We start from the raw sequence: 57,671 nt of genomic DNA, 5'->3' as shown, positions 1-57,671 counted from the left end.
GAAGGTGACGCTGCCTGTGGCCGCCGCGTAATCGCTATCAGCAGTGTTAGCAGTACCATCTGACGTGGCGTAATTGACGGTGACGGGCAAGCTAGAAGCTGCTGAGAGAGTGGCGGTAAAGGTGGCGCTAGCAGTACCCGTATTGCCCTCGGTAACAACTACATCATCGATCGAGATACTAGGAATATCATCATTGGTGATGGTAGCAGTGGCGGTGCTGGTGGTGACAGTCGAACTTTCTGGCGCTGCGGTCAAATTTGGGTTGCTGAGGGTGACGGTAATTGTCTCGTCAGGTTCAACTGCGGTTTCGCCCAAGACATCCACAGCAATAGTTTTAGTTGTTTCGTTGGCGGCAAAGGCGATCGTCCCTGTGGCGGTAGTAGCCCCGGCAGCATTGATATTATTGTAGTCTGGGCCGTTGCTCGCGGTACCAGCGATCGCATAATTTACTGTACTCGCTACCCCCGTGCCGCCGCTGCGAGTGACGGTGAAAGTGACGGGTTGAGTGCCGGAGTTGCCTTCAATTAAAGAACCTGTCGCTGGATTTGTGAGTGCGATCGCATAAGCAATCGAGTCATTGGCTGCAATAGTCACCGTAGCATTGCTGCTGGCCGGTGCGATCGCATAATTCCCATTTCCCAAATTCAGTCGCAGCGTTTCTGCAACCTCCGGTATAGCGTCATCAAACGGAGTCAGAATCACATCCACAAAGCTTTGCCCGTTGGGAATAGTGACGGGAAAGGTACTGCCCAGATTGTAATCTGCAGCAACGGCGGTGCTACTGGCATCAATAGCGAGATTCACCGTCAAATTACCGACTGTGCTATCACTGCGGCTAACGCGGAAAGTGCCTGTGTCGATCGGGTTTTCCGAGGCTGAATTATCGAACGCGGTGATGCTCACAATCTGCTGTACTTCAACAGCGCCGATGTCAACAGCAATGCCAGAAGGCCGAGTTAAGCCACGCTGATCCGTAGCAGGTGCGATCGCGCTGTTACCCGCCTCGATCGCGGGGCTACCTGCATTCAGTGCGTGCGTCTGCGTCAGGCCGCCGTTATTTGCCAGTGCTGCTAGATTCGGATTGATGGGAGTGGCAGCAGTGCCTACTAGATCGCCATTAACACCGTTTGTGAAGCCACCACCAGTACCGTTGCCAATTAAGTTATTGCCCTCACTTGTAAATGTGCCGTCTACATCGGGGTTTAACAGAGCCGTATTCCCAGCAATGATGGTGTTGCGGACGTTTGCCGTCAAGGTATTGAAGATGCCCCCGCCTTGGTTTGTGGCACTATTGAGAGTAAGAGTGCTACTTCTCAGATCCAGCGTACCCCCATTTCTGATCGCGCCAAAGTTAGTTGCCGTGTTCGCAGAAAACGTACTGTTGGTAATGGTTGCCGCGCCGCTGTTGACAATGCCGCCGCCGTTTTGTGCGGCCTGGTTGCCATTGAACGTGCTGCTGGTGACACTTAATGGCTGGGCATCGTTTCTGATCGCACCGCCATCAGCCGCCGAAATGTTGTTAGTGAAAGTGCTGTCAGCAATGCTTAACAGTTCGCTCCCGCCTCGGTGGTAAATCGCGCCGCCACCGTCGGTATTTTGGGAACTATTGCCACTAAACGTGCTGCCAGTAATGTTTACTGTACCGCTATCGATCAGGATGGCACCTCCGCCTTGGCTAGCTGCCGTTGCTGTGTTTTCGGTAAAAATGCTGTTAACAATGTTTAAAATACCGCCACCCTGCCTGATCGCGCCGCCGCCGAAACCGTTGACTGTATTGGCAGTAAAGGTGGAACCGGTTATTGTGACTGTGCCGCTGTTGTTGAAAAGGGCAGCCCCTCCTCCAGCGGTGTTGCTGGAAAAGTTAACGCTGGTAAGGTTTAGGGTAACGCCGAAGCCGTTATTAATGCCGCCAGTGCCGTTAGCAAAGGTGAGGTTAGAGATGCTAACAGGGCCGGTAGTAGTGGTTAGTATCTGCACTGCGTTGTTACCGCTAACAGTTAAGTTAGCTGCAACAGGGCCGTTCAGACTGACGCTTTCATTAATAGCTGGCAGCGTTGTAGCTAGGGTAATTGTGCCAGTAATGCCAGTCAGGTCAATAGTATCTACGCCTGGAGTAGCATTGGCTTGGGTAATCGCATCTCGCAGCGAGCCTGAGCCGGAGTCGTTGGTGCTGGTGACTGCAAAAAAAACTAAAACGCGATCGTAATTTGCGATCGCCTCTTGGGTGAATGCCAAAGGTGTCTCAATCGAACCAATTGTTACCTCTAAATCCCAGTCACCGCCTAATGCAGCACTTCCTGTCAGGTTTTTGGAGGCGGCGATGTCTGCACCTGTGAGTTGATTGAGGCGTTGCAAAAACGATCGCCCCGCTATCGGTGGGGCGATTTCTGCCGCCACGTTGCAACCGTACAGGAGGATATCGGCGTTAGGGGCTAAGGCTTTTTTCCACTGCTGAAGTCGATCGCCGTATTCGTCTATGTTGTCAGAATTTAGCTGAATTGACCCCAGTTGCAAATTTCCAGGCCCGCCGTGAGAAACAATGTGAACAGCGTCCAGATCGCTGTAGCTAGCTAATAACTCTGTAATTTGCTCGACTCCATCCCCCGCCCGATCGAGTATAAATATCTCTTTCCTTGGTTCGGCGCTTGGTGCAAGGCTTTGATAATCTTCAACCGTTGGGTCAATGACAACTATTTGCGTAATTTTTTCCATGATAAATTTTCCTCGTAGATGCAAGGGAAATGGAGCTTAAAAGCGGCGATCCTCTTGCCAAAAGAATTCAAATTAGTATTGACTAATAATTATTTGAATCCACTAGCTAGGTTTGGGAAAGCTGGTAAAAGGCAAGATATAATGCTTAAGTCATAAGCAGCTTAGAGTCTTACTAAGACAACACCTAGAGCAAATTTGTTCCCAAGCGTAAAAATTAGTCAGTAAATATAGCTATCGAGTCGATCGCGCATTCGATCCCCGACTTCTTTAAGAAATCGGGGATCTGTTCTGTTTATTCAGGTGGGTTTACTTATTTGGAGATACTAGCGAGAATGCTTTCCATCTCAGAAAGCTCGACCGCCCCGGAGAAAGTTTGACCGTTCATAATAAAGAAGGGAGTCCCTTGAATGCCCAGTTGTTGAGCGAGTTGCACGTCTTTGGCAATGGCGGCTTCGGCAGCGGGGCTGTTGCGATCGGTGTTGAATTTATCTAATTTTAGATTGAGCTTTTGGGCGATCGATGCGTACAATGGCTCGCCTAACTCTTTCTGCCCTTCAAACAAAGCGCTGTAGTATTCCCAGAATTTGCCCTGCTGTTGGGCAGCCCAAGCTGCTTTAGCTGCTGGCAGCGCTTGAGGGTGAATTGAAGTCAAGGGAAAATGCTTGTAAGCTAAAGTAACTTTGTCCTGGTGTTTTGCCATAAACTGCTTGACAGTATCGTGAGCGCGCGCGCAAAACGGACATTGAAAGTCAGAGAATTCTAAAAGTACAATCTGCTGCGAAGCTGATCCCGTGCTAGGAGCATCCCCGATCGCAGATTTGGGATTAGTTTTCATCTCCTGCAAAAATGATTCCTGCGCTGCTTTGAGAGACTGCTGCTGCTGTTGCTGGTACGCTTGTACCGAATCTAAAATTACTTGCGGGTTTTCGCGGATAATCTGCAAGACTTGCTCTTTCAACTTGGGATCGGCTGAATTTCCAGCCGCTGACTGCGCGGGGGAACAACCGATAAATACCAGGCAACCTGCGAGGAGTGCAGCGAAGCAGAAGGCTTGCTGGCTGCGGAGTTTTCGCCAAATAGTGGATAGGTTCATCTTTTATTTCTCATTCACGGCAACACTTAATCCTACATTTAATTTTGCGGAGTGTCAGGTGTACCGCTGTTGACTGCTGTGCAGCTATTTTTAGCTGTGACCAATAATTAGTCATTGGCAATCGGTAATTCGTAGTCGGTAATTGGCAATGAATGTTAATCACCCGAACAGCTACGAACCCAATAATTAAGATTTAAATCTTCGGGATTTATTATAATATTATGTCCCCTCGAACCACCGCAATCAAACAGGTTTTTAATGAGGACTTGAGTCCTCCAACAGCCAGTCGATTTTAGATTTTAGATTTTAGATTTTAGATTTAAAAATTGACTCCACAGATGAAGCTGGGAGCTGGAAATTAGGTGTAAAATTTTTCGCTTGTCAACAGTCAACAGTCAACAGTCAACAGTCAACAGAAGCTTATGAGGACTCAAGTCCTCACTAGAAATGCGATCGCGGTTATTTTACAGGACTAGATATAAAAAATAAAAGGACGATCGCCCGGGCGGTCGTCCTTTTATTTGCTGCACGTAGTATCAGCTTTGAAACTTGTGTGAATCCGAGACTATTTGCGGTTGTTGAGCCATTTAGCAGCAACTATTCCCAAAATACCCGCCACAATTGGATTTCCCAAAAACTTCATCAAACTTGGCTGTTCTGCCAGCACTTCTCGGAAAATATCCGGGTGATTGTGATAGGTAAACGAGGCAAGCTTGGTAACATCGTCAGCATTCATGCGGCTGGCGTGGTGAGTAGAAAGTCCTAGCTGCTTTTCTAATTGGCGATCGTCCAATCCTCTCTTGCCCAAATGCTTGAAGAATTCCCGCGCCACATCGTCGAGTTCGTTTGGCTTAATTTGGGCGATCGCCTTTTGCAATTCCGGTTCCAACTGAGCCGGCGGGAGAGAGTCGTGATTCAGAGAACGCCCGAATAATTGTTTGCGCTGATCGGGCGAAGTTCTCTGAGCAAAATCGTCAAAATTTTCGTACTCTTCACCGGTTGTCTCCGGCATCGTTTCTCGATCTCCCTGGGCCAAATCGCTCATGATTTGACGCTTGTAATTATCGCTGCTACTCATGGTAAATCTCTTCCTATCTAAACAACAGTTCTGTCTCTAATTGAAATAACTTCGCATTGAAAAAACTGCCGAATATTAAACCGTCGCGCGGCTATCATTAAAGCTTGCTAACCAGGTCAAGACTTGTATTCAATTTGATTTGATTGCTGGTCGTACTTAGCCGTCAAAATCAGTTTTTTATCAGGAGCGTAAACCAAAACACTTACATCCTGATTTGGGAAATTGCGGTGAAAACCTTGTGCTAAAGATTTGGCCAAATCTTTCACTTCTGTAGGGCGGACTTGGGAGGTAATTACCACTCCCAATTTGTTATTGTCGCGCACGTAAGCATCCTGAACCAGACCCTTAGCCGTCTTTGTTACCCATTGACCAAAATCTTGACCGGCAGCGGTATTGCCGCGTTCTAGCTGCGCGTAATAACCCTGACTACCGCCAATTGCTACAGGTACATTAGTCGGTTTTTGGGCTGAAACGCTGGGCGCGCAGGCAGTAGTAACAGCCAGCATTAATACCAAGAGTAGGCCCGCAATTATTTTGCGACTCTGCTGCAATAAACTCACCTTTTTTCCTCCGTTCTGAAAACAATTTGAAGAATTGAAAGGGTCAGGTTGCTCGACCCTTTCAATTAGTATTAGGCTTAGTCTAGTTTCTTTTTGAGCTCATCTTTTACATCTTCGATGGCGTGACCAGCTTCAGCTTTGGCCTGCTTGGCTTTGCCTTCTGCTTTATCCTTCGGGTCGCCAGTAACATTGCCTAGGGCTTCTTGAGCTTTGCCTGCGATGTTGTCGCCAGTTGCCTTTGCTCTATCTTCATTGCTCATGGTTTTCTCCCTATCTGTATCTAATCAGACATTTTTTACTTAATAAACTCATCATAGGTAACTAGGAGCTGCGTTGCACTCTACCTCTAGGAAGAAAGAATGAAGAAAAAATGAATAGGGAAGATAAAAAAGTTATTTTTCGGTCTTGGACAGACTGCCACTTTCATATTTACCAGTTGTTTTTACCGTTTCTGCTGGCTGCAATGAAGTATTTCTGTGAAAAAACTCGTCGATCGTCACCCGTGCGTCCAAGACAATTTTTTTAAACAAAAAAATTAAAATTATAATGTTTTTATTCAATTCTGCTTTGTACCTTCAAAAAGCGAGTGTGGGCAAGACAGCATCTTACCCACACCCTACAAAAATCCCTATGAGTTTTAATCTACCTTGTGAGGACATTCTTCATCTATTTTGTGCTGAAGCTCTTCTTTCAACTGTTCCACAGCGTGCATAGTTTGAGCATCTTTTTGTTTGTGATCGGTGAGGGATTTTTCTGTTTCCTCTCCGAGCAATGTTTCCCTGGATTTTGGTAGCGTTACTTGAGTGGCGGTGTCAGTATGGGTCGCGTTTTCTTCAATATTCATTTGTCTTGACCCTATTGTTGGTAAAATTTATTTTTAACAAGGCTAGTTACATTAACCTTATGTTTATAGTAACGCTAATCGGGAAGCCTTCCCTCTGCCTGAAGATAGATAGGGAATAGATAGTATTTGGTAATTGTACAATAAGAAAAATTAGGGAGACTTCCACCTGCCGGAAGAATGATATGGGAAAGGGATGAGTACGTGAGTGCGTGAAATTATTGATGACTCACAAGGCTATCCCCTGAATGAGTTGGGGAGAGGGGAGGGCGGGAGATGGGGAGAATTTTTCTGCGGCGCGCGCCTTAAGTGGCAAATGTTGTTGGATGAGGCTGTTTCGACATCCGTAAAAGATGAAGAGAGAAATAGGGGACTGGTTAGTGCAGACTTAAGTCTATGCTGAGAGTTTGACCGTTAAAATCCACAAGGTACAGCAATTCGCAAGTTGTGTGGCGATCGGGTTAAATAATCTGCTAAACAAGAGTTAGCGTCAAGGCTAACTTCCTGCCGGATGGAACTAAAATTTCTGTTATTAGTAAAAATTATCTAAAACCCTATGGGAGCAAGGAGCAGTAACCCCCTCGAAGCAGTCGGCCCGACTCGTGAGCCGATCAAAATAGGCGTTTTGCATTCGCTGACGGGCACGATGTCCATCAGCGAAATTTCTGTTAAAGACGCAACGCTGTTGGCTGTTGAGGAAATTAATGCGGCGGGAGGGGTACTCGGACGCCCATTGGAAGTGGTGATAGAAGATGGAGCCAGCGATTTGCAGACTTTTGCTCAAAAAGCTAAGCAATTGCTCCTAGAAGCGCGGGTGGCGGTGGTATTTGGCTGTTGGACTTCGGCGAGCCGCAAAGCTGTACAGCCGGCTTTCGAGCAGGGCAAAGGATTGCTGTTCTATCCGGTGCAGTATGAAGGGCTAGAACAGTGTCCGAATATTTTCTACACTGGTGCTGCTCCTAATCAACAGATTGTGCCTGGGGTGAATTACTTGCTGGCACAGGGGAAGCGGAAAATTTTTCTGTTGGGTTCGGATTATATCTTTCCCTGGACGGCAAATCTGATTGTGAAAGCTCAACTGGCGGCACTCGGGGGAGAGTTGGCGGGGGAAGTGTATCTGCCCCTGGGTTCTAGGGAAGTGGGCGAGGCGATCGCACATATCTTAGCAGTGAAACCAGATGCTATTCTCAACACTCTCAACGGCGACAGCAATGTGGCTTTTTTCCAAAAGTTGCGGGAAGCTGGCGTGAAACCTGAGGATTTGCCGGTGATGTCGGTCAGCGTAGCAGAAGAGGAAGTGCGGGCGATCGGGCCGTCCAATATTGCCGGACATTTGGTGGTTTGGAACTATTTTCAAACGGTGGATACACCGGAAAATCGTAAATTTGTCAAGGCTTATAAAGCCCGATACGGGGAAAATCGAGTCACGGATGACCCGATCGAAGCAGCTTATTTCGGCGTTTATCTGTGGAAGCAAGCAGTAGAAAAAGCTGGTTCTACAAATGTGGTTAAAGTCAGGGCGGCTGCTAAAAGTATGGAGTTTGCAGCGCCTTCGGGCAAGATAAAAATAGATGCCCAAACGCAACATACCTGGAAAACAGTGCGGATTGGTCAGGTGAGGTTGGACGGTCAAATTGAAGAGATTTGGAATTCGGGCGTACCGGTGCAGCCAGATCCTTTTCTCAAGGGCTATCCTTGGGCGGCGGCACTGGCTCCGAAGCAGATTTCTTTGGGAACTCGGGCTTCTTTGATCGGGCTGTTTGTCATCTTGGTACTGATAACTTGGATGGCGGTGGGAGTCGGGTGGATGGGTTCTGTGGAGATGAAGAACTATTTGCTGACAATAGAGGCTGCCTCAGCTCCGGCGGCGGGGGTTCCTGAGGCAGCAATGGCGGTGCTGGTGCAGCAAACTCTGGCTTTGGTGAGCCACACTCAGCACTGGCTGCTGGGGGCTTTGGTTTTGAGTTCGATCGCGGGGATAGTGGGTTTTGTGTCGGTGTCGGCAATTATTCGGAATCTCGGCTTGCTGCGGCAAACTGCTGAACAGATGGCGAGCGGTGATTTGACGGCTCGATCGCCAGTTGTTTCTAATGACGCGATCGGGGTGCTATCTTCTACTCTCAATACAATGGCTCAGCAAATTAGCAATTTGCTCAACGGTTTGGAACTGCGGCAGCGGCAGCTAGAGGAACGCTCGGTCGAATTGGAAGTCGCTAAGAATGCTGCAGAAGCTGCCAACCGGGCGAAAAGCACATTTTTGGCAAATATGACTCACGAGTTGCGGACGCCCTTAAATGCGATTATCGGCTACAGCGAGCTGCTGCAAGAAGAGGCTCTGGAACTCGGCGAAGAAGAGTTTGTGATGGATTTGGCAAGCATTAATATGGCAGGCAAGCAGTTGCTCAGCATTATTAGTGACATTCTGGATATTTCTAAAATTGAAGCAGGAAAGATGACTCTTTTCTTGGAGACTTTTGAGGTGTTGAATTTGATCGAGCAGGTTGTGACTACTGTTCAACCCCTGCTAGGGAAAAATGGCAACACTTTGATCGTGAATTGCGATCCCAATATTGGCACGATCTACTCCGATTCGTCGAAGCTGCGGCAAGCGCTGTTGAATTTGGTCAGCAATGCTGCTAAGTTTACCGATCGAGGCAAAATTACTATTAATGTCTGGAAGGAAAAAGGGGAAGTTTTGCCGATCGACAATTCCGAAGAACTCTCGCCAGATCCTTCTCTGTGTCAAAAGCCTTCGATCGTGTTTCAAGTCAGCGATACCGGCATTGGCATGACTGAGGATCAGGTGTCGAGGCTGTTCGGAGCTTTCACCCAAGCGGACGATTCTACTACCCGCAGATACGGCGGCACCGGTTTGGGGCTGACAATTAGCCGGAAGTTTTGCCAGATGATGGGCGGGGATATTACGCTTGAAACCGAGTTTGGTTGCGGTTCTACTTTTACGATCGGGTTGCCGGTTGTGGTAAAAAGCCAGCAAGAAGCGTCGCCCGATCGAGAAATCGCAGAAATGCAGGCCGTGTCTTCCCAAGAGTTAGAGACGAGTGTGGCGGCGATAGAAGCCAAGCAAAAAGAAGTGCGATCGCCAGCGCTGGAGCTGCCCGATGCTGCTACTGTCCTAGTGATTGACGACGATCCGGACGCGCGGGATTTGATGACCCGCTGCTTGTCGAAAGAGGGATTTCGGGTGCGATCGTCGGCTAGCGGCCAAGGGGGGCTTCTGTTGGCTAAGGAGTTGTTGCCGGACGCGATTATTCTGGACGTGATGATGCCGAGTATGGACGGCTGGGCGGTGCTGTCGGCGTTGAAAGGCGATCCGGATTTGGCTGATATTCCGGTGATTATGATAACTTTTTTGGACGACAAAAATCAGGGTTTGGAATTGGGAGCGGCGGAATATTTGGAGAAGCCTTTAGATTACAAGCGCTTTGCTGCTTTATTGAGCAAATATCAGGGTGTGGGGAAGTAGTTAGTTGACTGTTGGCAGGGGTTATTAGTTATTAGTTATTGGTAGCAGATAATAACTAACAACTAACAACTAACAACTAACAACTGACTAATTAATCTAAGAAGCCCATTAATGCCGAGCTATCGTCAATTTCGTTTGAGGCAATAGGGCGGTTTCCTCCCATTGTGGAGTAAACTTCATCAATGTGCAGAGTGCTGATGCCAATAGGGCGGGCACCGGACATACTGAACATTTCGCTGACTTGCATGGCGCTAGAGCCGATCGGGCGATTGCCGAGTGTAGCAACCACTTCAAAGTCGCTGGATTCGACCGGGCGATTGCCTACAGTGCCGTAGGTTTCACTGAGGTGCAGGGTGCTAGTGCCGATCGGGCGGTTCCCCGAGATCGAGACGGTCTCGCTGATGGTAAAATCGTCTGGGCCGACGGGACGGTTGTCATGCATGAGTTGCGGCCGATAAAGTTGAATTCCTGTTGCTTTGGCATCAGTGGGCTCTGTCGCTTGGCTTTTGGAACTGCCTTTGCCGCGGCGGACGATCGCTTTGCCTTTGCCTGTACCTGTACTGCTCGTATCCATAATTCTTTTCCTCGCTTATTGCTGTTGATTGCTGGGTTCGGACAACTGCTTTTGTGGGCTTTCTGCTTTCTATTTCGGCCGATGATTAAAATAATATTACAAAGTCTAACTATTTTCTGAACGAATTGCAGTATCTCTGCATTTTTGTTAAAATTTATGGGTAATAGCTACATTTTCCTATGGTAACTGCGGCAGCATCTTTTCAATTGCAAGCGCCCTTCCAGCCCACAGGCGACCAACCGCTAGCGATCGAGCAACTTGTCAAAGGCATCGAAGCGGGCGATCGATTTCAAACCTTACTCGGTGCCACAGGTACGGGCAAAACCTTCTCCATTGCCTCGGTGATTGAAAAAGTTGGCAGACCCACCTTAGTCCTAGCACACAACAAAACCCTGGCAGCTCAACTGTGCAACGAACTGCGAAATTTTTTCCCGAACAATGCAGTCGAATACTTTGTCAGTTATTACGACTACTACCAACCTGAAGCATACATTGCTGTCACCGATACTTTCATTGAGAAAACGGCAGCAATTAACGACGAGATAGATATGCTGCGGCACTCCGCCACGCGATCGCTCTTTGAACGCCGCGACGTAATTGTAGTTGCTTCAATTAGCTGCATCTACGGTTTGGGAATGCCCGCAGAATACCTGAAAGCTGCTATTCCTTTGCAAGTAGGAATGGAAGTCAACCAGCGGCAAGTTTTGCGCGATTTAGTCAACGTCCAATACACCCGCAACGATATAGATTTAGGCAGAGGGAAATTTCGCGTCAAAGGCGATGTTTTGGAAATTGGCCCCGCTTACGAAGATAGAATTATTCGCGTCGAATTCTTCGGCGACGAAATCGATGCCATTCGCTACGTTGACCCCGTAACAGGTAAAATCCTGCAAAGTACAACCGCTTTAAATATTTATCCAGCCCGCCACTTTGTGACGGCAGAAGATAAATTAGAGGCAGCTTGCCAAGGAATAGAACTCGAATTAGAAGACCGGCTGGCAGAATTTGAAAAAGAGGGTAAACTATTAGAAGCTCAGCGGTTGGAACAGCGCACCCGCTACGATTTAGAAATGCTGCGCGAGGTAGGTTACTGCAACGGAGTAGAAAATTATTCGCGGCATTTAGCCGGAAGAAATGCCGGGGAACCGCCAGAATGTTTGATTGATTATTTCCCGAAAGATTGGATGTTGGTGATAGATGAATCCCACGTCACAGTGCCGCAAATTCGGGGGATGTACAACGGCGACCAAGCGCGGAAAAAAGTATTGATCGAACACGGTTTCCGCTTGCCCAGCGCGGCAGATAACCGCCCTTTAAAAGCAGAGGAATTCTGGGCAAAAGAGAATCAGTGCATCTTTGTTTCTGCTACGCCTGGGGATTGGGAAATGGAAATATCTGAAGGCAGAGTTGCAGAGCAAGTAATTAGGCCTACCGGAGTAGTAGATCCGACAATTTTTGTGCGCCCGACGGAAGGACAAATTGACGATTTGTTGGGCGAAATTAAGGAGAGAGTAAGTCGGGACGAGCGAGTTTTGGTGACGACTTTAACCAAGCGGATGGCGGAGGATTTAACCGAATATTTGCAGGAAAGGGCGATTAGAGTTCGGTATTTGCACTCGGAAATTCAGTCTATTCAACGCATCGAAATTATCCAAGATTTGCAAGATGGTAAGTTTGATGTATTGATTGGTGTTAACTTGCTGCGGGAAGGTTTGGATTTGCCGGAAGTTTCGCTGGTGGTAATTTTGGATGCGGATAAAGAGGGGTTTTTGCGTTCGGGACGTTCGTTGATTCAAACGATTGGAAGGGCGGCGCGGCACGTTCAGGGACAGGCTATTTTGTATGCGGATAATTTGACGGATAGTATGGTTAAGGCGATCGACGAAACCGATCGCCGCCGGGGGATTCAGCTAGCGTACAATAAGATGCACGGGATTACGCCGCAGCCGATCGCCAAAAAGCGATCGAGTAATGCGATTTTGGCATTTTTGGATGTGTCGCGCAAGCTGAATTCTCAGCAGTTGGAGGAGGTTTACGAACAGGTAAACGAGTTATCTTTGGATGAGATTCCTCAGTTAATCGGGCGGTTGGAAGCGCAGATGAAGGCGGCGGCGAAGAAGTTGGAGTTTGAGGAGGCGGGTAAATTGCGCGATCGGATTAAGCATTTGCGGGATAAGCTATTGGGACATTAAGCTTGTTGTCAGGGAATTGAGGGGAGTTTTTAACCGCAGATGCACGCAGATAAACGCTGATGAATTGCTTAAGTCTGCGACTTTGCAGAGTTTTTGCAGGAAAAACAGGAAAAAGTGCGATCGTATTAAGCATTTAGGTGAAGTGCGGTCGCCCTTTACCATTGTCCTATTTTTTGGATGGGAAGGGCGATCGGACTTTCTATTAGATTCCTAGTCTGTCGGCTGCATATTCGCGATCGTCACAATCTGCATTTGATGAACCATCGTTATCCCAGTCATTTGGCTGCCAATCACGTTCGCGCCTCAAGTCATCTATTTCTTGTTGCTGTTCAAGGACTTTTTGCTCAAAGGATTGGATAGTTTTATCCTTAGCTTTGATAGTTTCATCCTGTGCTTCGTTTTCCTCAAGCAGACTGCGGTTCCACTGCGCCAAAGCGCGGTTCGACTTCGCCAAAGCGCGGTGTGACTCCGCCAAAACAGAGAGGGTTTTCTTAGTCCGCTGAAGGTTGGTGTACAACGACTCGCATTGTGGAGTATAATTATGGGACATATATTTCAAAAGTTACGTTGACTTGTGGTGGTCTGAAGTTGAGATGTCAAACCACCGTGAGTTCGCTAGCTAAAGCAAGGCCTCTGTCTGAATCGTTACTTCAGGCGGGCCTTTTCCGTATCAGATATGATTTGCTATTGCAAAAACTACAAGACATTAAAGCTTTGTCTTTCTTACACTTGGGAATGTGAGGAAGTTTTGTTTGAGCTTGTATTTTAAGAATTTACCACTCGTTCGTTGAATTGTCAAGCGAGTAATAAGACCGTTTGTTTTCTTTATTACGGAGATTTAAACATCCGATTGCCCACATCCGATGCCGCTTTAATCTAATAGGCTTGAATAGTGCAGTCTACCGGGCTATGGGTAAAGTGGATGCCAACTCAACCTCAATTTGCCGACATCCGATGCCGCTTTAATCTAATAGGCTTGAATAGCGCGGTATACCGGGCTATGGGTAAAATGGATGCCACAATTAACCTAAATCTCTATTAAGAATTGAAACGTGAGTGAATTGATTGCGGGCAGATAGGGCAAGGGTTTCAGAAATATAAAAAAAAGGTCGATCGCCCTTAACACCACCCAAACCAACTACTTGCTCAATACCGCAGCATCGGTACTGCTAGCAAAAGCCGGACGAATAAATTCCTCCTTCTCTTCCAACGTGATGTAACCCTTATCTACAGCTAGCTGCATCACTTCCTGAAGAAAACCTCTCAGCACATCTAATACGTGAGTGCGATCGAATTCAAAATGCTTTTCCCAGCAGGAAGTCCCAAACTTTCTCAAAGTACAGCTAATGCGATCGTCCCTGGGAAGCAACCTAATCATGAACCAACTCTCAGGAAAATCTATTGATATTTTTTGACCTTGCGATAGCTTAGCAATTTCCTGTGGAAAGTTATCTTCTATCATCATGGAAATATCTAAATCTAAAAATACCTCTATTTTCTCCTCACCTATTTCTATTAAAACTTTATGGTCGCATTCAAAGCAGAAACGTCGCCATCCCATTTCAAAATGAGAAAGCTCTCCCAATGGATCTTCGGGAGGCTCTGCGTAGTTTTCTAAGAAAGGCTCGGCTAATTTAAAATTAAATTTTTGACTGCTATTCATCGCTGCTCCTCCTATTTAATTTTCGTAGAATTACCCCATTTAGTATAGGATAACCACAATTCAGAGTTCCATCAATATTCCTTTGAATAAAAGCGCGACTGACGTTCTCAGTTATAGTTCCATTGGGATGGTAAACTCTACCAATAAAACGCTGAAAATCAATGATGTATTGACCTCGATATTTAGGTATTAATTGCTCAGCTATTATCCAATCCTCTGAATCTAGCCATTGTCCTTGGTCATCTTTAGTGCTTGCAGCTCTTCCCATAAGTTCATTGGGTTTAAGTTTGGGGCCGTGATGACGAGCAATATGGTCGTAAGCTTTCGTTGATTTAGGATTGTTCCATTGGGGTTCTGTTCCTCTACCTGTCCATTCACAGCCGCTGCCAACTTCTACGCTTGAGTCTATTATATCCTGTTCTATAATTTCTGCCACTTCTCTATTTTCTGTATGAGTACAACATAAATGATATTAAAAAAGTGGTAAGTTGGGTTTTGTTACCTCAACCCAACCTACTAATAAACTTACGGTGTCGGATTCGGATACTTAGCGTGCACCGCATTGATTTCCGCTACGATCTCCTTATCCAAATTCACCTCCAAACTACCGATATTTTCCTCCAACTGTTCGAGGCTGGTTGCACCGATAATAGTGCTAGTTACAAACCAGCGCGATCGCACATACGCCAAAGCCATCTGCGCCGGACTTATCCCGTGTTTCCGCGCAATCTCAACATACGCTTTCACCGCATCGTTCAGATTAGTTTTATCGTAACGCTGACCAAATCCCGCGAATAAAGCCAACCTAGAATTTTCGGGAATTCCATTCAAGTATTTACCCGTTAACAGCCCAAATCCCAAAGGACTGTAAGCCATCAATCCCACATTCTTAAATCGGCAAGTTTCTGCTAAATTTAGGTGAAACGTCCGATTGCTCAAACTGAAAGCATTCTGAATCGAAACAACTTTCGGCAAGCCGTGTTTTTCAGCCAACGTGCAAAACTCGCAAACTCCCCAAGGCGTCTCGTTACTCAAACCTAAATAGCGGATTTTGCCAGCTTTAATCAAGTCAGAAAATACCTCTAACTGTTCCAAAATCGGGACTGTTTCGTGCTCTTGCGCGATGTCGTAATCCGGCGCGCCAAATAAGGGGACGTAGCGATCGGGCCAGTGGATCTGATACAGGTCGATGTAGTCAGTTTGCAAGCGCTTCAGGCTGTCATTCAGGGCTTTTTCGACATTTGGGCGATCGATCTGATTTTTCCCTTCCCGAATCCACTTTAATCGAGTGCTTCTGCCCGCCACTTTAGTAGCTATAATGACTTTATCCCGCTGCTGCTTCGCCAACCATTCGCCGATATATTCCTCTGTTTTGCCCTGAGTTTCCGGTTTTCCAGGGACGGGATACATTTCTGCCGTATCGATAAAGTTGATGCCTCTATCGATCGCAAAATCGAGCTGTTGGGCCGCTTCTGCAACGGTGTTCTGCTGACCGTAAGTCATCGTACCCAAACAAATTTCAGATACTGATAAGTCGCTGTCGCCGAGTTTTTTGTATTCCATGATTGCGATTGCTTGCTGCAAAAATATCTGTTTCTATCTTAGCGAAAAACTTTCACATGACTTACGCAAGAGAGCAAAAAACCCCGGTTTATCGTTGTCACATTCGATATCGGATGACCAAATAACGTGACAAAACCGGGTTTTTGCGTAAGTCCTGTTTCATTTATTTGATGACTCACAAAAAAGTACGTAAAGCGCAGCTATTCCGTAAAAACTCTCCCTTTTCCCTGTTTTACTCTCCGCCGTCTGCGGTTAAAATATTTTAAATGCTATCCGCACTAAAATGTTAATATAAAGAATTATGCCTCGATAGTTTATGAGTAACCGCCCGCCCAAAGTTCCGTTTGTAAACTTTTCCTTGCAACACCAACCAATCCAATCGCAAATAGCAGCAGAAATTGGAAAAATAATCCAGAAAGGAGAGTTTATTTTAGGTCAAGCACTCGCGGAATTTGAAACAGCATTTGCAGCAGCTTCTGGAGTAAAATACGGCGTAGGAGTGGCTTGCGGAACTGATGCGATCGCTCTGGGACTCCAAGCTTGGGGCATTAATCCGGGCGACGAAATTATCATGCCCGCTAACACTTTTATCGCCACCGCGATCGCCGTGCTCCAAGCCAAAGCTATACCTATTCTTGTAGATTGCGACCCGGAAACCGCCCTGATTGACCTCACAGCAGCCGAAACAGCAGTTACCTCGAAAACTAAAGCAATTATCCCCGTACACCTTTACGGTCAAATGGTATCGCCCCGGCAGCTTTTAGATTTTGCGAAGCGCCACGATTTGATCGTATTTGAAGATGCCGCCCAAGCGCACTTAGCCGAAAGAGAAGGATACCGCGCGGGTTCCATTGGCAAAGCAGCAGCATTCAGCTTTTATCCCAGCAAAAACCTCGGTGCTTTTGGCGACGGCGGGATGTTAATTACTAACGATGCAGAGCTCGCAGAAAAAATGCGAACTCTCCGCAATTACGGAGCACAAAGCAAATATTTACACACAGAAATTGGTACCAACAGCCGCCTCGACAATTTGCAAGCGGCCGTGCTAAATGTTAAATTGCCTTACTTAGAAAAATGGAATCGCGATCGCACCGACGCCGCCCAACACTACAATACTCTACTAGAACCCTTGAAAAACAAAGGTATTGTACCGATCGCCAACCACAGCAGCAGCGGTCACATTTATCACCTATATGTTATCCAAATTACTGAGGAAAGCTCGATCAACCGCAACACCCTTCAGGAAAAACTCGCCCAAAACGGCATTCAAACAGGTATACACTATCCCGTACCTTGTCACCTGCAACCCGCCTACCAAAATTTAGGCAATCGGGGCGACTTCCCCCGCGCCGAAACCCTGTGCCAACAAATTTTATCATTGCCAATGTATCCCGGATTGAGCAATACTCAGATCGAGCAAGTTGTTCGGGCGATCGTACTATCATTGAATTGCTAATTGTTCGTAAAACTTATGCTGCAGGTGTTTCAAGCAGTAAGGTGCGGTTCTCAAAGCGTTTTTGTGGGAAATTAACAATTCTTTAACTGACAGTTCAAAACCCCACACCGTTGCGAATCCAGCGCGGCAACCTCAAAACTTCTCAAACCATGCACATCCAGCGCCGAATTCGGATTGTTTTCAAGCGATACTTCCTGGCGGAAGGTATCGCGGTACTCCTAGTGCTGCTGTACGCCCCCCTGCTAGTACACTGGTACGACGGCTGGCTCAACAAAAATATCAGCATCGAACACGAATATTTCAGCCACGGACTAATTGGTTTGCCCTACGCAGCTTATATTGCTTGGACGAACCGAAAGTGCTGGCGCCGGTTGCCCAACTCACCCCATCCTTTGGGAGGCTTTTTGCTGGTACTAGCCACCCTTTTTTATCTGAGTCGCTTGAGCGATTTAGTAAATTTATCCCTGCCAATAATGCTAGTCAGCATTTGCTTATCTTTAAAAGGAATTCCCGGCTTGCAATTGCAGGGGATGCCGCTTTTATTCGTATTTCTCGCCTCACCAAACCACATTCCTTACCTGATAGAACCCTACGCCTTGCCGTTGCAGCAATTCATTGCTGAAACATCAGGATTGATATTAATTAAGGTTGGTCTCAACGTGAGAGTGGAAACAATTTATCTCTACGTAAACGATCGCATTGTAGAAGTTGCTCCCCACTGTGCAGGTTTGAAAATGCTGTTTACCAGTCTTTACGTCAGCCTAATTCTGCTGGATTGGACAGGAGTTTGGAGTTCCCACAAAAGAAGCCTTTTGTTTTTAGTTAGTACATCTATCATTAGCATCACTTCCAACATTTTCCGCAACACTTTGCTAACTTACTTTCACGGAACCGAGAGAGAGGGGCTTTTTACTTGGCTGCACGCCGGATGGGGCGGAGACTTGTATTCTGCTTGTATACTAGGCTTATTGGTACTTCTCCTCAACGGGGTAGAAAAGTATTTCCCAAGCAAGTCTGGCAATTAATGAAACAGATGATTTCAGCACGGAAACTACTGCGGCGGTATCAATTATCTAAAATTATGGTACTGGTGTTTTTGCTGGTATTAGTTGGGGCAGTAGCAATTCCGGGCTACGGGACAGGAAGGTGGCCTTGGACAAACCCGCCACCAGTTGCCAACCTCAATCAATTGAAAAGTTTGCGCCAAAATGGGATGACAATTCCCGGGTGGCAGGTGATCCGCGTCCAGAATAACGTCCAAATTGGCGGTCACAGATGGTTAGTTGAAGAAATTAAAAACGATCGAACAATTGCTATTTTATTGCTGTTGCCTCAAAATAGCCCCAAAAACCAGCCCCAAGTAGAATGGCTAGATATCGATGGATTTCACCGGTGGCAAACAGATTCTCATCGCACTCTGAGGTTTACAGTTAAAGTAGCGCCAATACACGACCAGCCACCGCCTAATGTCGAGACCCGGTTTTTCCGAAGCTGGACTCCCCAACAAACTTTTGCTGTCATGCAGTGGTACGCTTGGCCTAACGGGGGTTCTCCAACAACCAGCCGCTGGTTTTGGGAAGACAGCATTGCTAGACTGTCAAACCGCCGCGCCTCTTGGGTTGCTGTCAGTATCATCCTTCCCATTCAACCGCAGGGCGACATTAACAAAGCTCAACCCTTGCTCGAATCTCTCGGCGAAATTGTACAGGCTCAATTAATGGCAGAAACTTTTCGGTTTGAGTAAGTAGCTAGGTGCAAATAAATCGGTATACGGGGTGGGCGGGTTTTTCCACAATAAACTGCCTCCTAGTAAATATCTAGTTTCAACCCGCCCCTAAAATATCTTATTTTTTTTTCGCGTCGCTCTATTTAGATGAAACTTAAAAGTCAGCTAATTATTCAAAATATTTATGTTTTTAATCATCTCAAAATGCCAGTAAAATCCAGAATAAAAAATCGCGTCGCTGTTTCCTTGGCCGGCTTGTATTCAACTGCTTGGACTCTATCTTTTGCTGCTGTATTATGGGGCTTTAACAACAAAATTTTTTCGGAAATTGCTTTAGCTCAATCTGTTGCTCCTAGTTCCCCGCGACTCGTGCCGCCACCGCCATTGCGCGTACCGCCACCGCCGCCTGCGAATTTCAACCGGGATATTAACCCAGCTTTTCGGAATCGGCCCTACCGCCTGGGCCCGGGAGACCAGATTTCTGTTCAAGTTCAGCGCTTCCCAGAGCTAGGTTTTACAGGTGCAATCAGCCCTGAAGGGGTAATTGTACTGCCGCTAATCGGAACAGTAAATGTGCGCGGTCTTACTGTCGAAGAATCACAGCAGCGCCTCCGGGAGCGCTTTGGCCAATTTATCAAAAATCCTCAAGTCTCGGCTGCTTTGCTGGTTCAGCGCCCCGTAGTGGTAACGGTGACGGGGGAAGTGGCCAGACCGGGTTTTTATCCGCTGCAAACCCCCCAGCTTCCTGCGGCTCTGGCGGCTGCTGCTGGGACTACTCCTACGGCGGAACTGCGGGCGGTGCGGGTGCGGCGGACTCTGCCGGGAGGTGCTGTCGCGGAGCAAGTTGTTGATATTTTGACACCGCTGCAAACTGGTATTGCTCCGCCGGATTTGCGTTTGGAAGATGGAGATGCGATCGTCGTACCGTATAAACAGGTTACGCCCGATCGCAAATCCGATCAAGATTTAGCATCCAGGTACAGCCTCGCTGCTGCCGCTGTCCCCATCCAAATCACTGTCACCGGAGAAGTCAGCAAACCCGGTTTTTACACGCTTCCGGCGGGTTCTGGTCGAATTTCGGCTGCTTTGGCGATCGCGGGGGGAGTCACGGGAAAAGCGGATTTGCGGGAGGTGCGAGTGCGGCGGACGCTGATGGACGGCTCGTCGGTGGAGGAACCAATCGACCTCTACACTCCCCTAGCAAACGCTAACGATTTGTTCGATTTTCCTTTAGCATCGGGAGATGTGATTGTCATCCCGGAATTGGACGCTAGTACCAAAAACCTAGACTACGACAAAGCTCTTGTTTCGCGGTCTACTCTGATTAAGCCGAGGATCTACGTTCGAGTTTTGAGTTACGCTAGTGGTGGTTTGACCTCGTTCTACGTAGAAAATGGCAGCAGGTTTTTGGACGCTCTCAACAACTTGCCTGTTAATCTTGCTGACTTGCGGAAAATAGCCCTGATTCGGTTCGACGAAAAGCAAGGTAGAGCAATCAACCGTTCGATAGATGCTAAAGCTGCTTTGGAGGGCAATGTTTCTCAGAACCCGATGCTCGAAGATAATGATGTGATTGTGATTGGTAGGAATTTGGTAGAGCGCATTGGTTATGTAATCAATACTTTTACTCGACCATTCCGGGATACTTTGGGATTTATTCTGTTCTTTGAGCAGTTGAGAAATGGGGTAACAGATCTGTTCGGACCGTCACGTAATAATGATAGGTAGTCAGACTATTTTCGATTTTCGATTTGAGATGGGGAATGACTTATGCGATATGGGTTTAGATCGCAGGCCGAAAGTTCTAAGGTTTTTGGGAATGGGTATCATTTGTCAGCAATCATTAGTTATCGTTAACAATTAGCAATCTAAAATCTAAAATCTAAAATCTAAAATCGTCATGACTTTATCCGTTGTTAAACGTTATTTAATTGCTTTTGACCAATACAAGTGGGTGGGACTGGCTACTCTCGCGGTGACTGTGGGCGTGTCGGGAGTAGTGGCTTTGCAGCCAACTCCGCCGCCAGTTTACGTTGCGGCAGGTACGCTGGCATACCGTAGACCGAGCGTGATTTTTTCATCGACTACTACTAAAATTCAACAGGAAGGACAAGAAATAACTAAAGATATGCTGCTGGATAGAAGGGTGGTTGAAGCAGCAGCGAAAAAAGTAAATGTTTCTGCTAAAAAGCTGGCAGACAGCGTGCAGGTAAAGATGCCGAGTAAGAATAATGACCCCAGCGCTTTGATTCAAGTATTGTACAAAAATGTCGATCGCAAAAAAGCAGAAGCGGTAGTAGAGGCGATGATGAAAGAAATGGTCGCTCGCAGCCAAACTATTAATACTTCTAGACTGCGAGAAACGATCGCCCAAATTAACCAGCGTTTGCCGAAAGTAACTCAGGAGCTTAGAGAGACGGAAGCAAAACTTGAAGCCTACGAAAAACGAGAAGGAACTTCAATTTTAGCAGCTCAGAGCGGTGTACTGCCGCAAGCGATTACCAGCAGCCAACAGCAGCAGCGATCGCTCCGCGCGCAGTTGGGAGGAATTGAAGCTCAAATGAAAAGCTTGCAGGATCGCTTGGGATTGAATGTGGAGCAAGCTTACGTCGCTCAAGCACTCTCTGCCGATCCAATTATTGCGCAACTGCGAGTGCAATTGTTTTCGCTCGAATCTCAGCTCAAAATTCTCCGCAGCGACTTGCAGGAGGAACACCCAAAGATTGTAGAATTGGTCAAACAAAAACTTGTTTTTGAGCAGCAGTTGCAGCAGCGACAGTCTGAGGTGCTCGGCGGTAACGGGGTGGCGGCTCCGCTCAGAAGTGCCGATCGAATTCGGGTAGACTCTTCTTTAGACCCGGCGAGACAGCAGTTAGCTCAAAGTTTGATTGCTTTGCAAACGCAGCAGGATATGGCGAAACAGCAACTCAAAGGAATCGAGAAAACTGAACAGCTATTACGCCGGGAACACGCCACAATCCCCAACAAGCAGTTAGAACAAGCCCGGTTGGCCCAGCAAGTGGCGCTGAAAAAAGCTCTCTACGATAAGATGCAGTCGGCTTTGGTAGATGCTTCGGCGGCGGTAGCTGAGACAACGGGGAGTTTGACAATCGCCCAACTTCCCAAAACGAATGACGTTGAGTCAAACAAGAGAGGTTTGCCCGTGATGCTGGCGGTGGGAGGATTTGTGGGATTGCTGCTGGGCGGCGGGTTGATATTTTTGTTGGGGATGCTCAACGGCAAGTTTTACAGTTGGGAAGAAGTGCGGGCGGCTTTGGTGGAAAAAGAGGTGCCGATACTGGCAGTTTTGCCTGAAGTGACGGTGTTTGATTATTCCTACGGCGATGAAATGCCGCTCGCCCTGGCGGCAAATTCTCCCTATTTGGAATTTTACGAGCGGTTGCGCACTAATTTGCGCCGGATCGGGGACAAACCGGTGAAGGTGGTGCTGCTGACTTCGGCGGCAGGTTTGGAGGGGAAAAGTTTTAGTGCTTACAATTTGGCAATTGCGTCGGCTCGATCGGGTAAGCGGACTTTGTTAATTGAAGCAGATTTGCGATCGGCTTCTAATGTTGAATCTTTGAAAATCGCTGCAGATCCTCTGGCGGCGGTGGAACCTTTGCACTATTACGGCAATATTAGCGAGTGCGTCTTTTTGGTTCCCGAGGTAGAGAACCTATATGTGGTACCGAGTCCGGGCTTTTTGCGGCAGGCCTCTGCCGTACTCGAATCGAGCGAAATGCGGAGATTGTTCGACGATGTTCGCAACCGCTTTGATTTTGTGGTTGTGGATTCTCCGGCGTTGAGCGAGTGCAACGACGCGCTGACGCTGGAACCGTACACAGACGGTATGATTTTGGTGGCGCGGCCTGGTTACACTTTGTCTAGTATGTTGTCTGAGGCGGCAGATCAGTTGCTGGAATCTGAGGAGGAGGAGTCGCATAAATCCGGCCCGCGGCTGTTGGGAGCAATTATTAACGGTGCTGATATTGCGGTGAAGTTCCGCAATGATATTGAGGAATTCGAGTTGCCTTTAAGTGCGATCGGCGATCGGGCTATCGAAGTGCGATCGAGGCAATTACCGCAGCAGTCAAGGCATAAAAATAAGGCTATTAATAGTAAATTGAGCTAATTTATGCGGCTTGATTCTGGTAAAGCAATCCTCAACGAAATGTGAATGTATTGCAGGCTGCAACCTAAGCAGATTAAGCCGAAAGCACCGTTAACAGCCAGTCGATTTTAGATTTTAGATTTTAGATTTTAGATTGAAAATTTGACTCCACAGATGAATCTGGGAGCGGGAAATTAGGTCTAAAATTTTTCGCTTGTCAACAGTCAACAGTCATTACTTGAAAATGTGTTGATCGCACTATTGATTGGATTCCGGGCGTTTCTGGTGTTTGTTCTGGAGAAACTGTTCCAAATCGGCGATCGCATCTTCAAAATCAGACAAATTAATTTTCGCAGGTCTAGTCTTCTTCGGCAAACTCGAAGACTGACTCGAAGACTTAGCCTGAGGCGGTGGAGATTTAGGTTGTGCAGCTTGACTGCTGTTCGATTCTATAGAATCGAACAATTCATCAAGCGACTCAAAAAATGATTGAGCCGAGGCCCGGCGTAAATCTTTCTGGTCGTCGTCATCCGTCATAAGCCACTCCATAGGGTCTAAAATTTGCCAACAAAGTCTGTCCGCCCCGGCGCGTGCAGATATATGAAAACCGACTAAAACAAGCAAGCGGACACAATTTAACCGAACGGTGGAATGCCTGCTGCTGAACTTGCTGCCCCAATATAAAAGCTGCTGCGGGCATTGTCAGCCTTCAAACTATATTTAACTCTACACCCGCCTACTGAGTGATTTGAGACTTGGTGCAGACCCAGCTCAAAATCATTGACCCTGAAAAAATCTCAGTTACGGCTCTTTCGTTGTCTAATTAACCCTAGTCTAGTCGAGAATAAGGAAACAGGACTTGCGCAACTATTACCGCTGTTCAAGAGTTGCGATGGCAACGCGCCAGCTCGAAAGGACGGACAGACGGTGTTTTTTGCTTGAGTCCTAAGATTTCAAAGGCATTAGGAGATTTTAAGGTGACTCAGGGATTTGATTACGATTTAGCAATTATCGGCGCTGGCGTGGGCGGACACGGCGCGGCCATACACGCGGTTAGCTGCGGGCTGAAAGTGGCAATTATCGAAGCAGGGGACATGGGCGGGACTTGCGTCAACCGCGGCTGCATTCCCTCAAAGGCGCTGTTGGCGGCTTCCGGGCGGGTGCGAGATTTGCGGAATGCCCACCACCTAAAGACTTTGGGAATTCAATTGGGGAGTGTGGATTTCGATCGCGGGGCGATCGCCAATCACGCTAATACTATTGTTAGCAAACTTCGCGGCGACTTGACCAACAGCCTCAAACGTTTGAACGTCGATACTATCCAAGGTTGGGGAAAAATCGCCGGTTCTCAAAAAATTACGATCGAAACGGATAAAGGCGAGAAAACTATTACCGCCAAGGATATTATTCTCGCTCCAGGTTCGGTTCCCTTCGTCCCCCCCGGGATAGAAATTGACGGCAAAACTGTATTTACCAGCGACGATGCTGTCAGGTTGGAATCGCTGCCGAAGTGGATCGCAATTATTGGCAGCGGTTATATCGGTTTGGAGTTTTCGGATATTTACACAGCCCTGGGCTGCGAAATTACGATGATTGAAGCTCTAGACCAATTGATGCCGACTTTTGACCCGGATATTGCTAAGTTAGCAGAACGAGTCTTAATTGCACCCCGCGATATTGAAACAAAAGTAGGTGTTTTGGCGAAGAAGATTACTCCTGGTTCGCCGGTAATTATTGAATTAGCTGATTTCAAAACTAAGGAAGTTGTCGAAGTTTTGGAAGTTGACGCTTGTTTGGTAGCAACTGGCAGAGTTCCGGTGAGCAAGAATTTGGGGTTAGAAACTGTTGGCGTAGAAACGATACGCGGTTATATCCCAGTTAACGATAAGATGCAGGTTTTGGTGGCGGGAGAACCCGTGCAAAATTTGTGGGCGATCGGCGATGTTAACGGCAAAATGATGTTAGCGCATTCTGCGTCTGCTCAGGGAATTGCCGCAGTAGAAAATATTTGTGGCCGTGCCCGCGAAGTTGACTATTTGAGTATCCCGGCGGCGGCGTTTACTCACCCGGAAATTAGCTATGTGGGGATGACTGAACCTGCGGCGAAGGAGTTAGGAAAAACTGAAGGGTTTGAGGTCGGTTCTGTCAAGACTTATTTTAAGGGAAATTCTAAGGCTATTGCTGAAGGGGAAACCGACGGTACGGCTAAGGTGATTTTCCGGAAAGATACTGGGGAGTTGTTGGGAGTTCACATTTTCGGTTTGCACGCTTCGGATTTAATTCAGGAGGCGGCAAATGCGATCGCCCAGCGCGATTCTGTTAACAATTTAGCATTCCGAGTTCACACTCACCCGACGCTTTCGGAAGTGCTGGATGAGGCTTTCAAACGGGCGGCTGGAGCGGGTAGCCATTAATCTGTAGGGGCGATGCTCTTGTTCTAGATCCCCGACTTGTTGAATAAGTCGGGGATTTGGGTATACTGTTTTAGAGCGGTGGTAGAGTGCCGATCGCATTTTGGGCTAATTCTAGAAATTGCTCGCCGCAGTTAATTTGCTCCGCAGCTTGCTCGACAGTGACAGTATCAAGTCCCCCGTAATCCCCACTATTTCGCAAGTCTTGAGCATCGATTAAAAATCTGTGAAACTCAGCAGGAAGTCTTCCTGTACGGGCAAATTCTCGGCCAAAAGCTCCAATTACTGCGGCATGACTGGAAAATGACATTCCTTCGCCATCTAAAAATGCCTCAGCAATGTAAAACATGGCATAATAAGCGCGAGATGCTGCATAGTCTGGGAAACCATTATTTAGTAATAGCTTTGCCGCCGATAGACTTTGACGAGCTTTCAGGAGCAAGTCTAATTGTTCTGGTTTCATAAAGCTATTCCCTCTTTACGAATATTCCGCAATAAAGGCCCGTTGTAGTGCGTAAATCGCTGTTCGTCCATAAACAGACAGCTAATGACTTCATCATTTTGGAGCGACAAATCGGCTCGAATGTGGCTGGTTCTTTTAATTTCTTCGCCTGGGTTTACTTGTCCTTTGAGGACGACTAAAATATCAATGTCAGAGTCGGGGCGTGCATCGCCTCTGGCTTGGGAACCGTAGAGTACCATTTTGGTGAGGCGATCGCCGTACAGTTGCTCGAAGTGCGATCGAAGTTGCATCAGTATGTTGTTAAGTTTATCGTTAATGTTCATATTTGTTGTCAAAGATTTGGGGATTTTAGTTCTCCTTTCACCCAAAAGATTCGCTTAAGGTCATTCCACAGCCAATCGTAAACTAGCTCAGTCACAGGTCTTAGACAGAATATTGTAGGGTCTATTGCATGCACAGTCATTCTCTTTCCAGACCGCTCTAATACTTGGGGACGCTGATAAGATAGTTGCTTGAAGGCTAAACTAAAACAATTTTCTTCTCCAGATATAGGACGATCGCCGAGAACAAAGTCAACTTTACTTAAGCTACCAGGGGGTAAAGGGTTCCAATACCAACTGACACCTGCTTGACTTCTATTTAGAGATGGTGGGATAACTACACCTGCAATTTGAGCTGGTAGTAATGCCATTGTTTGCAAGCTATCCGAAAAATTTGGGAACCACTGTGTGACTATTTTCTGATATGTCTCAATTGCCTGAGTGTAAATATCTCTTGCCTGTACAAGTATTTGCTCAGGAGATAATTGTTTTATACTAAACCACGGAGAGCTTAACTCTTTTTTTTCCTCTATATTAAGACGATCTATCTCCATCACAAGTAGATCGAAAAGGTGTTGGTCTACCCCTATTCCCAGTATCTCCTCTCTAAACACACGGTCAAATTTATCTAAGCATTGTTCTATCTCTGCTAATGGAATGGGGGAATAATGTAATGACCCATTTGAGTATCTTTTAGTAATCAACAATGCTGCCCGCCACGCCCCTTCCTGCACAAGAATACCTCGATCGATCGGCAATCTGAATTTTTGCAATAAAGCAGAAAGTGACTCAACAAGTGTTTGCTGTGTCCATTTCCAAGGCCAACACGACTGCTGCTGAAGCGCAGGGCTTCTATACCAGTCAAAACCCTTTTTCAGCAAATCTTCTGGATTTGTCAAGCCTAAATCCAACTTAAAGACATCAGGGCGAACATTATTCCCAATATATCTAGCAATTTCAACCTTGCTTTCAATTATATCAAAATCTATTGGTAGATCGATATCTAAGCGCTTCTTACTGATACGAACACCTATTGGCGGAAGTGTACCATCTTCTCGGACTCCTGCAATCAATTGAGCGATTGAGGCAATACCATTTATCCAAGCTTGCATAGCCGTTCGTACCTGTCGCCCAAGTTCAAGCGATTGGGGCAGTGAAGTTTCATTTGTGATGTTCGCATCTACCAGTGCTTCATTCACAATTTCAGCAGCTATTGCAGGATATCTTTCAGCAATCGCCACAAGAAATCTTGATACTTTGTCACTGTCGAGGGTAGCAGTAGCAAGAATCAAAGGGTATCGCCAACGCTCAATTCGCTCTATCTCGCTTGCTAGTTCGTTAGGGTAAGGCTTGCCAGTCGCTAAACTCTCTTTTGCAAACCATTGGGTTAGCATTGGGAGTGAAAATCTCAAGTGTTCAGAATGCTCAACGACAAGCCTAGAATTTAAAAGTTCTTGTCGCTCAGACCACGATGCAACTTTGTTAACAGGAACAGGGGCACCGCCACCGTCTACAGAAAGGATTGCAAGCTGTTGCAGCAGTTGCACAATCCTTTTCTCTTCTAGATGTACCAGACGCAGGGAGCGTTCCACAAGGCTGGATAATAAATTTTCTTTTGAACGTGGTAGTCTGCCATTCTGGTCTCGCAGATAAATACCTACCAGCACAGCAAAAAGAGGTCTATGGATAGCATTTAGGACTGATTGTGCCGAATTTTGAACCATGCAAGTGACAGTTTTTCCGGCAAGCCGATTAATTAAAGTATATGCCTCTTCATTAGAAAGCGGTGGTACAATAACTGATTCTTCTGCTTCTGCAAAGTCTGGGATTGGTCTGCTAGTAATAATGATTGTAGTTTTTTGCCATACGTTGACAAGAATTCTAGCTTCTCTCAATATCCTGGAAGCAAGGCTTCTTTCAACTCCATCTGTTCTATCAATAATCACTACAGCGCCTTGAGTTTGTGGATTGCCTATACTACTGGCAGCTTCTTCTACAACTTTACAAAGCGGTTTTTGAGGTAGTAAATGCCATGCTTCTATATAGATAGGTATGGGAGCCTTAATATCCTCTCTTAACTGTTGAATTGCTCTTTGAAAGAGGCGCTCTGCCATCAGTGATTTCCCCGCACCCATTTCCCCAATTAAAAGAATTAGCCTACCAGGATCGAGCTGTAGATCAGGTGGGGGGGTGCCAAGGGACTGGTCATTAGCAAGTTCATTAGCTTCTTTATAGTTAACTCTTACGACTTGCCAAAGCTCCGCGCAGCGAGCCCTCGACTCTCGATTTAATAAGTCTATTGGTTCCACCAACAGCATCCGGCGACAAACCTCCTGCGACTTTTCGGGGCTGTGCTCAACAGCAAAATCTTGAGCGACAACAGTGCGATCGACAATCTCTTCCCAAGATACCCCTAAAACTCTACAGAAAGCCTTGAAAACTTCAGTGTTAACGCTTGCTGTTCCGTACAGAAAACGTTTCCAATTTCCTTCGGAGCAACCGTCAGCATAAGGGCCTCCTTCTTGCCAAATTTTCTTTGGTTCCAAAACTTTACTAGCTTCCACAAGGCATCTGGGGTCATTTACTGTCCACCCCTTTTCATTCCTTGCCTGCTTAATTTTTGCTATTCCCTGCTGAGAAGCCTTGAGCTTGGCCACGATTACACCTGAATTAAGCAATTGTCAAGATCGATTTTAGATCGAAATATGCACGATCGGAAGCCGATCTAGTGAAAGCATGACAAATCAATCATTGTAGAAATGTAGGAAGCGAGGTTGGCCAACTAACTTTTCCTCAATCCAAACCACTACTTGACACAGAAAAAAGATGGCTAATTCCAAAGGATACAACGTCTCTGAATATCAACCCGTCGCGGTGCAACTTAGTCTTCCTTGGGGCGAGGAAAAAATTTACTATGATTCTCCCCCATCGCGAACTAAGATCCGGAGTCAACGCAGAAGGGAAGTTAAAAAACAAGACTCCCAGAAAGTTGTCATTTTTCTGAACAAAAAGTCTCACTAACCATCGCATCTTGTAGAGACGCGATCGCTCGTGTCTCTACAAATGCAATTTGGGAATTTTCACATAACAATCGGTGCGACAGGTTGAAATTTGTCGCTACACAATTAAAGTCCGCCCAACGCCAGACTTGTGCAATTTAACCCGGGCAGGCGGGTTTTGCCTTTGTAGGGGCGATTTCAATCGCTGCATCTGCGATCGCTGCGACTTCAATCCTTACTCGCCAATTGCAAAAAGCCCGATCGCCCCTACAATAATCCTTAGTATCAACCAGTAACAATGCTTCAAATCCGCCGCCGTCCCCCCAGCACATCAGTTTCCGTACTCTACCTCAGCTACCAAATCGCCGTACCCGACGCCGAACCCCAGCACATCCTCGAAGAAATTGTCTGGCAAAAAGAAGCTGAAGTGGCCCAAAAGCGCGATCGCACTCCCTTATCCGAACTTCACAAAAAACTCCCCTTTGCACCGCCAACTCGCGACTTTCTTGCCGCCCTTAAAAACGGCAAAACCAAACCCGCTATCATCGCCGAAGTCAAAAAAGCTTCCCCTAGCAAAGGCGTAATTCGCGAAGATTTCGACCCAGTGGCGATCGCCCTAGCTTACCAACAAAACGGCGCTAGCTGCATCTCCGTACTCACCGATGAAAAGTTCTTTCAAGGCAGCTTTGAAAACCTAGCTAAAATCCGTGCCGCCGTCGATTTACCCCTGCTTTGCAAAGAGTTTATTATCTATCCCTACCAAATCTATCTCGCCCGCATTCACGGCGCTGATGCTGTTTTGTTAATCGCCGCTATTCTATCTGACAAAGACCTACAATATTTTGTCAAAATTGTCAAGACTTTGGGCATGACAGCTTTAATAGAAGTTCACACTCTCGAAGAACTCGATCGAGTATTAACCCTAGAAGGCGTCAACCTGATCGGTATCAACAACCGCAACCTAGCAGACTTTTCCGTCAGCCTAGAAACCACCAGCCAACTATTAGCCTCCCGCCAAACCGAAATCCAAGCAAAAGGCATCCTCATCGTCAGCGAGTCAGGAATCCACACTCCCGACGACCTAACTCTACTTGCCAGCGCCGGAGCAGAAGCCGTCCTCATCGGCGAATCTCTGGTCAAACAGCCCGATCCAGGCGCCGCTTTAGCCTCCCTTGTGGAAGCCCATCCGGGTCTGTGAAAGGCGAGACCGCTTGACAAATCCCCCTTAATTCTGATAAAAAGTGATTAAGTAGGTAAATAATGAGAATTTCTAGCCTGCATCGACTCAAGCGCTACTGTAAAAAAGAAATAGCACTCAAAGCTACATGGCATAGAAATATTTTGCCAGAAAGCAATTAAATCTATTCTGTAAGCCTGTCGATCGCAAGATTTAGCGTGTCCAACGCACCCAGCCCCGAATATTCGATCGGCAAAGCAGGGGTTTTTGTACGGTGAGAAAACAAATAAACAATCGGGCATCTAATGTTCACCTGTGATGCCTCATGCAATTGCAATGGGGTGTCGGTTCGCTGAGGTATGTTAGCTTTCATGGAGCCAATCCCCCTTCCTTCCTACATTCATTATGAATTGCTACTTCAATTGTTAGAACGCAAAACGATGTTTGCTGTCAGTCCCCAATCGCCGCAGCAGCAACAAGTTCACCAACTTATTATTACTCTGCGCAAAGCCCTTGCCATTCAAAAGCAATTAGAACAAAGCTGCGAGCGATCGAACTTAGCGGTAGAACACCGCTGGTCTCTAAATGAAATTAACCACAAGGGAGTTAAAAGTTAAAAAACTTAGAGTAGCGACGCGACGTATCGTATTTGATTTATTCTATATAACTCCCACAGGAAAAGTTAGGACAATATCATGGACAACAAATTAATGCTGATGATTCCCGGCCCGACGCCGGTGCCGGAAGCGGCATTGTTAGCGATGGCAAAACACCCGATGGGCCACCGCAGCAAGGAATTTGACGCGATTTTTGCAGAATGTACCGAAAATCTCAAATGGTTGCACCAAACCAGCAGCGACGTGCTGAGTTTAACCGTTTCCGGTACCGGGGCGATGGAAGCTGGGATAATTAATTTCCTGAGTGGGGGCGATCGAGTTTTACTCGGTACTAACGGCAAATTTGGTGAACGCTGGGCGGAAGTTGCCGAAGCTTACGGTTTAAACGCCGAAATTATTAAAGCTGAGTGGGGCCAACCTTTAAACCCCGAACACTTCCGCGAAAAACTCGAAGCAGATACAGAGAAGCAAATCAAAGCTGTCATCATCACCCACTCGGAAACCTCCACCGGCGTACTCAACGACCTCGAAACCATCAATCGCCACGTTAAAGCCCACGGTGAAGCTTTAATTATGGTCGATGCTGTCACTAGCTTAGGCGCTGTCAATATTCCGATGGACGCTTGGGGCATCGATGTCATTGCTTCGGGTTCTCAGAAAGCTTACATGATTCCCCCTGGTTTGGGTTTTGTGGCCGTCAGTCCCAAAGCTTGGGAAGCTTACAAAACTGCGAAACTGCCCCGCTATTATTTAGATTTGGGCAAATACCGCAAAGAAGCTGCCAAAAATACCACTCCTTTTACTCCGCCGGTCAATATGTTTTTTGCGCTGCAAGTAACATTGCAGATGATGAAAGCCGAAGGATTAGAAAACGTTTTCGCGCGCCACAAACGGTTGATGACAATTACTCGCGCTGCTGTAAAAGCTTTAGGTTTGCCCTTGTTTGCCGCTGACGATGCCGCCAGCCCTGCGATTACCTCGGTTATGCCACCAGAATCGGTAGATGCTCAAAAAGTGCGGACGTTGATGAGAAAAAGATTTGACATTGCTCTCGCCGACGGACAAGACCATTTGAAAGGTAAAATCTTCCGAATCGGCCATTTGGGCTTTGTGTCCGATCGCGATATCCTAGCAGCAATTTCCTCTTTAGAGGCGGTGTTACGAGAATTGGGCCATGAAGGCTATACTCCTGGTGCCGGCGTTGCCGCTGCTGCCAAATTCTTGGCTGAATCCTAATCTCAGTTGTTAAAGGATTTTGGATTTTGGATTTTCTCTAAAATCTAAAATCCTTTTAATATGCTTCGGATAACCAATCAAAGATTTTATCCAACTGTTCGAGAGTGACTAAACCGTATTGCCACAGAACCATCGGCAAGGAATTCGGGTCTTTATCGCGCTGGCGCTGTTTGTCACCGCCACGTTCGGCGACAGCAATTGACGCGGGAGAAATTGCCAAATCTTCTTGTAAAAATCGAATTAATCGAGTGTATGTAGCGGATGCCATCTGATTTCACCTCTAAGTATAGGACACCATTTTCTAATGGGAACCTGATGTTTTGTGATTAGTAATAAGCCAGTTTTAAATCTGTCTTGTAACCGTCGATAACTGTTTTAACAGTATTGGCAGTTGAAACTGCCAAATGTAATGCTGAGTGCGACTATAAAGCCAACCTTTTCCAAAAAGCTAAAGGTTTTGCACTTTTGCTGCTGCCAGCGCGATCGAATCTAAACTGAATACCTCGGCATCTTTGCAGCGCGAATCGAAATAAATTCTGCTACCTAAAACTAATAAACCAGGTTCAGAGTTTAACTTCATCTGCCCAAATGCAGAATCCGCAAATCTACTTCCGAAACATTGGTTAGATATTTCGATCCAACCCCAACCTGCTACCAGAAGTTAACTTTGCCAAATAACTTGGCTTGTAGCATTTTACTTCCGATAGGTTTAGTAGATTTAGCTCGAAGTTCAGAAGTCCCAGAGAATTTTTTTTCGTCCAGCTACCTCTTGAGGCTGAGTATCGTCTCTCAGGATTGGTAACGAATCGCTGACTCGTCTCATACCCGCGACCAACTATCTACAGCTTCCGCAAACAAGCTCAACTCCAGACTGGCTGAGATCGACATCGTAGCAAATCTGTTGGTGTTTGTATTGAATCTTACATTAAAGTTTTAACAAATTTAATCAATTTTTGTAAAGTTTCTAAATTTTATGCAGTATTCCGAAGGCAGGCGGATCTCTGGGGGATGGAAACCGGGGGATTGTGTTTGTGTGCAGGTTTTACTAGAACAACAGTTTGGACATTTTTCGATCGCCAACCGGAGAATAAGGGTTTCAGACTACAACCTCAAAACTTAGTTCGCTGAGGCAGGTTGACCTCAGAAACCGGGTTTCTAGGAAATTTTGGGTTGAGTAACGAGAAATATCGCAAGAAACCTGGTTTCTAGCCCCTATACAATCGCCAACTGAAACAATCCGTAGTTTTACTGGAAAAACTCGATTTCAATCCGATCGCCCACTTTGAGACCGAGTTCAGCAGCTCGCCCGCCCCGGAGTTCAATAACTCGATCGACAACAGTGTTGGGCCCGTAGGTAGGACAAGGATCGGCAGTACAAGGAGGTGCAGAAACTTCGATCGCCTCAACTACTCCATTCCGCAGAAAAATCATATCCAGAGAAATCTTGCAATTTTTCATCCAAAAATTGACCTGCCGCGCCGATTTAAACTCAAACAGCATTCCTCTGTCATCCGGCAAAGAAGTTCTGTACATTAAACCCATAGCTTGTTGTTCCACTGTTTTCGCCACTTCGAGTTCAATCCTCTTCGAGGGTTCCGCTGACGGGCGATCGGCTATCCGAGCTCTAGCAGAAACAGGCAGCACTTGACCCGATGTTGTCGCCGTCGGAGACTGCGACGCCAAAATACCAGTAGCACCAGTATTCGCAACAGGTAAAGTCGGCGAACATCCCAGCAAAAATAGAATTACCGCAATACTCAGCAAATTACCTAAATAATTCATAATGATTTTAGATTTTAGATTTTAGATTTTAGATTGGGAATTGCCAATTGGACAGAGGAACCAACTGTCAACTCTCAACTGTCAACTGTCAACTGACTGCTTCAAGATTCGCGCATCACGTAGCCAACACCGCGCACCGTCTGAATCAAGCGCTTTTCGCCCTCATCTTCAATCTTGAGGCGCAGATAGCGGATGTAAACTTCAATCACATTCGACTCGCCCAAAAAGTCGTAACCCCAAACATTTTCCAGAATTTGTTCCCGAGTCAAAACCTCGCGGGGATGTTCCATCAAATACTTTAGCAGCTCAAATTCCTTCATCGTCAGGTCGATCGCCCGTCCGTTGCGCAGGGCCCGCCTAGAGGCCAAATCCAAAACTAAATCGCCAAACCTCAATTGTTCGTTGCTGGTGTTATCCGGCTGCAAATACAAGCGCACCAACTGCAAAAACTCCTCAGTGCGGTAAGGTTTGAGAAAATAATCATCCGCGCCAGCTTCCAGACAAGCTACGCGATCGTCAACTGTATCGCGACCGACCAATAGCAGTACCGGCACCCGATTGCCAATACTTCTGAGGTAAGAACACAGTGACAGCCCCGACTCAGGGCCAAGTATCCGATCGATTACAATCAAAGCTGGCTGCAATTCATGAGCTAAATGTTGACCTGTGGCGGTATTAGAAGCCACTACCGGTTCGTAGCCGGAGGATTTTAAGTCGAGACTCAAGTGTCCGGCGAGAACTTCGTCTGTTTCAACTAGCAGGACACAGGGATTGCGATCGAGAGTAATTGCAGCCATTGAATTGACCGGTGGAGACCATAACTGTTCTAGCACGTTTGATGGCCGTTGGTTGTTAACTGTTGGTTGTTGGCTGTTGAGTGTTGGCTGTTGAGTGTTGGCTGTTGGCCGTTGACTGTTGTTATTTGTTGTTATTAGACTTCTGCTAAAAAGCAGGTTTTGAACAGGCATCCTGCCTGTTCCACGATAATTATGGGAGATGTCTATTCGTTATGGGTTATTTGCGAGTTGCTACCCATTACCCATTCCCAATTCTCTAAGGCCCCATGCCCCATGCCTCATGCCCAATTCCCAATTTAAATTATGAGCATCATCGTATTCGGCAGTATCAACATCGACCTAGCAGCAAAAACTCCCCGGTTGCCGCAGCCAGGGGAAACTATCATCGGTAGCAATTTTTTCACGGCCGGCGGCGGCAAAGGAGCAAATCAAGCTGTCGCCGCCGCCCGTCTCGGCACTTCCACCCACATCATCGGCCGCGTCGGCAACGATAAATTTGCTGAAGAATTATTGACAAATTTACAATCTTATGGGGTAAATACAGACAATGTATTAATAGACCAAAACACTCATTCAGGAGTGGCAATAATCGCGGTAGACGAGACAGGTCAAAATAATATTATTGTGATTCCGGGCGCGAATAACAATGTCGGTGAAGCAGATCTAGAACGTCTCAAAAAACTGTTAACAGCAGCTACATCCTTGCTGTTACAGTTAGAAATTCCCCTGGAAGTTGTCCAAAAAGCTGCGAAAGCTGCTCGTCAAGCGGGGGTGCGAGTTATTCTCGATCCAGCACCAGCTAGGGCGGATTTGCCTATCGAACTTTATCCCCTAATTGACATTATCACGCCGAATGAAGTGGAAGCCAGCCAGTTAGTAGGTTTTCGGGTGAATGACACCGAAACAGCGATTGTAGCTGCCAAACACTTGCAGGAGCGTGGCGTCAAGAATGTTATTGTCAAATTGGGCGATCGCGGGGCTGTTGCTGTTACGGCGGATGAAACGTTTTTTGTACCGGCTTTTGCTGTGGAGGCGATCGACACTGTGGCCGCTGGCGATGCTTTTAACGGCGGGTTGGCCTCTGCATTAGATGCCGGTCTTTCCTTGTCAGAGGCGGTGCGGTGGGGCGCAGCAGCGGGCGCTCTGTGCACAACTAAAGCGGGTGCTCAAGGTGCTATGCCCGATCGGGCAACTTTTGATAAATTTTTGGATAATTTAATTTAAATTTGTAAGGTGCGCCGAAGAGCACCCTACGTTAACTTTTCAAGCGCGCATTACTGGAATTTGTCAGGTGCGCATTCCCCACCCTACTTTAACTAATTTTATGGCCGCTGAATAATTGTTTCAACTACCCGCCGCTTGACTTTTGGATCGATACCAATCAGCCGCACGTATTCGCCGCCGTGTTCCGCCAAACAAGTCTCTAAAGATGCAACCACCTCTTTTTCCTGTGCATTGTTAATCGTCGCGCAACTTTGCCAAGAACCAGTTTTAAATCGGCGATTATCTGCATATTCCATGCCAATTTTGCAGCCTCTTGCTAACAACTGCTTTACTTGTTCCAATACCTCGGAGCTCAGCCGTGCCGCATGACCGTTACCACCTTCAGAACTTGGCTCATCGTAAGCCTTATAATATTTGGATGACGGGTCGTTTAATTGACTTTGCGTTGGCGCAGCAGCAGGAGCATTGGGGGTTCCTTGAACGTTAAACAGCCGCGATTGGTTGTATTCATCTACTAAGCGCATTTCCTGAATCCGCTTTTGTTGGCCCACCATCAAACTGCCCATTTCTATTAAATGAGCGAGGCTGAAATTCGGGTTGTGGAAATCTGGCGCTGCTTCCAAAGTGTTTACCAAACGCTTGGAAACTCGCTCGATTCCTACTTTGTGAATGAATTCGCGGATTTGTTCGTCATAAATGCGCGATCGCAAAGCGCTAAAAAAGTCGATCGCCTGCTCGGCAAAATTATCCACTAACGCCACAATATCGGTTTTTGACAATTTGTCCGACTCAAAAATTCCCCCAACAATGCCAATTTTATCATCCCGGCTGGGTTCCCAATAAAACTTCTCCATCCGCCCGTCGCGAATCAGCGGCGCGTAAAGCGTAGAAAAATCATTTCCAGTGACAATAATCGGCACTCGGTGCAGCGGCGTGCTGTCATAACTTCCCGGTAACTGCACGTTAGTTGGATTATCAGCAATATTCATCAGAGTCGCATTGACCATCTGAGTATTGACAGTATATTGAGTAGTAGTATCGAACCTGCCAGCACCAGCATCCAAATCGTTAATAAAGATGGCGCACATCTCGCCGCGCACGCGAATTTGCTCCGCCGCTTCCCGGTAGCGCAAGCGAATTAAACGCGACGGATCTCCTGCATCCGGACTTTCTAATTCCCCACCAGATATCATCACCGGTTCAAAGCCCATCCGCCGAAAAACCAGTTCGGTTTGAAAAGTTTTGCCTTCTCCTTTTCGGCCGTGAATTCCCAAAATTAGGGGAACTCTTACCCCGGGCAAATTTAAAAAGTTCTTAGTGACGTGCACCGCAACTTTATCGAGAAAGTTAGGAGAAATGTAATAACTCATCAGTAGATTTGTGAGGGATTAATTGTTGTTACTGTTATGATTTTATGACAAAACTAACAGCCTGCACCGCTAACCTGGATTTTTACCGTACAATCGAGGTCTGCATATTATGTGTTAAGGAGCGATTCGTGAGTCCAGAAACCTTACTAAAAGAACCAACCGTGCAAGCCGAAGCCAGTCCCTTCAGTTCTGAGAGCTTCGACAGCTATGTAATGACAACTTACGGGCGTTTTGCGATCGCCCTAGAACGGGGCCTGGGCTGCCGCGTTTGGGATACCGAGGGCGGCGAATATCTCGATTTTGTGGCCGGTATTGCTACCTGCACTCTGGGACACGCCCACCCCGCAATGATTGCAGCGGTAACTCAGCAAATTCAGACCCTACACCACGTTTCTAACCTTTATTACATCCCCGTACAGGGCGAGCTGGCGAAGTGGCTTGTAGACCATTCTTGCGCTGACAGAGCCTTCTTTTGCAACTCCGGCGCTGAAGCTAATGAAGCGGCAATTAAACTCGCCCGCAAGTACGCCCACGAAAAATTAAATATCTCGAATCCGACGATCGTTACCGCCGTTGCGAGTTTCCACGGGCGGACTTTGGCGACAATTACGGCAACGGGACAGCCTAAATACCAGAAGGGTTTTAGCCCGTTGGTGCCGGGATTTCACTACGTGCCCTACAACGATATTAGTGCGATCGAAAGTGCGATCGAGGAACTCGACAAAGACGAACGCCAAGTAGCAGCAATTATGCTGGAAGCGCTGCAAGGCGAAGGCGGAGTTCGCCCCGGAGATATCGCCTACTTCCAGCGAATTCGGGAAATTTGCGACGAAAAAGGCATTTTGCTTATTCTCGACGAAGTGCAAGTCGGGATGGGACGCAGCGGCAAATACTGGGGCTACGAAAACCTCGGCATTGAACCGGATATCTTTACATCTGCCAAAGGATTGGGCGGCGGTATCCCGATCGGCGCTATGCTGTGCAAATCTTCCTGCGATGTATTTGAACCGGGAAGTCACGCCAGCACTTTCGGCGGCAATCCTTTTGCTTGCGCTGTAGCTTTGTGCGTTTGCCAAACTTTGGAACGGGAAAACCTTCTGGAAAACGTGCAGCAGCGCGGTGAACAGTTGAAAGCAGGGCTCAACAAGTTGGCGGCCGAATATCCGCATTTAATTGCCGAAGTGCGCGGCTGGGGTTTGATTGTCGGGATGGAATTGCAAGCTGACATCGAACTTACATCCGCTGATATCGTCAAATCTGCGATCGCCGCAGGAGTTTTGTTGGTTCCCGCAGGGCCGAAAGTGCTGAGATTTGTCCCGCCGCTGATTGTCACTGCCGCTGAAGTCGATCGAGCTCTGCTGGCAGTGGAGTCAGCGTTGCGCTCTCAAACGGTACAGTAAAATTTACTGAGTTGATTTTTGTTAGCTTTAGCGCTGAATCTCGCACAATATCCTAGATAACTCACTTAGTCCAGAACACACTCTTCCTCATAAACCGGGTTTGTTTCGAGATTTCTCGTTACTAAATCCCATAGTTTCCCAGAAGCCCAGTTTTTTAGCCTAAGTCCGATCGGGGTAAAAGTAAACCCGTCCCGCTGCAAATCTGTCGGGGCGGGTTTGTCAAATTTAGAACTGTCTGGGATATCAATTCCGGTTGCACTCCTCATGACTGTTGACTGTTTACTGTTTGGACATTTGAACAATATTGATGCAACCGGAAACGATATCAAAACCGTCCCGACAGACTGACGGTGCTTTTTACCGGGATTTTACTCAATAGCAGCGCACAACATAATACTATTAGCGATTCTAGGTGCTAGTTGCGCTATCCGTGTGTCTGTTGGGACTTGTGAATCCTGGTTTAACTATTTTGCGCGCTTCCCACTATCACCGTACTCCGTTTAGTGGGAAGGGCGGGTGACGACCATTGCATCTTTGAGCAATTATTGGGACAGTTTTCAAGAGAGGAAAAATGCAATCGCCGTCACCCAATTTTTCCTAATTCTTTGCTCATCAACTGTATATTGTGAGAGAATAGAAGAACCAAAGAGGTGATGTTGATTGCTACACAAAGCTATCCAAGTTCGTTTGTATCCTACCCAAAATCAACAAATACAAGTAGTTGCCACTTTTGGTTGTGCGCGTTGCTGGTGGAATTCTGGTCTAAATAAATCAATTGAAGTTTATAAGACAACTCGTAAAAGACTTGGCTGCTTCAGGCTCAACACACTTTTTCTTGATTTCAAAAAATCAGATGGCAGTGCATGGTTAGATGAGTGTTACAGCCAATTTTTGTCAGCTAATGCGCTTACATTAACCGCTGCATACAATTTTTTTTGATACATTGGCTGGGTTTACTAAATTCAAATTTCAGGAGGGAAAACAGTCATTTAAGTATCCTAAACCCTCCTATTTTGGAGGAAAAAGTGTCAAGATTTTCGGCAATATTGGAATAGTAAAACCAAAATACAGCAGTTTCCGATGCTATGAGGTACAGTAGCAGCAATGAGTGAACCAATGTCTTAAATGGTTAGGATTCATCAAATTAAGGGCAACTGCTATGATCCGATCGATCATCTCTGGGGTCTTGGGAGAGAACATTCGCAAAAAAGATTTAAGCTGCGACCACCACATTTCAATAGGATTAAAATCAGGAGAGTAAGGGGATAAACAAATAACCCTTGCACCTACGCTTTCAATCATTGACTTGATTGAGGTGAGTTTATGGGCGGGTAAATTATTCATTACTACTACCGCTCCGGGCCACAATTGAGGCATAAAAACTTCTCAATAAATACAGAAAATGCCGCACCGTCCATTGAATCATTCAGGGTCATTACTGCCAGCACTTTATTCAGACTAATTGCGCCAATGGCTGTGAATGAAAGCTCCTCGATAAAATGGTTTGATTCCTCCTACTCTTGTCCCCAGCGCAGAACGGGCATGACTTCTAGCCAAACACAGCATCATCCCTGTTTCGTCTAAAAATACTAGGTTCTCAGCCTCGATATTTCTGATTTTTCCCCAATACTCAACTCTTAATTTTTGTACTCTTTCTGTTCCGGCTTGGCTACTGTACCATGTTTTTTTTTACGATTGAGTCCTAATTTTTGTAGATAGCGACACAGAGCCGTCCGACTTACCCATTTTCCAGTCCGTTGCCCTAATAATTCACACAATTGGCTCAAAGTAGCATCAGGATGGTCAGCTACTAATGCTCTTACTGCCGTTTCTGCATCAGTCAAAGGACTGAATCGGGGTTTACCCCTCTGTTTGGGAAGTAGGTTTCCCTGAGTTTGTTGTTGCTTGACCAGTTTTTGAACTAGACTTTTAGTAACCCCAAACCGGGTGGCTACTTTTCTAATTGACATCTTTTCTGCCAAGTGTGCTGTCACTATTTTTGAGCGGAGGTCAAGGGAATAGGATTTCATTAGCTTTGACTATCAGATGCTTTTCACCTTAATTCTTAATTGTACCTCATAGCATCGGAAAGTGCTGTAAATAAATTAATCGAGGGTAAAATCCAGACATTAATTGTTAGTAAAAATTGTTTAGGGAAATATCTGGCATCTATACAGAGTGAAATTGAGGGTGAGAACCAGACAACAAAAGAAGGTAGGATTTATGGCATTGATTTAGGATTGAAACACTTTGGTATTGTCAACGAGGGCAAAAAAGTATCTAAATATGACAATGCCAAGCATTTTGCCAAGCACAAGAAGAACTTGAAGCGCCAGCAGCAAAAGTTAAGGCGCCAGCAGACAAGAAGTAATTCTAGGTACAAATATAGAAAAGTTGTTGCCAAGGTATACGAACGGGTTGAGAGTTCGCGGCAAGATTTTATACATAAACTTAGTTATAAGTTTGTCAGCGATCGCCTCGCAGTCATAGTAGAAAACCTTAGTGTCTTGGGCATGGTTGGCAATCCAAATTTGGCGAAACCAATAGCAGATGAAGGTTTGGGTACTTTTACTAACTTCTTAGCCTACAAGTTGGAACGCAAAGGCGGGAACTTACTTGAGATTGATAGATGGTTTCCCAGTTCTAAACTATATTCTAATTGTTTCCATCAAATGACCGAGATGCCCTTAGATGCGAGGGAATGGACTTGTCCTAACTGTGCGACCGATCGTCGCGATCGGGAGGCGAACGGAGCGATAAGTATGATAGCAGAAGATATCACTATACTAAAGGCGGAAGGTGCAGCCGTCTCTGCTTTAGAAGGCGAGGTAAGACCAAAGCTGGGACGAAAGTCTAAGCTGAGGCACTCGCCTATGAGTACATAAGCCCCTACTATATTCGGTATTCCGATTTAGCGGTGGGTAGTTCACTTGGTTGCACGGAAGCAGCGCTCCTATGGTTAATAGTTTGGCGGAATGCACGATGGACGAACAGCGTCGCAAAACAGATGTTAATATGCTCCAAGCGCTGCTGGAAAATCCTGGGGACTCAGGAATAGATTTGATTTTGAGCACGAACCCAAAGTCGATCGACTTTGGGTTCGTGCAAACGCTTTATTTGGAAGAACCGGCACTGACGCGAGAAAGTTTGCTGAAAGCTGCAAAATTTTTCCAAAAGGCGATCGCACCCTTAGAAGCTGCAAAGGGCAATTATAAATTGCCCGCAACCGGGGCAGCATATCTGACTTTTTTAGCAGAAGTATTGCAGGCAGTGGCGCGCGGCGCTGATTCGCAGCACCTGTACTCGCTGCTGACAAACAATTTAGACAAACTCGACCAGAATTTTGCCGAACTGCTGCGCCACTGGGCTACTTTGGTGTTTTCTGCTGCCAAAGAATCCGAGACAAGGCGCATTGCAGCTTTAATCGGCAATCTGAGCAACAAAATTGGGCGGTTTCCCCTCGGCAGCAAGGCTAATAACTTGGAAATCGAAATTGCCGGTTACGAAACAGTTGCTAAGGTGTTTACCCGCAAATACTTTCCCCAAGAATGGGCGGTGATGCAAAACAATCTGGGCAACGCTTACAGCGATCGCCCCAAAGGTGATAAAGCTCAAAATATCGAACAGGCGATCGCTTGCTTTGAAAATGCCCTACAAGTGCGCACTCCCGAACAGTACCCGGAACAGTGGGCGACGCTGCAAAACAATCTGGGCAACGCTTACAGCGAGCGCCTCAGGGGAGATCCGGCAGAAAATCTAGAACAGGCGATCGCCTGCTATCGAAACGCGCTGCGAGTTCGCACCCGCGAAACTTTCGGGGAAGAGTGGGCGAGCACTCAAAACAATCTCGGTCGCGCTTACAGCCGCCGCCTGCGAGGCGACAAAGCCCAAAATCTGGAACTGGCTGTCGCTTGCTACCACAATGCTTTGCAAGTCTACAACCGCAAGCTGTTTCCCCGGCGCTGGGCGACGACTCAAAATAATTTGGCAAATGCTTACTGCGAGTTCCTGCGGGGCAACCGAGCCGAAAATCTCGAATACGCGGTTACCTGCTATCAGAGAGCTTTGCAAGTGCGGACTCGGGAAGCTTTTCCGCTGCAGTGGGCGACGACTCAAAAAAATTTGGGCCGGGTGTTTATCGATCGCATCAAAGGCGATCCCGTGGAAAATGTGGAAATGGCGCTCGCCTGCTATCAAAATGCTTTACAAGTCTACACCCGCATCAAATTTCCCGAAGCCTGGGCTTCGATCCAAACTTACCTCGGTAGGATCTACAGTCGTCGGCCCAAAGGGGAAAAAGCCGAAAATATGGAAATGGCGATCGCCTGCTATCAAAATGCTTTGCTGTTTTGCAACCGCCAAAAATCTCCCGAACGCTGGGCGATGCTGTGTGCCTACCTCGGCCGCGCTTTCTGCGAACACCTGAAAGGGGAAAAAAACCGCAACCTCAAAAGCGCGATCGCCTGCTATCAAAATGCCGGTCAAGTCTACACCAGACAGGGATCTCCCAAGCGCTGGGCAATGCTGCAAATTTATCTCGGTAGGGCTTTTTCCGAACTGACGAAGACGGAAAACTCGTCCCACCTGGAAAGTGCGATCGGCTGCTATCACCGTGCCGCCGAAGTCTACACTCGCGAAACCTATCCTCACCGCTGGGCTGAAATTTTATTTTATTTGGGTCAAGCTTACCGAGTTCGAGGCGAGTTGCTTCGCGCCTACGGCGTTTTTACTGCTGCTGTCGATACTGTTGAATTCTTGCGATCCGAACCAGAGGTTGATGTGACCGATTTGGGCGATGTGACGAGCACCGCAAAAGTCAAATTAACCCGCACCTGGGCTGGACTCTATAAATGCCTGGTGCAAGTTTGCCTGGATCTCGGCGCCACCCAACCTGAGTATTGCGCTAAGGCCCTGGAATACACCGAACGCCACAAAAATCGAAATTTGGTAGAACTGCTTGTTAAATGCCACTTGACTCCGAAAGCCGAAATTCCGGCAGCGGTGCGAAGCGAATTGGAGTCGCTGCAACTTGAAATAGCCAGGGAACAGCGGCACCAAGAACAGCGAGAGATCGAGCCGAGCACTACCTTGATTTCTGAAGGCGACAGCCAAGGTTTAAACAGCGCTTGTTTGCTTCCGAACTCCGACTTCGTGCACTTAAATCAATTGTGGCGGCAGTTTGATGGGTTGATTGCTCGGGAGGTGCAGGCAAACGACCCTTTCTTCAGCCTAGCTCGCAAAGTTGAACCGATCGCTTTTGAGCAAATTCGCCAATTGTTGCCTGGTGCCAATTGTGCTGCCGTGGTGTGGGGGAGTTTGGGGGAGGTGCTAGTTGCTTTTGTGGTGGTCAAGAGTGCACAATATCCGGCCGTTCACCTGTGTTCGCCGGCAAATGCTTTGGCTGCCGAAAGTTGGGCCCAGGAGTACCTCAGCGCTTATTCCGAACAAAAAGGTCGCTGGATCAATCATCTCCCGGCTCGCCTCAAACGCTTGGCTTCGCTGCTGGAAATCGATCGAGTGGTGGCGCTGATTCCAGAGAATTGCGATCGGCTGATTTTTGTGCCGCACCGATTTTTGCACGCTTTGCCGCTCCACGCTTTGCCTCTGGGGGTGAGAGACGGGTTTGAGGAGGGTGGGGGAATTTTTAGGTCTGGGTTGAGCGATCGCAGCGGTTTAGATCTGGAGACTCACAGCGTTTCGGATTTTTCTCAAAGTTCGGCTTTTGGCGAGGTTCCAGCGCCTGCTGCTTATTTGATCGATCGATTTGCTGGAGGAATTCGCTACGCTCCTAGCTGTCAGCTATTGCTGTTGAGACAAAGTGCGCGCGAATCAGCTATTGGTCGGTACAGACCCCGTTTGCAGCACCTTTTGGCAGTTCCAACTTTCACCAGAGATTCGTTCTACAGCAACATTGAAATCGGCAATATTTCCCAGTATTTTTCTAGTGCAGAAGTTGTGCGCCAGAAGCCGGCAATTAAAGAGGCTTTTTCACTAGGAATGTCTGCTAATAATGAGGATTTCTCCCAGCCAATAGGGCAGTGGCAGCAGAAAAAATGTGCTCATTTTGCTTGTTTGAGTTTGCTTAATTGGGCTTTGCCGCTGAAATCTGGCGTGTTTTTTAGGAATGAGTCTCTGAGTTTGGAGGAAATTTTTAATCTGGATTTTCGACAATATTTTTTAGTTACTTTATCGGGTTGCGAAATTGCGGCCGGCGGAGTTAGCGGTGCTGGAGGAGATTTTGTCGGTTTGTCGGCGGGCTTGTTGTATGCTGGCACGTCTAGTGTGGTCAGCAGTCTTTGGAAGGTGAACGATGTTTCTACGCTGCTGCTGACGAGCAAGTTTTATGAAAATCTCGGACGGTTTCCCAGGTTGCAGGTGGGAGATGCGGCGATCGCGCTGGCGGACGCTCAAAGGTGGCTCCGGGATTTGACTGGCGAGCAATTGGAGGTGTTGCTGGCGGATTTTCAACCTCAAATTTCGCAAATGTTCGATCGGCTTTCTCAAAGTTCTCGCCTGATTGCGGAGGCTTCTTTGCAGCAAATCCGCAACCGCAAACCCTATCCTTTTGCCAATCCTTATTATTGGGCGGCTTTTACTGCGGCTGGGGTTTAGTTATCAATTATTAGCCATTAGTCATTTAAAAACCCGACACTAACAACTTATTTAAAGTTGTCAATGTCGGGCAATAATTCAACAAATTACAGCAAAAGTTTAGGATTTTTTGCCTAAAATTTGTTCTTTCAAGGCTTGAATTTCTTGACCTAATTGTTGCCGGTTGGACGATCGCAGCAAATAGCGGTAGATAAACCACCCGGTGTATCCGATACCAATTAGCTCGAATGTCGGTGCTAGCAGGGGGATGTCGTTGAGTTCATCTATTATCCCCAAAAGCACTTTCAAAGAGATAATCGAGGCTACAATTACACCGATCACAGTCAGGGGACTTTTGTATTGCTCGTAAAAGCTGCCGATGTAAGCGGGAAACTCGGACAAAATTGAGATAATTTGTTCTTTGATCTGCTGGGTCTGACTTGGCGGTTCGTCGGTAATTATGACTTTTGTTGTACCGAGCGAACTGTCTGCTTCATTTCCGGCAGGAATGTCGGTGACGATAACGGTTGTTTCTGGTTCGTTTGATGAAGTCATTTCTCCACTCGCAATAGTTTTTTGCTGGTTGGCGGCAGGTATTTCAACTGCTGCTGCGGCTGTTTCAAGAGCCGGTATTTCGACTGCTGCAACCTCCCCGTCGGTTGGTTCAAGAGCCGACACTTCGCCTGTTTCTGAAGTCGGTATTTCGACTGCTGAAACGGGCGCCGCCACTGCTTCAGGAGCCGATATTTCGACTGCTGAAACCTCTGGTGCTGAAGTCGGTATTTCGGCTGGTGAAACGGATGCTGCCGGCTGTTGTGCGACAGAAGTTTCGGTTGCAGTTTCCGCGTTTTGCTGTTCTGGGGTAGGAGTTTCGGCCGCGACACCAACAGCCGGCAAATTCAAGTTGCTAATGGCATCAAGCAAGCGAGTTTTAGCCGTTCCTCGCTGGTGAAGGATTACCCAAGATTCTATCAGGTCGGGGCCGTGCATTGCACCTGTCAGAGCGGCTCTGAGCGATCGCATAATTAGCCCTTTGTTAAGATTTTTCTCTTTACTGAGCTTTTTAGTGATTTTCTGAGCTTCCGCTGATGTCAGGGACGAATGACTTTCCATCGCTTCTACAACTGCTTGTAAAGCCTGTGCAGCCCCTGTTTGCTGCAACTGTGCGAGTGCTTCTTCTTCGTATTCCACGGTGGTGGAGAAGAATACCTTACACATATCCACAGCATCGGTTAAGCGAACGAGACTCGGGCCGATTAAAGCAGCTATTTGTTCGAGCCAGGGGCGATCGGCCTCCAAGTCAAACTCATAACCGCCTTTCTGCCACCAATAAGGTATCAGCAAATCTGTCAATTGCGGCACTGGCATTTTGTGCAGATATTGACTGTTCAGCCAATTGAGTTTATCCCAATCAAATTTTGCACCGGCTTTGTTGACTCGATAGAATGTAAATAATTCTGCTGCTTCCGACAGTGTAAATATTTCCTGCGTTGAATCCGGCGGAGTCCAACCGAGCAAAGTCATGTAATTAACTAAAGCTTCGGGCAGGTAGCCCATATCTTTGAAGTCAGAAATCGAGGTTACGCCGTCCCGTTTAGAAAGCTTTTGTCCTTGGGAGTTTAAAATCAGCGGCGTGTGGGCAAATTCTGGGATTGTCGCGCCCAAAGCTTCGTAGAGCAGTATTTGTTTCGGAGTATTGCCGATGTGATCTTCGCCGCGGATGACGTGGGTGATGCCCATGTCGATGTCATCGACAACTACGGCGAGGTTGTAGAGTGGTTGGCCGATGACGCCGCCGCTGGATGCACGGGCAATCACCATATCGCCGCCGAGGTCGCTACCTTTCCAGGTTACGGTGTCGCGCACCATGTCGTTCCAAGAAATTGTGCGATCGTCGTCGATGATAAACCGAATCACAGCTTGTCGCCCTTCGCCTTCAAAAGCTGCGCGCTGTTTGCTTGTCAAGTTGCGGTGCCGGTTGTCGTAGCGGGGGGCTTGTTTGTTGGCTTTTTGTGCTTCCCGCATTTCGTCGAGTTCTTCCGACGTGGTGTAGCAGCGGTAGGCGAGTCCATTGTCGAGAAGGGTTTGGACTGCTTGGCGGTATATTTCCAGACGCTGCGACTGAAAACTCGGGCCTTCATCCCACTCCATACCCAGCCAGGTGAGTCCTTCGAGGATGTTATCGGTGTATTCGCTCTTAGAACGTTCTACGTCTGTGTCTTCTACCCGCAGGATGAATGTGCCGCCTTGGTTGCGGGCAAACAGCCAGTTGAATACGGCGGTTCTGGCGGTACCGATGTGTAGGTTTCCGGTGGGACTGGGGGCTAGACGGACTCTGACATTCATGTAGATTTTTGCTTTTAGATTGGGGTCGATTTGCTGGTTGGGCGAATAGCTGATGTTTAAGACTTCAAATTTTATTATATTTTGTTGCCGACTTAAAAGTTGTCCTTGGCAGGTGTTTTGCCTCGAATTGCTTGATAATAGGCGATCGGGCTACAGTCTCCGGCAAGGCAGCAGAGGTCATCTTGATGATATTAGCATTGCGGGCGGCCCAGACTGGATTCACCTTTGGGACTATTTTCAAAGCACAAATAACTGTCGTAGGGCTACCCAAATAATTCTTGTAAAATGTTTGTGTGCGATCGACGACATTCAAATATATTTCCCTATGTCTGCTGCTAAAACTGAGTTTTCCGAATCTGTTGCGCCATCACCCGAGTCTGCTGCCCCTGCTTGGCAGATTGAGTTGCTGTACGACGGTGAATGTCCTCTGTGCGTGCGGGAGGTTAATTTCTTAAAAAAACGCGACGCGGGGCGAGGTTTAGTATCGTTTGTGGATATTGCGGATGATGGCTACAACCCGGAGGCCCACGGAGGAATCGACTACGAAACGGCGATGGGTCGGATTCACGCGATATTACCCGACGGTACGACGGTTAAAAATGTGGAGGTTTTTCGCCGCACTTACGAGATTTTAGGTATGGGATGGGTTTATGCTGTGACTAAGTTACCAGCGATCGGGGCGATCGCCAATTGGCTGTACGGAATTTGGGCAGACTGGCGGCTGATGCTGACGGGAAGACCGGATTTAGCAACTATTATGAGCGATCGAACTCAGCGGATCGAGTGCGAAAGTCAGGGCCGCTGCCAACCCAACTCAAAATGAGTAGTATTGGGGAAATTCGATCGGTCTATCAGAAGATGTCAGCAGAAACAGACTGCAACTAACATTAAAGATCGACTACTAAAAGCGGGAAAAAAAATGCAAGATGCAGGCTATACAGTTTTCATTGGCTTCGGCGGCCTCTGGGTACTGATGGGAATTGTCGCTGTGATTGTCCTTTTCAAATCGGACGGTCAAAAAATTAGCTTTGGCAAATGGGGATTGTTAGTGGCTATTCCGATCCTGGTACCCATCGTTCTAGTTTTGACTTATCAGATAGCGCGCCCGTTTATTATCCAACACCTTTGAGCGCTGCTGGGAGTCGATCGTAACTGCAAGCAGGAGTTTTTTTGCCAGCCTTTTAGGGTAAACTGTACCGCGTAGTAGTTAGTTTACCTAAAACACTTTCTCCATCAAATGCCTAAGCCAAGTAAGCCCACAACCAAAGCTCCGACTGTACTCGATCTCTTCTGCGGTGCAGGTGGGATGAGTTTAGGTTTTCAAAATGCCGGCTGTGAGATTCTAGGCGGTATTGATAAAAATCCCCATGCCATCAGAACTCATCATAGAAACTTCCCTAACTGCCAGCTCAAGCTTGATGCCCAACCGATAAAATCTCTGATTAACTTGAGTCAACTAGATATCCAGCCGGGAGAAGTTGATATTTTAATTGGTGGGCCGCATTGTCAAGTATTTTCATTAGTGGGCAAAGGCAAAATGAGGTCTTTGGGCAAACAGATAGAAAGCGATATTAGAAAATTTTATACGAACAGTTCATCCGCTTTGTAGAATATGACAAACCGCTATTTTTTTCAATTGAAAATGTTATTCATCTCCGTAACCACTGGATATTCCCTACTTTGATAGGAGATTTGGAAAAAGGGTTGCATAAAACAAATTGCAATTATCCAGGCTATAATATTAGCCAACTTTCCCAGAGCGCTTTGTATTTGAGGCACCTATGACTAGGATGTTGGAATTAATTGGGAATTCTGTGCCTCCTCTTTTAGCACAGGCGATCGCCGTTAAGTAGCTGAAGTAGTAATAAATGGCTTTAAGAAAGGGTTGGACACGAGATGAACTCATTATCGCAATGAATTTATACTGCAAGCTACCATTTGGACAGCTAGATAGTCGCACGCCAATTATTATTGAAGTCGCTCAAAAGCTGGGAAGAACACCAAGCAGTCTATCAATGAAGCTTTGTAATTTAGCTTCATTCGATCCTGTACTACAAGCCCGTGGCATTCAAGGTCTTCGCGGTGCAAGTAAAGCGGATCGTGGCATTTGGCAAGAGTTTTATACAAATTGGGAAGAACTAGGAGTTAAAAGCGAAGAACTATTACAAGAACTATTTGATAATGTAATACCTGAAGAGTATCAGCTACCCCGACAACCAAAATCTCAAAATGTCAGGGAAATCAAAATACCTAAAAGTCAGCCAACTGGCGAGACAGAAGTAGAAGCGAGTGTAAAAGCACGAATCGGACAAAGTTTTTTTCGCCAAACTATTCTCGCTAACTACAACAGCCGTTGCTGTATTACTGGTAATCCAATTCCACAACTTTTGATCGCGAGCCATATACTACCTTGGGGCGATTACCCAGAACATCGACTCGATCCTCATAATGGTTTGTGCCTTGCTCGTACTCAGGATGCAGCTTTTGATGGGGGAATGATTACATTTGATGAAGATTATCGACTGGTTCTTAGTTCATATCTTGAAAGTTTCTTGCCGGAAAATGTATTAGAGCATAACTTTGTTGCCTATCACGGGAAGCAAATACGTTTACCTGAAAAATTTCAACCTAATCCTAACTTTCTCCGCCGTCATCGAGAAGAAATTTTCCTTGACAATTAAATTAACAGGTAGACTTGCACATTTTTTGCATACCCTTGACAAACAAGATTATTATCTTTTTCTGCGACTGCTTGCCCGCGATCGAATCCGCCTTTTACCTGGCTCTCAACTTGGTCTTCTGGGGGACTGCGGGTTGGCAGTTGAATTTGTGATCGCCTGTCAGCCCAGGCACCAGAACAAACCGAATCCAAGTCGGTTTATTAATTTTACTCAAATATCTTGCGAGAATTAGTGTTGGTTCGATCCTAGGCTGGTAACATTCCGATACGTTGCAGGAGCGAAAGATTTAATATCGAGTAGAACGAGCTCGGTAAATTCTAAAACGGGTTTCGCTGCCTGCAAGTCGCAGTATCCAGAGCTATCTAATCCCGTGTGAATTCCTAATGTTAGACAACGCTTAAAAATTTAGGTGACGAAGTGAGCTTGAAACAATGCCTCACCTCCACTAATGGTAACTCCACCTCCCGAATAATTCATGTAAGACCTGTATTTCTGAATTTCTTCGATTAGTTCATCAACACTGACCTTTTTACGGTTTTCTAGATATCGGCAATGTGGATTAGAACAGTAAAGGCAACGTAGCAGGCAGCCTGCTGTTTACCTTCTGATGTTGATCTAGGCTTTGTGAAACAAACGCTGGTACTGTGCTAACTCAGTACCAGCGGTTATTTTTCAGCATATCGCCTTTTTCAGCAATCTGAACATTTTCTATTTTGAACGGGACAGACGGGGCTCGAACCCGCAACTTCCGCCGTGACAGGGCGGTGCTCTAACCAATTGAACTACTGTCCCTCGTTTTGCCGTTTTTTCAGGCACAATTTCTATTATGCCTATAACTTCACCTTTTGTCAAGAGGTTTTTTGAACTTTTATTTGGAAGCCCAAAATTTGAGTCTCTTGCAGGGGACTGAAGTTGTTGTCGCTCACCAAAATCAGACCTCTGCTACCATCGCCTAACACCGGGCCTAATGTCAAGCCCTCAATGTTGTCTAGGGGAATTTTCAGGGTTTCCAAATCCAGCAGCAGGCGTTTTTGAGCGGGAGAAACCTCGCTGAGACGGCTTTGGAGGCTTTCGAGTGCTTCAATACGATCGCTCTTTTCCAAGGAAATCTCAAATAGTTTAACAGTAACTCCGGTTTCCAGGGAGAAAGCACGCTCTAAACTCAGCAAACGGTTATCGTCGATCGCCACCAAATCCACTAAACCGTTGCTAGTTAATTTTCCCACAGGATTCGCACCAGCGGGTAGCGGTTCGGTGATGTAGAGAAACGATGCTTCGGGATTGCCGCTCACCGCATCGTAGCGCAAAATCCGGCACGGGCTCCCGGTTTCCAGGGAAGGTACAGCGCCATCTTGAACCAACGCATTTTCTGTGGCGGTGAATAGGTATTTGCGATCGGGCGTTAAAGTTAAACTTTCAAATGATAGATTGTTGCGGATGCCTTTACTGCCCTTGTCGTCGGGCAAAAATAGTTCAGGAATTGCCAGCGTTTTCAGGAGTTTACCATCGAGGGAGAACTCTTTGATAAAAGGATTTATTTGGCGATCGACATCTCCCTCAGAAGAAACAAACACGCTATTGCCAGTAAAAACTATCCCTTCCGGATCTAAACTTAATTCAGGAAAACTTTTACCCTTTTCATCTAATAAAGTAGTGACACCAGTAAAAGTAATTTTTTCTTTTTCCAGTTTACCAGATTGCCAGTTAATTTTGAGAGTATAGAAGCGCGCCGGAGCCTTGCTGCTTCGGTCATCAGAAATGGCATAATAAACTTGTTTGTCGGCATCATAAGTAATGCCCGAAAGTCCGCCAATTTCCGTACCCTGAAAAGGAGAACCTGTAGGAAATATGGCTCTACCGATAAAATCTATTTTGGTAACGGCGAAAGATTTGGCTGACTGGTTTACCCAAATAGCAACAGTTGCTGCCATGAAAAAACAGACAATAAATATAGTTGTTTTTGCTAGCTTTCGCATTTTACCAATAAATACATGATTACCTATCTACTTTTTCCCTTTCTTCCTTCGCGCCATTCGCGCCTTCGCTGTTCGTTAAATCTCAAAATCACGGCTCATGATTTAGCAAAAAATTGGTCAACCAATCTTTAACTACATAAGTAGCACGACAGTCGTCCTCATTGTAGCGGACGATCGCCTCCAAGAGCGATCGATCGCCGGTTTTGAGCCAATCGTCGTACCAGCAGACGCACTGAGCACCATTAGCCTTAGCATCTCGCCAGTCAAAACCCAGCCAGCGGGCAATTGGTTTGAGTGCGTAACTTTCCACCGGCATAATCGCCTTTTGCGTCACTTGTTTGTGAATATCTACAAACCGTTTCAGCACGGGTTTCCACAAATAAGCTGGAGTATTGTAAAGTTTAGCCAGTCGCTTAAAAGTCTTGACTTCGTAGTCGCAAAAGTGGAAAATAGGAGCAATAGGATAAGCCCACATTAATTCTAAAAATTGCTCCCAAATTGCTCCTTCCTCTGCTGCTGATTCTGCTAAAAAACCGTGGAATTTTTCCGTATTGTTGTACCTGTCAACAACTAAGACTCCGTGGAGGTAATCCAAGTTTAACTCTGGTTCGGCTTCAATATCAAAGTAGAGTTCGATTGGGGCGATCGGTAAAAAGACAGATTGGGAATAGGGAATTGGTTTCTTGCGGAGAATTGGCCCAGGTATAGAAGATGTCGCAGGTTTATTTTCTCTAATTTTTACTTCCTCAACTGCGATGTCATTCAAGATATTGTCTACAATATCTGGTACTATTTCAGATGAGTTAAGTTCTTCTGAATTCTCCCTTCTACCTTCTTCTCGATCGTTAATCCGTGTATCCGTGTCAAAATTCGTATCGTGCCTTCCTTCTTCCTTCTTCCCTCTTCCTTCTTCCTTCTTCCTGACATCCGTTACAGAATCCGTTGCCGAACTTCCTTCTTCCTTCTTCCTTCTTCCTTCTTCCCGCAACAGCGGTTGATTTAGCAAGTGCGATTGAGCTTGCTGCACCACATCAAAAGCAACTCTGTCAGGGAATTCTGGATGCTCAGCAAGCAGTTCGGAACTAGCATTAGCGAGAGCTTCTACATCAGTAATTTCGATAGTTTTTAGTCTAGCATAGCGGCTGGCAGTAACTCCCGGCAATAACGAAAGATGTTTAATAGATTCGGCTTCGGCGTGACATATAGTATACCAACCGCAAAGATTGCACTTTTGCCGGGAAATAAACACCTCTGGTTTATCCCGATTTTCTATCATCTGAATGCAGTTCTCTAAAATCTCGAACATCTGAGGAGTTCGCTGGTCTAGATTCACCGACCACAGCCCTTTTTTTCGCAGCATCAGCCACGCAGTCTCTGGCATTGTTTCCTGCACGGAAGCTAAAACTTGGGCGTGAAAAGCTGCGATAATTTGATACTCTTGTTTGGGTCGCTTGCTAAGCCAAATATCTGCAGTAATATAACTCCAATCGCCAAATTTTGATTGTCCGGGCTGTTTAATTAATAAATGGGGGCGGCCGATTAGGGTAATGTTTGAAGAGTGAAGATTGGAGGATGAAAGATGAATGGGAGTTTCGGGGAGGTCGCCAAATTCTGGGAAATATTGACGGTCGATTCCTACCAGAGAAGTTGTTGTGCCGTTGGTTTGGCCGAATTCGCCCTGGATCAGAACTCCTCGGTAAATGCGATCGACTCCTTGCTGCATTAAACTCAATGTAGCGGCCGCGCCGGCTTCCCAATCCCCTCTAGGATAATATGGTTGTTGGTAAGTCTCGTGTTCCAAAGCTTGCTGCTGGTATGCCGCGCTGTCGCGCATCAGTTTCAGCAAAAAGTCGCTGGGGGGATCTAGTTGTTTCCAGTCTCCGCAGGTGTCTAAAAATGCTCGGAGATGGCATCGTTGATAGGAAAGTAGTAGTTTGTCAGTTATTAACATTTAGTATTCGCAAGGCATAGAGTATCAGGCAAAAGGTATAAAATTCACAGCATTAGTTATTCAATATTAACGCTATCAATAATTCCCCAAAAAAAATGACAAAGGACAATCACCGGCAACAATTCCCAGCTTTGGCCAATAAAGCTTATTTTAACTACGGCGGACAAGGGCCGCTGCCTGAGCCTGCTTTAGACGCGATTTATCAGGCTTACAAACGGGTGCAGCTTGGGGGGCCGTTTTCGGGGGAGGTGGGGGCTTGGGTGGTTCAGGAGGCGATGCTGACGCGACGTGCGATCGCATCTGAGTTGGCGGTACCTCCTGAAACCATCGCCCTGACAGAAGATGTCACCGTCGGCTGCAATATTGCGCTGTGGGGCATTGACTGGAAAGCAGGCGACCATTTGCTGCTTTCTGATTGCGAACACCCCGGCATTGTAGCCAGTGTAATGGAACTTCAGCGCCGTTTCAACATTGAGGTTTCGATTTGTCCGTTGGCGGCTACTTTGAATGAAGGTGATCCGGTGGCGGTGATTGTTGATAATTTGCGGCCAAATACTCGCTTGTTGGTTATCAGTCACATTTTGTGGAATACTGGCCAAGTTTTGCCTCTGGCTGAGATTGTGAAAGTGTGTCATGAACCCCCCCTAACCCCCCCTTGGCAAGGGGGGGGACAAGAGGATTTGTCCCTGATTCAAGGGGGGGGACAAGAGCAATTGCCTGCCAAGAATTACAAAGTTAGAGTATTAGTTGATGCGGCTCAATCTGTGGGGGTTTTGCCTTTAAATTTGATTGAATCGGGGGTTGACTTTTATGCTTTTACTGGTCATAAATGGTGGTGCGGCCCGGAAGGTTTGGGGGGGCTTTATGTGAGTGCGGAAGCTTTGGCAGATTTGCATCCGGTGTTTATCGGTTGGCGGGGAATTGGGCCGGGTACTAATGGTAAACGTTTTGGCTGGAAGCCGGGATCGCAGCGCTATGAAATTGCGACTTCTGCTTATCCTTTGTATGCGGGTTTGCGGGAGGCGATCGCCCTGCAACATGAATGGGGTACGATCGAGGAAAGGTATGCAGAAATTTGCCGTTTGAGTAAGTATCTCTGGGAGCGTTTGTCGGAACTTCCCGATGTGGAATGTTTGCGGAAATCTGCGCCGGAAGCTGGTTTGGTTTCGTTTCGATTAACTAATGGGATGCCGCACAACAAGCTTGTCAATTTGTTGGAGAAACAGGGAATTATGGTAAGGACTATTCTTAATCCTGACTGTGTGCGGGCTTGTGTTCACTATTTTACAACTGAGGCGGAGATTGATAAGTTGGTTGGGGCGATCGCCATAGCGAAGTTTTCATTTGAGTAAAACTTTAGCATCGGCAGTTATTCATTTTCAGCAAGCCACAGCTCGATTTCTTCTCGGTTGTGTTCGTAATAGTTCGCAACCGCTTGCAAATCTTGAAGGGTGAGTCCTGGATAATTATAGAGAAGTTCGGCTTCAGTTGCGCCCTGTTGTTGGTAGGCGATAATCGTCCAGACGGGAATGCGGGTATCGCGAATTCGCGCTGCACCGCCACAAATTCCTGGAGTTTTGTGAATGGGATGTTGAAGGGTTTGGACGAATTGCAGCGTTTGTGCTAGCAAGTCATCAGGCAGTGTTTCAATGGTTTGGAGAAGTTGTACTTTGATGGTCATAATCGATATCCAGATGCAATAGCGGTTTACACATTGGCAGCTTCGATAATTCGCTCAGCAGCAATAGAGGCATCTATTTCCTGAGAGTGAACTGCATTAAAAGCGAGAACATCGTTCACTTGAACTTCACTTAAATCATACTCAGCGGCAATTTGGTTTGGCGAAAAAACCCATTTTTTGGCTGCAACTACTACTGTTTGCACCCGCAACCGAGTGCCGCGCAAAACGGGAACGAGTTGGCCGCTAGCGCCGCGCACATAGGTGATTTCAGGAAAAGCGCGATCGTAATTCCGCTGGTTGAGGGTAGCGACTTTTTCGGCTACAGCCCAGAGGATAAACCAATAGAAGGAAATGCCTTGGAGTGTCGCCAATTTTTCAGCTTCTTGCTGTAGCTGAACGAGTAAGTTTAAGGTGTGGGATGTCAGCGTGAATGGCAGTCAGTGGGGTTCGTAGTTTATGACTAACAATTGAGATAAATTATGGATATTAATACGATGATTGTGCTTAAGCTTATAATTTAATTCAGCTATAGCCAGCCACAGCCAGGAGAACAGCTATGTTTCGCAACACGAACTTACAAACAAAGCTAATTACCGCTTTTATATTGATGGGGTTGCTCGTCTTCGTGTTTGCTGGCGTAGGGTGGAGCGGGGTTTCCAGGCTAAGTGTACACATCAATACCCTCGGTGAGGATAGCCTGCCAAGTGTGACTGCATTGTGGAATATCAACGAAGGACAGACCCAAATTCAGGCATCAGAGCGATTACTCTTCGATCCCGAAATGACTAAAGCACAAAGGCAAGAGGCATTAGCTAGAATTCAGAATGCCTGGAAACAAATCAACGAAAACTTTCAAAAATACGAAAAGATCCCGAATACCCCAGAGGAAGATAAAAACTACAAAGAATTTCAACAAAATTGGGATGCTTGGAAGAAAGCCCATGAAAAATTGCTGAATATAGAACAAGACTATAACCAAATTGGCATCCGGAATCCCTGGAAAAGGCAGGTTCAGCTAATTAGTCAGGGTAAGAGAAATTCACCAGAAATCGCGGCAGTTAAAACAGCACTGGAACTCCGTACCAAGATGGATGAGTATGGCTCAAGTACAGAAGAGCCTTTATTTAAGAGAGCTACAGATTCAGTTATATCAGTTATAGCCTTCAATCAAGACATTGCAGACAAGACTAAGCAATCAGCCGATCGGGATATAAATCAGATTGGATTCTGGGTTGTTGTGGGGATGATTCTAGGTCCGGTGACAGCGATTATTTTGGGAATATTCTTTGTGGCGATCGCTAAGCCCATCGACAAAGCCCTCAAAGGCATTGTCAATATGATAGTCAGTTCTTCCAGCCAAATTGCCGCTACAGTTGAGCAGCAAGAACGGATCGTCAATCAGCAAGCAACGGCGGTGAATGAAACTACTTCCACAATGGATGAATTGGGAGCATCATCGCGCCAATCAGCAGAGCAAGCAGAATCAGCATCTAACAATGCCCGTGCGGTGTTAAACCTAGCGGAGGAAGGAGCCACAGGCGCACGTCAAGTTTTAAACCAGGCGGAAGATGGCAATAAGGTAGTGGAGAAATCTCT

Annotated in this window: 54 protein-coding genes, 1 tRNA gene and 3 pseudogenes (1 of these 58 cut by a window edge); 24 read left to right on the top strand and 34 right to left on the bottom strand. The window is 46.7% G+C overall.

The window, feature by feature from the left end; all coding sequences use genetic code 11:
• The 7 genes from QUA20_RS17870 to QUA20_RS17840 form a co-directional block, all read right to left on the bottom strand.
• Nucleotides 1-2,712 carry the 5' portion of a DUF4347 domain-containing protein gene (locus QUA20_RS17870; RefSeq protein WP_333190372.1) on the bottom strand. Its footprint begins 1,533 nt before the window's first position, so 2,712 of the gene's 4,245 nt are visible here — the first part of the coding sequence; it begins with the start codon at nt 2,710-2,712; the stop codon falls past the left edge of the window.
• Nucleotides 2,713-3,022: 310 nt separating this feature from the next.
• Complete coding sequence (locus tag QUA20_RS17865; RefSeq protein ID WP_333190370.1) at nt 3,023-3,805, bottom strand: DsbA family protein; 783 nt, start codon at nt 3,803-3,805, stop codon at nt 3,023-3,025.
• A 565-nt stretch (nt 3,806-4,370) separates the two neighbouring features.
• The gene (locus QUA20_RS17860) at nt 4,371-4,883 is read right to left on the bottom strand and encodes a hypothetical protein (protein ID WP_333190368.1); all 513 of its coding nucleotides are present in this window, start codon (nt 4,881-4,883) and stop codon (nt 4,371-4,373) included.
• A 116-nt stretch (nt 4,884-4,999) separates the two neighbouring features.
• Entirely contained in the window at nt 5,000-5,443 is a 444-nt protein-coding gene (locus QUA20_RS17855; protein ID WP_333190367.1) for a hypothetical protein, read from the bottom strand.
• Nucleotides 5,444-5,520: 77 nt separating this feature from the next.
• Nucleotides 5,521-5,703, bottom strand: a complete 183-nt coding sequence (locus QUA20_RS17850; protein WP_172190767.1) for a CsbD family protein — start codon at nt 5,701-5,703, stop codon at nt 5,521-5,523.
• A 132-nt stretch (nt 5,704-5,835) separates the two neighbouring features.
• Nucleotides 5,836-5,973, bottom strand: coding sequence for a hypothetical protein (locus QUA20_RS17845; RefSeq protein WP_333190363.1), 138 nt, complete (start codon nt 5,971-5,973; stop codon nt 5,836-5,838).
• Nucleotides 5,974-6,080: 107 nt separating this feature from the next.
• A complete protein-coding gene (locus QUA20_RS17840) occupies nt 6,081-6,287 on the bottom strand; it encodes a hypothetical protein (protein ID WP_172190766.1) in 207 nt (68 codons plus the stop codon).
• Between the two features lie 553 nt (nt 6,288-6,840).
• Between QUA20_RS17840 and urtA the strand changes: the two genes are divergently transcribed.
• A complete protein-coding gene (gene urtA, locus QUA20_RS17835; RefSeq protein WP_333190361.1) occupies nt 6,841-9,768 on the top strand; it encodes an urea ABC transporter substrate-binding protein in 2,928 nt (975 codons plus the stop codon).
• Nucleotides 9,769-9,859: 91 nt separating this feature from the next.
• Here urtA and QUA20_RS17830 read toward each other — a convergent pair whose 3' ends face one another.
• Nucleotides 9,860-10,342 (bottom strand): hypothetical protein, encoded by a 483-nt coding sequence (locus QUA20_RS17830; RefSeq protein WP_333190360.1) that lies wholly within the window; start codon nt 10,340-10,342, stop codon nt 9,860-9,862.
• 179 nt (nt 10,343-10,521) lie between these two features.
• On the opposite strand from QUA20_RS17830, the gene uvrB reads away from it, so the two are divergent.
• On the top strand, nt 10,522-12,534 hold the full coding sequence (uvrB, locus tag QUA20_RS17825; protein ID WP_333190358.1) for an excinuclease ABC subunit UvrB: 2,013 nt from the start codon (nt 10,522-10,524) through the stop codon (nt 12,532-12,534).
• 202 nt (nt 12,535-12,736) lie between these two features.
• Here the strand turns inward: uvrB and QUA20_RS17820 are convergent, their stop codons facing one another.
• From QUA20_RS17820 to QUA20_RS17805, 4 genes are all read right to left on the bottom strand, one after another.
• Nucleotides 12,737-13,084, bottom strand: a complete 348-nt coding sequence (locus QUA20_RS17820; protein ID WP_333190355.1) for a hypothetical protein — start codon at nt 13,082-13,084, stop codon at nt 12,737-12,739.
• 588 nt (nt 13,085-13,672) lie between these two features.
• Nucleotides 13,673-14,197 (bottom strand): hypothetical protein, encoded by a 525-nt coding sequence (locus tag QUA20_RS17815; RefSeq protein WP_333190354.1) that lies wholly within the window; start codon nt 14,195-14,197, stop codon nt 13,673-13,675.
• Nucleotides 14,190-14,633 carry a hypothetical protein gene (locus tag QUA20_RS17810; protein ID WP_333190352.1) on the bottom strand — a complete coding sequence of 148 codons (444 nt, stop codon included), beginning with the start codon at nt 14,631-14,633 and terminating at the stop codon, nt 14,190-14,192. Before QUA20_RS17810 ends, QUA20_RS17815 begins: the two co-directional genes overlap by 8 nt.
• Before the next feature lie 89 nt (nt 14,634-14,722).
• Nucleotides 14,723-15,781: an NADP(H)-dependent aldo-keto reductase gene (locus QUA20_RS17805; protein ID WP_333190351.1), complete on the bottom strand. Its 1,059-nt coding sequence runs from the start codon at nt 15,779-15,781 to the stop codon at nt 14,723-14,725.
• Between the two features lie 295 nt (nt 15,782-16,076).
• On the opposite strand from QUA20_RS17805, the gene QUA20_RS17800 reads away from it, so the two are divergent.
• The 5 genes from QUA20_RS17800 (at nt 16,077) to QUA20_RS17780 (ending at nt 23,074) form a co-directional block, all read left to right on the top strand.
• Nucleotides 16,077-17,216, top strand: a complete 1,140-nt coding sequence (locus QUA20_RS17800) for a DegT/DnrJ/EryC1/StrS family aminotransferase (protein WP_333190349.1) — start codon at nt 16,077-16,079, stop codon at nt 17,214-17,216.
• A 149-nt stretch (nt 17,217-17,365) separates the two neighbouring features.
• Entirely contained in the window at nt 17,366-18,241 is an 876-nt protein-coding gene (gene crtB / locus QUA20_RS17795) for a cyanoexosortase B (protein WP_333190383.1), read from the top strand.
• Nucleotides 18,241-18,960, top strand: coding sequence for a cyanoexosortase B system-associated protein (locus QUA20_RS17790; protein ID WP_333190348.1), 720 nt, complete (start codon nt 18,241-18,243; stop codon nt 18,958-18,960). Before crtB ends, QUA20_RS17790 begins: the two co-directional genes overlap by 1 nt.
• A 129-nt stretch (nt 18,961-19,089) precedes the next feature.
• Complete coding sequence (locus QUA20_RS17785; protein WP_333190347.1) at nt 19,090-20,670, top strand: polysaccharide biosynthesis/export family protein; 1,581 nt, start codon at nt 19,090-19,092, stop codon at nt 20,668-20,670.
• Between the two features lie 172 nt (nt 20,671-20,842).
• On the top strand, nt 20,843-23,074 hold the full coding sequence (locus QUA20_RS17780; RefSeq protein WP_333190345.1) for an AAA family ATPase: 2,232 nt from the start codon (nt 20,843-20,845) through the stop codon (nt 23,072-23,074).
• Nucleotides 23,075-23,311: 237 nt separating this feature from the next.
• On the opposite strand, the gene QUA20_RS17775 is transcribed toward QUA20_RS17780, so the two are convergent.
• Nucleotides 23,312-23,590 carry a hypothetical protein gene (locus tag QUA20_RS17775; RefSeq protein ID WP_333190343.1) on the bottom strand — a complete coding sequence of 93 codons (279 nt, stop codon included), beginning with the start codon at nt 23,588-23,590 and terminating at the stop codon, nt 23,312-23,314.
• A 440-nt stretch (nt 23,591-24,030) separates the two neighbouring features.
• Between QUA20_RS17775 and lpdA the strand changes: the two genes are divergently transcribed.
• Entirely contained in the window at nt 24,031-25,467 is a 1,437-nt protein-coding gene (gene lpdA / locus QUA20_RS17770) for a dihydrolipoyl dehydrogenase (RefSeq protein WP_333190341.1), read from the top strand.
• Between the two features lie 70 nt (nt 25,468-25,537).
• Here the strand turns inward: lpdA and QUA20_RS17765 are convergent, their stop codons facing one another.
• From QUA20_RS17765 to QUA20_RS17755, 3 genes are read right to left on the bottom strand one after another with little or no spacing between them, the layout of a single operon-like run.
• The gene (locus QUA20_RS17765) at nt 25,538-25,927 is read right to left on the bottom strand and encodes a HEPN domain-containing protein (RefSeq protein ID WP_333190339.1); all 390 of its coding nucleotides are present in this window, start codon (nt 25,925-25,927) and stop codon (nt 25,538-25,540) included.
• Complete coding sequence (locus QUA20_RS17760; RefSeq protein WP_333190338.1) at nt 25,924-26,250, bottom strand: nucleotidyltransferase domain-containing protein; 327 nt, start codon at nt 26,248-26,250, stop codon at nt 25,924-25,926. The genes QUA20_RS17765 and QUA20_RS17760 overlap by 4 nt, the downstream gene beginning before the upstream one ends.
• Before the next feature lie 8 nt (nt 26,251-26,258).
• Nucleotides 26,259-28,904, bottom strand: a complete 2,646-nt coding sequence (locus tag QUA20_RS17755) for a hypothetical protein (protein WP_333190336.1) — start codon at nt 28,902-28,904, stop codon at nt 26,259-26,261.
• A gap of 169 nt (nt 28,905-29,073) precedes the next feature.
• On the opposite strand from QUA20_RS17755, the gene QUA20_RS17750 reads away from it, so the two are divergent.
• Nucleotides 29,074-29,268, top strand: coding sequence for a hypothetical protein (locus QUA20_RS17750; protein WP_333190334.1), 195 nt, complete (start codon nt 29,074-29,076; stop codon nt 29,266-29,268).
• A 276-nt stretch (nt 29,269-29,544) separates the two neighbouring features.
• Nucleotides 29,545-30,444, top strand: coding sequence for an indole-3-glycerol phosphate synthase TrpC (gene trpC / locus QUA20_RS17745; RefSeq protein ID WP_333190333.1), 900 nt, complete (start codon nt 29,545-29,547; stop codon nt 30,442-30,444).
• A 163-nt stretch (nt 30,445-30,607) separates the two neighbouring features.
• Here the strand turns inward: trpC and QUA20_RS17740 are convergent, their stop codons facing one another.
• Nucleotides 30,608-30,796, bottom strand: a complete 189-nt coding sequence (locus QUA20_RS17740; protein ID WP_172189440.1) for a hypothetical protein — start codon at nt 30,794-30,796, stop codon at nt 30,608-30,610.
• Between QUA20_RS17740 and QUA20_RS17735 the strand changes: the two genes are divergently transcribed.
• Entirely contained in the window at nt 30,795-31,040 is a 246-nt protein-coding gene (locus tag QUA20_RS17735) for a DUF5340 domain-containing protein (RefSeq protein WP_041623669.1), read from the top strand. The two genes, QUA20_RS17740 and QUA20_RS17735, sit on opposite strands and share 2 nt — an antisense overlap.
• A 78-nt stretch (nt 31,041-31,118) precedes the next feature.
• On the top strand, nt 31,119-32,276 hold the full coding sequence (locus QUA20_RS17730) for an alanine--glyoxylate aminotransferase family protein (RefSeq protein ID WP_333190331.1): 1,158 nt from the start codon (nt 31,119-31,121) through the stop codon (nt 32,274-32,276).
• A 55-nt stretch (nt 32,277-32,331) separates the two neighbouring features.
• On the opposite strand, the gene QUA20_RS17725 is transcribed toward QUA20_RS17730, so the two are convergent.
• The 4 genes from QUA20_RS17725 to nblR all read right to left on the bottom strand — a co-directional run bounded on the left by QUA20_RS17725 (nt 32,332) and on the right by nblR (nt 34,855).
• Nucleotides 32,332-32,544 (bottom strand): DUF2949 domain-containing protein, encoded by a 213-nt coding sequence (locus QUA20_RS17725; protein WP_172189436.1) that lies wholly within the window; start codon nt 32,542-32,544, stop codon nt 32,332-32,334.
• 180 nt (nt 32,545-32,724) lie between these two features.
• Nucleotides 32,725-32,856: a hypothetical protein gene (locus QUA20_RS17720; RefSeq protein WP_333190329.1), complete on the bottom strand. Its 132-nt coding sequence runs from the start codon at nt 32,854-32,856 to the stop codon at nt 32,725-32,727.
• Nucleotides 32,857-33,521: 665 nt separating this feature from the next.
• Nucleotides 33,522-34,058 (bottom strand): DUF192 domain-containing protein, encoded by a 537-nt coding sequence (locus QUA20_RS17715; protein ID WP_333190327.1) that lies wholly within the window; start codon nt 34,056-34,058, stop codon nt 33,522-33,524.
• Nucleotides 34,059-34,159: 101 nt separating this feature from the next.
• Complete coding sequence (nblR, locus tag QUA20_RS17710) at nt 34,160-34,855, bottom strand: response regulator transcription factor NblR (RefSeq protein ID WP_172189432.1); 696 nt, start codon at nt 34,853-34,855, stop codon at nt 34,160-34,162.
• A 303-nt stretch (nt 34,856-35,158) separates the two neighbouring features.
• On the opposite strand from nblR, the gene rbsK reads away from it, so the two are divergent.
• Entirely contained in the window at nt 35,159-36,079 is a 921-nt protein-coding gene (gene rbsK, locus QUA20_RS17705; protein ID WP_333190326.1) for a ribokinase, read from the top strand.
• Between the two features lie 98 nt (nt 36,080-36,177).
• On the opposite strand, the gene QUA20_RS17700 is transcribed toward rbsK, so the two are convergent.
• Complete coding sequence (locus tag QUA20_RS17700; RefSeq protein WP_333190324.1) at nt 36,178-37,449, bottom strand: ribulose bisphosphate carboxylase small subunit; 1,272 nt, start codon at nt 37,447-37,449, stop codon at nt 36,178-36,180.
• 128 nt (nt 37,450-37,577) lie between these two features.
• On the opposite strand from QUA20_RS17700, the gene QUA20_RS17695 reads away from it, so the two are divergent.
• Nucleotides 37,578-38,849 (top strand): aspartate aminotransferase family protein, encoded by a 1,272-nt coding sequence (locus QUA20_RS17695; protein ID WP_333190322.1) that lies wholly within the window; start codon nt 37,578-37,580, stop codon nt 38,847-38,849.
• Between the two features lie 65 nt (nt 38,850-38,914).
• Here the strand turns inward: QUA20_RS17695 and QUA20_RS17690 are convergent, their stop codons facing one another.
• A complete protein-coding gene (locus tag QUA20_RS17690; protein WP_333190320.1) occupies nt 38,915-39,115 on the bottom strand; it encodes a hypothetical protein in 201 nt (66 codons plus the stop codon).
• A gap of 394 nt (nt 39,116-39,509) precedes the next feature.
• Here QUA20_RS17690 and QUA20_RS17685 point away from each other — a divergent pair, with 394 nt between their 5' ends.
• Complete coding sequence (locus tag QUA20_RS17685; protein WP_333190318.1) at nt 39,510-39,788, top strand: helix-turn-helix domain-containing protein; 279 nt, start codon at nt 39,510-39,512, stop codon at nt 39,786-39,788.
• Between the two features lie 144 nt (nt 39,789-39,932).
• Here the strand turns inward: QUA20_RS17685 and QUA20_RS32045 are convergent, their stop codons facing one another.
• Together QUA20_RS32045 and QUA20_RS17680 are read right to left on the bottom strand one after the other, a co-directional pair.
• Nucleotides 39,933-40,226 carry a transposase gene (locus QUA20_RS32045; RefSeq protein WP_445304685.1) on the bottom strand — a complete coding sequence of 98 codons (294 nt, stop codon included), beginning with the start codon at nt 40,224-40,226 and terminating at the stop codon, nt 39,933-39,935.
• 260 nt (nt 40,227-40,486) lie between these two features.
• Nucleotides 40,487-40,819 carry a hypothetical protein gene (locus tag QUA20_RS17680; protein WP_333190317.1) on the bottom strand — a complete coding sequence of 111 codons (333 nt, stop codon included), beginning with the start codon at nt 40,817-40,819 and terminating at the stop codon, nt 40,487-40,489.
• A gap of 99 nt (nt 40,820-40,918) precedes the next feature.
• On the opposite strand from QUA20_RS17680, the gene QUA20_RS17675 reads away from it, so the two are divergent.
• Together QUA20_RS17675 and QUA20_RS17670 are read left to right on the top strand one after the other, a co-directional pair.
• Complete coding sequence (locus QUA20_RS17675) at nt 40,919-41,734, top strand: RNA-guided endonuclease TnpB family protein (RefSeq protein ID WP_333190315.1); 816 nt, start codon at nt 40,919-40,921, stop codon at nt 41,732-41,734.
• A 70-nt stretch (nt 41,735-41,804) separates the two neighbouring features.
• Nucleotides 41,805-45,461 carry a CHAT domain-containing tetratricopeptide repeat protein gene (locus QUA20_RS17670; protein ID WP_333190313.1) on the top strand — a complete coding sequence of 1,219 codons (3,657 nt, stop codon included), beginning with the start codon at nt 41,805-41,807 and terminating at the stop codon, nt 45,459-45,461.
• 99 nt (nt 45,462-45,560) lie between these two features.
• On the opposite strand, the gene QUA20_RS17665 is transcribed toward QUA20_RS17670, so the two are convergent.
• Entirely contained in the window at nt 45,561-45,995 is a 435-nt protein-coding gene (locus QUA20_RS17665; protein ID WP_333190380.1) for a CAAD domain-containing protein, read from the bottom strand.
• A 348-nt stretch (nt 45,996-46,343) separates the two neighbouring features.
• Nucleotides 46,344-47,786 (bottom strand): annotated as a pseudogene (gltX, locus tag QUA20_RS17660) (glutamate--tRNA ligase); the annotation flags it as partial.
• Between the two features lie 112 nt (nt 47,787-47,898).
• On the opposite strand from gltX, the gene QUA20_RS17655 reads away from it, so the two are divergent.
• From QUA20_RS17655 to QUA20_RS17640, 5 genes and pseudogenes are all read left to right on the top strand, one after another.
• Nucleotides 47,899-48,609, top strand: coding sequence for a DUF393 domain-containing protein (locus QUA20_RS17655; RefSeq protein ID WP_333190311.1), 711 nt, complete (start codon nt 47,899-47,901; stop codon nt 48,607-48,609).
• Nucleotides 48,610-48,705: 96 nt separating this feature from the next.
• On the top strand, nt 48,706-48,915 hold the full coding sequence (locus tag QUA20_RS17650) for a hypothetical protein (RefSeq protein ID WP_333190310.1): 210 nt from the start codon (nt 48,706-48,708) through the stop codon (nt 48,913-48,915).
• Between the two features lie 108 nt (nt 48,916-49,023).
• The gene (locus QUA20_RS17645; RefSeq protein WP_333190308.1) at nt 49,024-49,395 is read left to right on the top strand and encodes a DNA cytosine methyltransferase; all 372 of its coding nucleotides are present in this window, start codon (nt 49,024-49,026) and stop codon (nt 49,393-49,395) included.
• Nucleotides 49,396-49,546: 151 nt separating this feature from the next.
• A pseudogene (locus QUA20_RS32040) lies at nt 49,547-49,639 on the top strand (hypothetical protein); the annotation flags it as partial.
• Nucleotides 49,640-49,654: 15 nt separating this feature from the next.
• Nucleotides 49,655-50,467 (top strand): HNH endonuclease, encoded by an 813-nt coding sequence (locus QUA20_RS17640; RefSeq protein ID WP_333190307.1) that lies wholly within the window; start codon nt 49,655-49,657, stop codon nt 50,465-50,467.
• On the opposite strand, the gene QUA20_RS17635 is transcribed toward QUA20_RS17640, so the two are convergent.
• From QUA20_RS17635 to QUA20_RS17615, 5 genes and pseudogenes are all read right to left on the bottom strand, one after another.
• Nucleotides 50,464-50,658, bottom strand: a complete 195-nt coding sequence (locus tag QUA20_RS17635; protein ID WP_333190306.1) for a hypothetical protein — start codon at nt 50,656-50,658, stop codon at nt 50,464-50,466. The genes QUA20_RS17640 and QUA20_RS17635 overlap by 4 nt on opposite strands.
• A pseudogene (locus tag QUA20_RS17630) lies at nt 50,619-51,064 on the bottom strand (radical SAM protein); the annotation flags it as partial. The pseudogene QUA20_RS17630 and the gene QUA20_RS17635, both read right to left, overlap by 40 nt.
• A gap of 121 nt (nt 51,065-51,185) precedes the next feature.
• Nucleotides 51,186-51,259: transfer RNA gene (locus QUA20_RS17625), tRNA-Asp, on the bottom strand.
• Nucleotides 51,260-51,315: 56 nt separating this feature from the next.
• Nucleotides 51,316-52,398: an esterase-like activity of phytase family protein gene (locus QUA20_RS17620; RefSeq protein WP_333190304.1), complete on the bottom strand. Its 1,083-nt coding sequence runs from the start codon at nt 52,396-52,398 to the stop codon at nt 51,316-51,318.
• 133 nt (nt 52,399-52,531) lie between these two features.
• Nucleotides 52,532-54,394: a TM0106 family RecB-like putative nuclease gene (locus tag QUA20_RS17615; RefSeq protein ID WP_333190303.1), complete on the bottom strand. Its 1,863-nt coding sequence runs from the start codon at nt 54,392-54,394 to the stop codon at nt 52,532-52,534.
• Between the two features lie 95 nt (nt 54,395-54,489).
• Between QUA20_RS17615 and QUA20_RS17610 the strand changes: the two genes are divergently transcribed.
• On the top strand, nt 54,490-55,746 hold the full coding sequence (locus tag QUA20_RS17610; RefSeq protein WP_333190301.1) for an aminotransferase class V-fold PLP-dependent enzyme: 1,257 nt from the start codon (nt 54,490-54,492) through the stop codon (nt 55,744-55,746).
• 17 nt (nt 55,747-55,763) lie between these two features.
• On the opposite strand, the gene QUA20_RS17605 is transcribed toward QUA20_RS17610, so the two are convergent.
• Together QUA20_RS17605 and QUA20_RS17600 are read right to left on the bottom strand one after the other, a co-directional pair.
• Nucleotides 55,764-56,075: a DUF433 domain-containing protein gene (locus QUA20_RS17605; protein ID WP_333190300.1), complete on the bottom strand. Its 312-nt coding sequence runs from the start codon at nt 56,073-56,075 to the stop codon at nt 55,764-55,766.
• Between the two features lie 26 nt (nt 56,076-56,101).
• Nucleotides 56,102-56,446, bottom strand: a complete 345-nt coding sequence (locus QUA20_RS17600) for a DUF433 domain-containing protein (protein ID WP_333190298.1) — start codon at nt 56,444-56,446, stop codon at nt 56,102-56,104.
• A 185-nt stretch (nt 56,447-56,631) separates the two neighbouring features.
• On the opposite strand from QUA20_RS17600, the gene QUA20_RS17595 reads away from it, so the two are divergent.
• Nucleotides 56,632-57,671 (top strand): MCP four helix bundle domain-containing protein (locus tag QUA20_RS17595; protein ID WP_333190296.1); only part of this gene is annotated, 1,040 nt, incomplete at its 3' end.

This window comes from Microcoleus sp. Pol7_A1 (assembly GCF_036701085.1).
In the GTDB taxonomy this organism is placed as follows: domain Bacteria; phylum Cyanobacteriota; class Cyanobacteriia; order Cyanobacteriales; family Microcoleaceae; genus Microcoleus; species Microcoleus asticus.
The sequence above is the reverse complement of the archived record's forward strand: the minus strand, read 5'-3'. Positions and strand labels throughout refer to the sequence as shown.

Excerpts from the sequence above, each read along its gene's own strand:
- QUA20_RS17665 (WP_333190380.1), bottom strand. The coding sequence starts at position 45,995 with ATGACTTCATCAAACGAACCAGAAACAACCGTTATCGTCACCGACATT.
- QUA20_RS17840 (WP_172190766.1), bottom strand. The coding sequence starts at position 6,287 with ATGAATATTGAAGAAAACGCGACCCATACTGACACCGCCACTCAAGTA.
- QUA20_RS17775 (WP_333190343.1), bottom strand. The coding sequence starts at position 23,590 with ATGACGGATGACGACGACCAGAAAGATTTACGCCGGGCCTCGGCTCAA.
- QUA20_RS17610 (WP_333190301.1), top strand. The coding sequence starts at position 54,490 with ATGACAAAGGACAATCACCGGCAACAATTCCCAGCTTTGGCCAATAAA.
- QUA20_RS17735 (WP_041623669.1), top strand. The coding sequence starts at position 30,795 with ATGGAGCCAATCCCCCTTCCTTCCTACATTCATTATGAATTGCTACTT.
- uvrB (WP_333190358.1), top strand. The coding sequence starts at position 10,522 with ATGGTAACTGCGGCAGCATCTTTTCAATTGCAAGCGCCCTTCCAGCCC.
- QUA20_RS17740 (WP_172189440.1), bottom strand. The coding sequence starts at position 30,796 with ATGAAAGCTAACATACCTCAGCGAACCGACACCCCATTGCAATTGCAT.
- QUA20_RS17725 (WP_172189436.1), bottom strand. The coding sequence starts at position 32,544 with ATGGCATCCGCTACATACACTCGATTAATTCGATTTTTACAAGAAGAT.
- QUA20_RS17850 (WP_172190767.1), bottom strand. The coding sequence starts at position 5,703 with ATGAGCAATGAAGATAGAGCAAAGGCAACTGGCGACAACATCGCAGGC.
- trpC (WP_333190333.1), top strand. The coding sequence starts at position 29,545 with ATGCTTCAAATCCGCCGCCGTCCCCCCAGCACATCAGTTTCCGTACTC.
- QUA20_RS17680 (WP_333190317.1), bottom strand. The coding sequence starts at position 40,819 with ATGTCAATTAGAAAAGTAGCCACCCGGTTTGGGGTTACTAAAAGTCTA.
- QUA20_RS17605 (WP_333190300.1), bottom strand. The coding sequence starts at position 56,075 with ATGACCATCAAAGTACAACTTCTCCAAACCATTGAAACACTGCCTGAT.
- QUA20_RS17715 (WP_333190327.1), bottom strand. The coding sequence starts at position 34,058 with ATGAATTATTTAGGTAATTTGCTGAGTATTGCGGTAATTCTATTTTTG.
- nblR (WP_172189432.1), bottom strand. The coding sequence starts at position 34,855 with ATGGCTGCAATTACTCTCGATCGCAATCCCTGTGTCCTGCTAGTTGAA.
- QUA20_RS17650 (WP_333190310.1), top strand. The coding sequence starts at position 48,706 with ATGCAAGATGCAGGCTATACAGTTTTCATTGGCTTCGGCGGCCTCTGG.
- QUA20_RS17815 (WP_333190354.1), bottom strand. The coding sequence starts at position 14,197 with ATGAATAGCAGTCAAAAATTTAATTTTAAATTAGCCGAGCCTTTCTTA.
- QUA20_RS17615 (WP_333190303.1), bottom strand. The coding sequence starts at position 54,394 with ATGTTAATAACTGACAAACTACTACTTTCCTATCAACGATGCCATCTC.
- QUA20_RS17720 (WP_333190329.1), bottom strand. The coding sequence starts at position 32,856 with ATGAAGTTAAACTCTGAACCTGGTTTATTAGTTTTAGGTAGCAGAATT.
- urtA (WP_333190361.1), top strand. The coding sequence starts at position 6,841 with ATGGGAGCAAGGAGCAGTAACCCCCTCGAAGCAGTCGGCCCGACTCGT.
- QUA20_RS17820 (WP_333190355.1), bottom strand. The coding sequence starts at position 13,084 with ATGTCCCATAATTATACTCCACAATGCGAGTCGTTGTACACCAACCTT.
- QUA20_RS17785 (WP_333190347.1), top strand. The coding sequence starts at position 19,090 with ATGAAACTTAAAAGTCAGCTAATTATTCAAAATATTTATGTTTTTAAT.
- QUA20_RS17760 (WP_333190338.1), bottom strand. The coding sequence starts at position 26,250 with ATGAACATTAACGATAAACTTAACAACATACTGATGCAACTTCGATCG.
- QUA20_RS17750 (WP_333190334.1), top strand. The coding sequence starts at position 29,074 with ATGGCTAATTCCAAAGGATACAACGTCTCTGAATATCAACCCGTCGCG.
- QUA20_RS17860 (WP_333190368.1), bottom strand. The coding sequence starts at position 4,883 with ATGAGTAGCAGCGATAATTACAAGCGTCAAATCATGAGCGATTTGGCC.
- QUA20_RS17865 (WP_333190370.1), bottom strand. The coding sequence starts at position 3,805 with ATGAACCTATCCACTATTTGGCGAAAACTCCGCAGCCAGCAAGCCTTC.
- QUA20_RS17645 (WP_333190308.1), top strand. The coding sequence starts at position 49,024 with ATGCCTAAGCCAAGTAAGCCCACAACCAAAGCTCCGACTGTACTCGAT.
- crtB (WP_333190383.1), top strand. The coding sequence starts at position 17,366 with ATGCACATCCAGCGCCGAATTCGGATTGTTTTCAAGCGATACTTCCTG.
- QUA20_RS17765 (WP_333190339.1), bottom strand. The coding sequence starts at position 25,927 with ATGAAACCAGAACAATTAGACTTGCTCCTGAAAGCTCGTCAAAGTCTA.
- QUA20_RS17690 (WP_333190320.1), bottom strand. The coding sequence starts at position 39,115 with ATGAGGAGTGCAACCGGAATTGATATCCCAGACAGTTCTAAATTTGAC.
- QUA20_RS32045 (WP_445304685.1), bottom strand. The coding sequence starts at position 40,226 with ATGCCTCAATTGTGGCCCGGAGCGGTAGTAGTAATGAATAATTTACCC.
- QUA20_RS17640 (WP_333190307.1), top strand. The coding sequence starts at position 49,655 with ATGGCTTTAAGAAAGGGTTGGACACGAGATGAACTCATTATCGCAATG.
- QUA20_RS17800 (WP_333190349.1), top strand. The coding sequence starts at position 16,077 with ATGAGTAACCGCCCGCCCAAAGTTCCGTTTGTAAACTTTTCCTTGCAA.
- QUA20_RS17830 (WP_333190360.1), bottom strand. The coding sequence starts at position 10,342 with ATGGATACGAGCAGTACAGGTACAGGCAAAGGCAAAGCGATCGTCCGC.
- QUA20_RS17780 (WP_333190345.1), top strand. The coding sequence starts at position 20,843 with ATGACTTTATCCGTTGTTAAACGTTATTTAATTGCTTTTGACCAATAC.
- QUA20_RS17790 (WP_333190348.1), top strand. The coding sequence starts at position 18,241 with ATGAAACAGATGATTTCAGCACGGAAACTACTGCGGCGGTATCAATTA.
- QUA20_RS17700 (WP_333190324.1), bottom strand. The coding sequence starts at position 37,449 with ATGAGTTATTACATTTCTCCTAACTTTCTCGATAAAGTTGCGGTGCAC.
- QUA20_RS17730 (WP_333190331.1), top strand. The coding sequence starts at position 31,119 with ATGGACAACAAATTAATGCTGATGATTCCCGGCCCGACGCCGGTGCCG.
- rbsK (WP_333190326.1), top strand. The coding sequence starts at position 35,159 with ATGAGCATCATCGTATTCGGCAGTATCAACATCGACCTAGCAGCAAAA.
- QUA20_RS17620 (WP_333190304.1), bottom strand. The coding sequence starts at position 52,398 with ATGGCAGCAACTGTTGCTATTTGGGTAAACCAGTCAGCCAAATCTTTC.
- QUA20_RS17670 (WP_333190313.1), top strand. The coding sequence starts at position 41,805 with ATGGTTAATAGTTTGGCGGAATGCACGATGGACGAACAGCGTCGCAAA.